The following is a 57152-nucleotide window of genomic DNA, read 5'->3' as shown; positions in this document are numbered from 1 at the left end:
CCAGCCGCCGCCGGCCGCCGCCGGAAGCGCCAGCGATGCACCCAGCCGCCGCTTCGGCACGATCGACTTCCAGCCCTGCACGCTGTCTACCGAAGGCGCCAGCGCCAACGTGGAGGCGCAGTGCGCCACCCTGCAGGTGCCGGAGGACCGGGCCCAGCCCGGCGGTCGCCGGATCGGCCTGCGTATCGCCTGGCTGGAATCGGGCAGCAGCGGCGCCAGCCAGCCGGACCCGGTGTTCTTCCTGGCCGGCGGCCCCGGCCAGGCGGCCAGCGAGGTGGCGGTCATCGTCGACACTGCACTGCGCCAGGTGCGCAAACAGCGCGACGTGTTCCTGATCGACCAGCGCGGCACCGGCGGCTCCAACCCGCTCAGCTGCCTGGGCGCGGACGGCAAGCCGCTGCAGGTGGACGAGGATGCCGCGCCTTCCGAGGCAGCGTTGCGCGACTACGCCCAGCGCTGCGCCGCATCGCTGCAGGGGCGTGCCGATGCGCGCTTCTACACCACCACCGAGGCGATCGCCGATCTGGATGCGGTGCGTGCGGCGCTCGGTGTGGACCAGCTCAACCTGGTTGGCGGCTCCTACGGTACCCGCGTGGCCCAGCGCTATGCCGGGGCCTACCCGCAGCACACCCGCAGCATCGTCATTGATGGCGTGGTACCGAACGAGCTGGTGGTCGGTGGCGACTTCGCAACCACCTTCGAGGATGCGATCGCCCTGCAGTCGGCGCAGTGCCGCAAGGATGCCGCGTGCAGCAAGCGTTTCCCGACCGATACCCGCGCGCAGCTGCGCAGCGTGGTCGACTCCCTGCGCCGTGCACCGGTCTCGGTCGAGTATCGCGACCCGGGTACCAACGCACCCCGGCAGGATGTCCTGACGCCGGACAGCGTGGTCGGCCTTGCCTTCGCCTTCTCCTACGTGCCGCAGTATTCCTCGCTGCTGCCACTGGTGCTGGATGAAGCCGCACAGGGGCGCTATGCCCCGTTGGCATCGCTGGCGCGCGGCGCGAACCGCAGCATGGATTTCCAGATCAACCGCGGCATGCAGTGGTCGGTGATCTGCAGCGAGGATGCGCCGCGCTACCACGCGCCGGCCGAGGATCCCGAGCGGCTGTTCGGCAACGAGGTCGCCAGTGCGTTCTTCGCGGCCTGCCCGGTGTGGCCGCACCGTCCGGCGCCGGCAACCGATGCCGTGCCGCTGCGCAGCGACGTGCCGGCACTGCTGCTGTCCGGTGAGCTGGACCCGGTGACGCCGCCGCGCTACGCCGCACAGGTGCTCAAGGGCCTGCCCAACGGCCGTGCGCTGGTCGCCCGTGGCCAGGGCCATGGCACGTTGACCGCCGGCTGCATGCCGCGGCTGCTCGGTCAGTTCATCGACAAGACCGATGCCAAGGCGCTGGATGCCGGCTGCCTGGACACGCTGAGCTACGTGCCGGCGTTCACCTCGTTCAACGGATGGGAACCATGATCGTCGCCGACAACCTGCACAAGGCCTTCGATACCCGCACGGGCCGCATCCAGGCGGTCGCCAACGTCGGCTTCCGCGCCGGGGATGGGCAGATCACCGGCCTGCTCGGCCCCAATGGTGCCGGCAAGACCACCACCATGCGCATGCTGTACACACTGATGACGCCCGACCAGGGCAGCATCACTGTCGATGGCATCGATGCCGCCCTCAATCCGGTGGAGGTGCGTCGCCACCTCGGCGTGCTGCCCGATGCGCGTGGCGTCTACAAGCGCCTGACCGCGCGCGAGAACATCGCCTACTTCGGCGAACTGCATGGCCTGTCTGCCGAGCGCATCCGCGAACGCATCGAGGTGCTGTCGCACGCGCTGGACATGGGTGACATCCTCGACCGGCAGACCGATGGCTTCTCGCAGGGCCAGCGCACCAAGACCGCGATTGCCCGCGCGCTGGTGCACGACCCCCGCAACGTCATCCTCGATGAACCGACCAATGGCCTGGACGTGATGACCACGCGCGCGCTGCGCCGCTTCCTGCTGGGCCTGCGCGAAGAGGGGCGCTGCGTGATCCTGTCCAGCCACATCATGCAGGAGGTGGGCGCGTTGTGTGACCACATCGTGATCATCGCCAAGGGCACGGTGATGGCTGCCGGCAGCGCCGACGAGCTGCGTGCGCAGGCCGGCGAAGCCAACCTGGAAGATGCGTTCGTGAAACTGATCGGCAGCGAAGAGGGCCTGCACGCATGAGCATGATGTCGACCCTGATGACGGTAATGCGCAAGGAACTGCGCGACCTGTCGCGTGACCGTCGCACGCTGCTGCTGACCCTGCTGTTCGGGCCGCTGCTGTACCCGGTGCTGCTGCTGGGCATGGGCAAGCTGGCCGAGAGCCGGGTGCGTACCCAGATCGAAGAGCCGTTGCAGATCCCGACCATCGGCGCAGGGAACGCGCCGAACCTGGTGCGCTTCCTCGCCGCACAGGGCCTCAATGCCGCACCGGCACCGAAGGACCTGGCCGAGGCCATCCGCACCCAGGACATCGATGTGGCGCTGCGCATCAGCGATGATTTCGGCAAGGACTGGGCCGAGGGCAAGCCGGCGCTGGTGGAGGTGATCAAGGACAGCACGCGTCGCGCGGCTGAAGTACCCAGTGCTCGCCTGGAGGCGGCGCTGGCCACCTACAACGGCCAGGTCGGTGCACTGCGCCTGATGGCGCGTGGCATCGACGCACAGGTGGCACGCCCGCTGGACGTGGCGCGCCAGGACCTGGCCAGTGCCGAGGCCAAGCGCGGCATGATCCTGTCGATGCTGCTGCCGGTATTGCTGACGCTGACCTCGTTCATCGGTGGTGCCTACCTGGTGATGGACGCCACCGCCGGCGAGCGCGAGCGGCAGTCGCTGGAACCCCTGCTGGCCACGCCGGGCTCGCGCAGCGCGATCGTCAGTGGCAAGATCGCCGCCGCCTGCGTGGTCGGTTTCGTGTCGCTGCTGCTGACCCTGGTCGCGTTCAAGGTGAGCGCGCAGATCGCACCCGGCAACATCGGCCGCCAGTTCAACATGAACGTCGGCTCGATGCTGCAGATGCTGCTGGTGATGTTGCCGATGCTGCTGATCGGCACCTCGCTGCTGACCTTCCTGTCGGCCGCGGCCAAGAGCATGAAGGAAGCGCAAAGCCACATGACCTGGCTGATGCTGCTGCCGATGCTGCCTGGCTATGCACTGGTGGCCTATCCGCTGAAGAGCGAGCTGTGGCAGTACGCCGTGCCGTTCCTGTCGCAGAACCAGATGCTGCTGAAGGTGATCCGCCACGAGATCATCACCCCGGCGGTCTGGGCGATCTACCTCGGCGCCAGCCTCGGCCTGGCCGCCGTGCTGTGGTTCGCCGCCGTGCGCCGCTACCACAACGAGCGCCTGGCCATCTCTGGTTGACCGCCACGGGTAGCGCCGGGCCATGCCCGGCGGATATGAAACGAGCCCCGGTCATTCCGGGCCTCGTTGTTTTCAGGATTGTGTTGCCTCCCAAGCGGCGAAGCGCTGGGCGATCACCGGTGCCAGTCGGTCGAAGTTTTCCCAGGTATCGGCGACGTGGTACAGCGAAAGGACCTCGGCCCCCAACTGTTCCTCATAGTCTTCGAGATACTGGCCATTCTCGAGGTCGTAGTACGAAGCAGTGAACGTGTTGGCTTCATCACTGACCAGGTCATCGACGAATTTGCCGTCGCTGCATTGAAGCAGGAACAGGCCCGGCGTCGTTCTACGTTCCCGCAGCGCCTGCAGGTCTTCTTCGGCGTCCTCGGCGAGCTCTTCGCTTGCCATGCCCTGTAGCAGCAGCCATGCCAGGTACATGCCGATGTGAGTGGCGCCGGCCTCAGCCGGAAGATCCGAAGGGAAGTCACCCCCGGAATGCCAGCTGGCGTCGTCGTACTTCATCTGTTCTCCTCCTGATTCTAGAAAATAGCCTAGGTCGCGAGGGTAGACAGCGGGAGCGTTGAATGCGTCAGCCGCTGGAATACCGCGCAGGCGTCACCCCCATCTCGCGCTTGAACACGGTGATGAACGCGCTTGGGGTGTCGTATCCCATCGACAGCGCAACGCTGATCACCGGCTCGCCCGCCAGCAGGCGTGGCAGCGACAGCAGCACGCGCAGGCGCTGCCGCCAATGGCCCAGGGTCATGCCTGTTTCGGCCTGCCAATGGCGGGCGAGGCTGCGGCTGGACAGGCCGCTGGCGGCTGCCCACGCTTCGACGCTGCGAAGGTCGTCCGGCGACCGTGCCAGCGCCGCCGCGATCCGCCGCAACCGTCGATCCTGCGGTTGTGGCAAGGCAAGCGGCAAAGGCGTGCTGGCGGCGATCTCATCGGCGATCACGCCGGCCAGGCGTGCCTGCGCGGCGTCCAGCGCCTGATGTGGCCAACTCAGTGCGCGCATCATCGCCGCCTGCAACAGCACGTTCGGCTGGAAAATGCGCGGCACGGCGGGCAGCTCCAGACAGGCTTCTGCGTTGAAGTACAGGCTCCAGCCATCGAATGCCTCTGCCCCTACCAGGGCGTGAGGCAGCAAGGGCGGTATCCAGGCAACATGCCCCGCCGGCAGCAACCAGTGCAGATCGCCGGCCTCGATCCGCAGCAGGCCGTGGTGGGCACCCAGCACTTGGCCGCGCACGTGCTGGTGGCGCGCGGTGCGGCGCCGTCCGGGCACCCGCAGCTGCGAGGCCAGGACGACTGGACCGTCTTCGGCGTTCGCCAAAGCGGGGTCAATCAACGCGGGTGATGTCTGATCTGCCATATCCATTGGCAGTTATACGGCAGAAGTGCCGCTGGCTGGGCGGCACACTGGGCTCCCGATCCCACAGGAGCATCACCCATGCAGCCACACGACATCCTTCCCGACCATCAGAACGAGGTGCAGGTGAACGGCCTCACCGTGCGCAAGGGCAGCGTCGGCGCCTTCCTCGCCAGCGTCCGTGACTGGCAGGACCCCGCCAGCGATGACGCCACCCGCGCCACCGCCGAAGCCGACCTGCGTGCGCTGCTGCCGGGCCTGCATGCGCTGGGCCTGTTCCAGGTGTTGGCCGCGCGTGATCCGGCACTGCAACGCCTGATCGACAGCCTCTCCTGAAACGAACACGGCCCGGACATGCCGGGCCGTGTGGTCATTGCGGGGCGGAAACGACTTAATCCCCTCCGTCCCCTTTTCGTGGTCAGCTGCCGCCCGGGGCGAACACCAGGGTGCGGCGGGTGGTGACCGGTGCGCTGACCGGCTCGAAGCGCCAGCGCTTGACCGCGTTCATGGCCTCGCGATCGAAGACGCGCGACGGTGTTGCGCGCAGCACACGGGCGTTGGTCACCGAACCGTCGGTGCCGACGGTGATCTCCACCAGCACCTCGCCGGAGGTGCCTGCACGCAGCGCCTCGGACGGATAGCGCGGCGCCGGTGTGCTGACCGGGCGCAGGTTGGGCGCCGCAGCGGCCGCCGGAGCTGCAGCCTGGCGTGCGGCGCTGGCCTGCTGGGCGGCAGCCTGCTGCTGCTTCTGCTCGGCTTCGCGGCGGGCCGCAGCCTGGCGCTCGGCTTCCTGGCGCTCGTTGTCGCGGCGGGCGGCGTCCTGCTGGGCAGCGATCTGCTTGGCTGCGTCGGCTTCCTTGGCGCGCTGCTCGGCCAGGCGCTGCTGTTCGGTCTGCTGCTTGCTGCGGTCCTCGGCGTCCTTCTTCGCCTTCTCGGCTTCGGCCTCGGTGCGCTTGGCCGCGTTCTGCACGCCCTTGGCCAGGCCGTCCTTCAGGCGCGGCAACGCCGGCGCAGAGGCGTCCACCTTCTCGATCAGTGCCACCAGGCGCTGCGCTTCGGTGTAGTCCTCGCGGCCCAGGTGCTGTTCGGCGGCGATCAGGGTGTAGGGCAGCAGGTCGGTCAGCGCGCTCTTCACCGAGGCGTCGTCCGGCGTCTTGTCGCGCAGGGCGAGGTAGTACTCGATGGCGTTGTCGCCGGCCGGCGCGTACATGCGGTTCTCGCGCAGGGCCTGGCTGGCCGACTCACGCAGCTGCTCGGTGCCCATCGACTGCACCTTGGCGGCAACCACCGGTGCGGCCGGTGCAGCGGCGGTGGGTGCGGCGGCCGGGGCCGGTGCGGCAGTTTCCTCCTTGCCCGAGCAGGCAGCCAGTGCCAGTGCCAGGGCAACCGGCAGCCACCGGCGCGCGGCGGTGATCGTTGAGACGTGCGACATCCTGCTCCCCTCTAGAAGACGACGTGACGTAAATCATTGATATGCATGGCCGGGACCTGCGGTCCGGGCGCGGCAGGGTGACGTTTCCCGACGCCACCGCCGGCAACGGCGAGGGTGCAATCTAGCATCCCGGCCGCCGCCGCGTACAAGAGCAGTGGCCGGGATGGGCAACGGCGGCCGTGCCGTTGCCGGCGCCGACCTCAGTGGTCGTGCGCCTTGTCGTGCGACTTGCTGTGGCCGTTGGACATCAGCTTGTCGGTCCAGGCGATGCCGATCGCCGACAGGATGAACACGCAGTGGATGATGGTCTGCCACAGCACGCCTTCCTGAGTCAGCATCGAGCAGCGGGCGACACCGATGTTGGCGGCGGCCACGCTCATCTGCTCCGGCGTGCACAGCGGGATGCCATTCAGTGCGCCACTGGCGATGAAGGTCTTCAGCAGGTGGATCGAGGAGATGCCGATGATCGCCATCGCCAGCTTCACCTTCAGCACGCTGGCATTGACGTGGCTCAGCCATTCCGGCTGGTCCGGGTGGCCTTCCAGGCGCAGGCGCGAGACGAATGTCTCGTAGCCGCCGACGATCACCATCACCAGCAGGTTGGAGATCATCACCACGTCGATCAGGCCCAGCACGATCAGCATGATCTGCTGTTCACCCATCGAGGCGGAATGCGAGATCAGGTGCCACAGTTCCTTGCCGAACAGGAACACGTAGACGCACTGCGCCACGATCAGGCCCAGGTACAGCGGCAGCTGCAGCCAGCGCGAGGCGAAGATCAGCGTGGACAACGGGGAGAGCGGCGGGCGGTTTGCACTCATGCGGGGGATGCTGCGTTTCGGGGGAGAGGCGAGGTTACCGGCCCGCCATGACGGTGCCAACCCAACTCACGCACTAGACTTCAGGTTCCTTTCCGCACCCCGAGCCGACGCCATGATCGACCTGTATTACTGGCCCACCCCGAACGGCCATAAAGTGACCCTGCTGTTGGAGGAAACCGGCCTGGAGTACCGCATCCACCCGGTCAACATCGGCTCGGGCGACCAGTTCAAGCCGGAATTCCTCGCCATTTCGCCCAACAACAAGATGCCGGCCATCGTCGACCACGCCCCGGCCGACGGCGGCGCCCCGCAGAGCGTGTTCGAGTCCGGTGCGATCCTGTTGTACCTGGCCGAGAAGACCGGCCGCTTCCTGCCCAGCGATCCGCGCGGCCGCGTCACCACCCTGGAATGGCTGTTCTGGCAGATGGCCGGCCTGGGCCCGATGAGCGGCCAGATGGGGCATTTCAATGTGTATGCCCCGGAAAAGATCCCGTATGCGATCGAGCGCTATGACAACGAAGTGCGCCGCCTGCATGGGGTGATGGACAAGCGCCTGGCCCAGCACGCCTTCCTGGCCGGCGACGCGTACACCATCGCCGACATGGCCAGCTACCCGTGGGTCGGCGCCTACGACACGCTGCCGGTGGACTTCGCCGCGTTCCCGAACCTCAAGCGCTGGCACGAGGCCATCGCCGCGCGCCCGGCCACCCAGCGCGCCTATGCGCTGCGCCAGCAGGTGAACCCGAACGCCGGCAAGCCGCTCAGCGACGAAGAGCGCAAGCATCTGTTCGGCCAGCGCTGACCCCGGCATCTGAAGGTGGGTGCCGACCGTTGGTCGGCACTCGTCCGCACTGCTTATGGGCAGAAGGTCATGCTGCCTTCCCGCACGGGCTTGGTTAGGATGGGGGACGACCGTCCCGCGCCTCGCGTGGAGGCGGACCTGCCGTTTGCCGGGATCCTCCATGCGCCATCTGTTCGCTTCGCTCGCCCTCATGCTCGCCACCAGTACCGCCGCCCACGCCGAAAAGCTGACCCTGGAAGCGATCACCGGCCCGCTGCCGTTGTCCGGCCCGACCCTGATGAAGCCCAAGGTGGCGCCGGACGGTTCGCAGGTCGGCTTCCTGCGCGGCAAGGACAGCGACCGCAACCAGCTGGACCTGTGGACCTACGACATCGGCAGCGGCCAGACCCGCCTGCTGGTTGATTCCAAGGTGGTGCTGCCCGGCACCGAGACCCTCAGCGATGAGGAAAAGGCCCGACGCGAGCGCCAGCGCATCGCCGCGATGACCGGCATCGTCGATTACCAGTGGTCGCCGGACGCGCAGCGCCTGCTGTTCCCGTTGGGCGGCGAACTCTACCTGTACGACCTCAAGCAGCAGGGCCAGGCGGCCGTGCGCCAGCTGACTCACGGTGAAGGCTTCGCCACCGACGCCAAGCTGTCGCCCAAGGGCGGTTTCGTCAGCTTCATCCGCGGCCGCAACCTGTGGGTGATCGATCTGGCCAGTGGCAAGCAGCTGCAGCTGACCCGCGACGGCAGCACCACCATCGGCAACGGCGTGGCCGAGTTCGTCGCCGACGAGGAAATGGATCGCCATACCGGTTACTGGTGGGCGCCGGATGATTCGGCCATCGCCTTCGCCCGCATCGACGAGGCGCCGGTGCCGGTGCAGAAGCGCTACGAGGTCTACGCCGACCGCACCGATGTGATCGAACAGCGTTACCCGGCCGCCGGCGACGCCAACGTGCGCGTGCAGCTGGGCGTGATCGCACCGGCCGCCGATGCGCAGCCGCGCTGGATCGACCTGGGCAAGGAACAGGACATCTACCTGGCCCGCGTCGATTGGCGCGATGCGCAGCACCTGAGTTTCCAGCGCCAGTCGCGTGACCAGAAGCAGCTGGACCTGGTCGAAGTGGCGCTCGACTCCAACCGCCAGCGCGTGCTCGTACACGAGACCAGCCCGACCTGGGTGCCGCTGCACAACAGCCTGCGCTTCCTTGAAGATGGCAGCTTGCTGTGGTCGTCCGAGCGCACCGGCTTCCAGCACCTGTACCGCATCGACAGCAAGGGCAAGGCCACCGCGCTGACCCATGGCAACTGGCCGGTGGACGAACTGCTGGCGGTCGATGTGAAGGCCGGCAAGGCCTACTTCCGTGCTGGCATCGAGACCTCGCGCGAAAGCCAGATCTACGCGGTGTCGCTGCAGGGCGGTGAGCCGCAGCGCCTGTCGAAGGCGCCGGGCATGCACAGCGCCAGCTTCGCCCGCAATGCCAGCGTCTACGTGGACAGCTGGTCCAACAGCACCACGCCGCCGCAGATCGAACTGTTCCGCGCCAACGGCGAGAAGATCGCCACGCTGGTCGAGAACGACCTGGCCGATCCCAGGCACCCGTATGCGCGCTACCGCGATGCGCAGCGCCCGGTCGAGTTCGGCACGTTGATGGCTGCCGACGGCAAGACCCCGTTGAACTACAGCCTGATCAAGCCGGCCGGCTTCGATCCGTCCAAGCGCTACCCGGTGGCGGTGTACGTCTACGGCGGCCCGGCCAGCCAGACCGTCACCGACAGCTGGCCCGGCCGCGGCGACCATCTGTTCAACCAGTACCTGGCCCAGCAGGGCTACGTCGTGTTCTCGCTGGACAACCGCGGCACTCCGCGCCGTGGCCGCGACTTCGGTGGTGCGCTGTACGGGAAGCAGGGCACGGTGGAAGTGACCGACCAGCTGCGCGGCGTGGCCTGGCTGAAGCAGCAGCCGTGGGTGGACCCGGCGCGCATCGGCGTGCAGGGCTGGTCCAACGGCGGTTACATGACCCTGATGCTGCTGGCCAAGGCATCGAACCAGTACGCCTGTGGCGTGGCCGGCGCGCCGGTCACCGATTGGGGCCTGTATGACAGCCACTACACCGAACGCTACATGGACCTGCCGGCGCGCAACGAAGCGGGGTACCGCGAAGCGCGCGTGCTGACCCATATCGACGGCCTGCGTTCGCCGTTGCTGCTGATCCACGGCATGGCCGATGACAACGTGCTGTTCACCAACTCGACCAGCCTGATGAGCGCGCTGCAGAAGCGCGGCCAGCCGTTCGAGCTGATGACCTATCCGGGTGCCAAGCATGGCCTGTCCGGCGCCGATGCCCTGCATCGCTACCGTGTGGCCGAAGCCTTCCTGGGACGCTGCCTGAAGCCCTGATGCACAAACGGGAAGGAGCCCGCCGATGACACTGCCGCCGCCGATTCCCACCCATGGCCCGAAGCCTGCCGGCTGGTGGTCCCGTCACTGGCGCTGGGCGATGCCGCTGGCCGTGCTGCTGGTGTTGGCCGGTGCCGGTGGCGTGGTGGCCTGGAGCGTGCTGCGCTGGAGCGAGGCGGCACGCGAGAGCCCGCCGATGCGCGAGGCAATGCGCCGCGCCGGATGCAGCATCGAACTGGTGGAAGCCTTCGGCGAGCCGCTGCGTGCCGAATCGATGCCGCTGGGCAGCATGCAGACCGCGATCAATGGCCAGCGCGACGTCGGCCTGACCGTGGCCCTGGAAGGCCCGCGCGCGCGCGGCCGGCTGTTCGTGAAGGGCACCCGCAGCGACGACGTCTGGGACTATCCGGTGATGTATGTGCTGGGCGAGAACAAGCAGACCTTCGACCTGACCGCGCTGGATGATGACGAGGCCGCGCAGGAATGCGAGCTGCAGGCCTGCCGCGAACGCGGCGAATGCCCGCTGGCCGCGGCGTTGTGACCTCCGGCCGATTGTCGCCACAGCGCTGAGCGCGTAGGGTGCGGGCAACCCTGTCCTGGAGTGCACCATGAAGCCGATCGCGTTGGCCGTTGCCCTGGCCCTGACTGCCGCCCCGCTGATGTCCGCACCGCCGGCGCTGGCGGCACCCGCCACCAAGGCCGCTACTCCGGCCAGCCCGGCCTGGGTGACCCGCAGCAACGCACTGGCGCAGATCCTGCTCGATGCGCAGGGCCCGTTCCAACCGGAAGAAACCGGCTTCTTCGGCGTGCCCGGCTATGACGACAAGGTGGCCGACCTCGGCGCGGACAACGGCAAGCGCTACCGCGCGGCGATGGCCAAGGCGCGCGACGAACTGAAGGCGAAGCTGGCCACCGAGAAGGATCCCAACGTCCGCCAGGACCTGGAGATCATGATCCACGCCGCCAACCAGAACATCGAGGGCAGCGAGCTCAACGAGAAGTACCTGCTGCCGTGGACCGATGCACCGCAGACCGTGTTCAGCGGCCTCAACCTGTTGCTGTCCGACCAGGTGCCGGCCGAGCGCCGGGCCAAGGCGATCGACCGCCTCAAGGCCTACGCCGGGCTGCAGCCGGGTGGCACCGCGTTCACCACGCTGGCCCGCCAGCGTTACGAAGAGCGTTTGAAGGACGGCAGCCTGCTGCAGCCGACGAAGATCGAAGTGCAGCAATCGCTGGACAACGTCGAGACGTACATCACCGGCATCGAGTCGCTGCTGAAGAAGTACCAGATCGCCGGCGCCGATGAGGCAATGAAGGCCCTGGCCGGGCAGATGAAGGATTACGCCAGCTGGACGCGCACGACCGTGCTGCCAAAGGCACGCACCGACGCGCGCCTGCCGGCGCCGCTGTACGCCTACCAGCTCAAGCAGGTCGGCATCGATATCGACCCGAAGCTGCTGATGCAGCGCGCGCAGCTGGAGTTCATGGAAACCCGATCGGCGATGCAGCAGCTGGCGCCGCTGGTGGTGAAGGACAAGGGCCTGAAGGTGGCCGATCCGAGCGACCCGGTGGCGGTGATCCGCGCGCTGAAGGCCGACAAGATCGCCGACGACCAGCTGGAAGGCCACTACCGCAAGGTGATCGATGCGATCGATCCGCTGATCCGCGAGCATGCCATCGTCGATGTACCCAAGCGCGCCATGCAGATGCGCCTGGGTTCGGCCGCCGAGAGCGCGGCCAGCCCGGCCCCGCATTTCCTGCCGGCGCCGCTGGTCAACAACACCGGGCAGCAGGGCACCTTCGTGCTGCCGCTGGGCAACCCGGCGGCGGGCCCGGGCGCACAATACGACGATTTCAACTTCGGTGCGGCGGCGTGGACGCTGAGCGCGCATGAAGGCCGCCCCGGCCACGAGCTGCAGTTCACCGCGATGGTCGAGCGTGGTGTCTCGCTGGCACGCACCATGTTCGCGTTCAATTCGGTGAACGTTGAAGGCTGGGCGCTGTATGCCGAGGCCGAGATGGTGCCGTACGAGCCGCTGGACGGGCAGATGATCGCCCTGCAGTTCCGCCTGCTGCGGGCCGCACGCGCAATGCTTGACCCGATGCTCAATCTCGGCCTGACCGACCGCGCCAACGGCGAGCGCGTGCTGATGGAGCAGGTCGGCCTGTCCAAGGCGATGGCCACCCAGGAACTGGACCGCTACATGGTGCGTATGCCGGGCCAGGCGGGCAGCTACTTCTACGGTTACACCCGTATCCTGGAACTGCGCATGCAGACCGAGCTGGCACTGGGTGCGAAGTTCGACCGCCTGGCCTTCAACAACTTCCTGCTCGACCAGGGCCTGCTGCCGCCGGACCAGCTGGCCGATGCGGTGAACAAGGTGTTCGTGCCGAAGTTCAGGCGCTGAACCCCTCCGGTAGTGCCGGCCGCTGGCCGGCATTCCCCTGGCGTAGAGAGGATTCCTGAGGTTGCCGGCCAGCGGCCGGCACTACCCGCGGTGAGGCTGCCGCGTCACCGCTGCGGCGTGATCACCTGGGTCGGCAACCGTGCCGGCGGTTCCGGATTGGGTACCCAGATCGCCACGCCGGCGGCGCGCTTCTGCGTGGTCGGAATACCGATGCCGACGCCCCCCCCCACATGCGAGCCGAAGGTGCCGGCACCCACCGACATGCCGACCGGCGAGCCGCTGCTGCCCACGCCCATCAGCACCACGCCATTGGCGCCCAGTGCCGCCGCTTCACGCTTCAGGCGTGCCACCGCGGCATCGGTCTGGCCCTGCGTGCCGAAGCCCACGGCAGATGCCGATTCCAGCTGCGCGATTTCCTGCGAGCCGGCCGGTGGCGTGGAATAGATCTGCACCAGTGCCGGATCGATCGGCGCGCGGGCGCGCCCCAGCATGACCTTGGAGGTGCTGGCACAACCGGCGGCGACCAGCAGGATGGCCGCCAGCGCGGCCCAACGGATGTTCATGGCACGACCCCTGTAGGACTGGTTGCGATCATCGGCGGGCCACTCTGAATCGGCGCCAACACCCGGGCCAGGGCACCCACCGCAGCACGCTAGCACGCGTCGGGTGACAGCCCCGCCAACGGCAGTAGGCGGCGACTGCGGGAACGACTATGGTGGACAGACAGAACCAACTGCGGGAGAGCGGAATGGGTGTGATCAGTCTGTTGTGGGGCGTACTGGCGCTGTTGTGGATGATCCTGGCGCTGATTCCGCTGCTTGGCTGGGGCAACTGGTTCCTGATCCCGTTCGCCGCCGTCGGCGCGGTGATCGCCGCGCTGGGCATCCTGTTTACCCACCCGACCAAGCGCGGTCGGGCCTGGGCCGGGCTGGTGCTGAACGGCATCGTGGTGGTGGTGGGCATCATGCGCCTGGGCCTGGGCGGCGGCGTGATCTGAATCCCGGCACCCGGTGCGACCGGGCGTCGCAGGTACACGGCTGCTGGCCGGGCAGGGGCGTACAATGAGCGGCTGCGCGAGCCCCCCGCGTGCCTGTGATTCCGCGCCTGGCGCGGCTGCCCGATGATCATCCGACCCCGTCCCCACGGCTGGCAACTGCTGTACATCCTGCGCGGCTCGATCGTCAAAGCGATCGCGCCGAAGGTGCTGGCCATCCTGATCCTGTCCATTGCCGTGGCGGCCGTGGTGGAACTGGCCCCGCCGACCGGCATCGAACGCGTGTCGGTCACGCCGTTCACCCTGCTCGGCCTGGTCCTGTCGATCTTCCTCAGCTTCCGCAACAGCGCCTGCTATGACCGCTGGTGGGAAGGCCGCAAGCTGTGGGGCCAGCTGGTCTACGAATCACGTTCGCTGGCGCGCCAGGTGCACCTGCTGCTGGCCGATGACGGCGGCCGCCGTCGCCGCATCGCGTACCTCACCACCGCGTTCGCCCATGCGCTGGCCGCGCGCCTGCGTGGACGCATCGTGGCCCTGGCCGCCTTGCCATGGCTGGACAAGCCGCAGCGCGAGCAGCTGGGCCAGCGCGAGAACGTGCCGGATGCATTGCTGTCGATGATCGCCGCCGAGCTGGCCCAGGCGCTGCGCGCCGGCGAGCTCGATCCGATCCTCTACGCACAGCTGGAGGAGCGCCTGCACGCGATGTCGTCGATCCAGGCCGGCTGCGAGCGCATTCTCACCACGCCGCTGCCGTTCGCCTACACCCTGCTGCTGCATCGCTGCGCGTGGATGTTCTGCGTGCTGCTGCCGTTCGGCCTGGCCAGTTCGCTGGGCTGGGGCACGCCGGTGCTGTCGGCGGTGCTGGCCTATGCCTTCTTCGGCCTGGACCAGCTGGGCGAAGAAATGGAAGACCCGTTCGGCCTGGAGCCGAACGACCTGCCGCTGGACGCGCTGGTGCGCACGATCGAGATCGACCAGCTCGACGCGCTCGGCGAACGCCCCTTGCCCGAACCCCTGCTGCCGCAGGGCTACCTGTTGCAATAGCCACTCCTCGGAGCCTGCCATGTCCCATCCGCTTTACCGCCCGCGCCGCATGCGCCACGACGAGTTCTCGCGCCGCCTGATGCGCGAGCACACGCTGACCACCGACGACCTGATCTACCCGGTGTTCGTGCACGAACTGGCCGGCCGCACCGCAGTGCCGTCGATGCCGGGCGTGGAGCGGCTGTCGATCGAAGAGTTGCTGAAGGTGGCCGAAGAAGCGCTGGAACTGGGCATTCCGGTGATCGACCTGTTCCCGGTGATCGACCCGTCGCTGAAGTCGCTGGACGCGTCGGCGGCGTGGGCCGAGGACGGCCTGGCGCAGCGTGCGATCCGCGCGCTGAAGTCGCGCTTCCCGGAACTGGGCGTGATGACCGATGTGGCGCTGGACCCGTACACCACCCACGGCCAGGACGGCATCATCGACGACAAGGGTTACGTGCTCAACGACATCACGGTCGAAGCGCTGGTCAAGCAGTCGGTGTCGCACGCCGAGGCCGGTGTGGACATCGTCTCGCCGTCGGACATGATGGACGGCCGCATCGGAGCGATCCGCCGTGCGCTCGATGCCGACAACCACATCAACGTGCGCATCATGGCCTACTCGGCCAAGTACGCCTCGGCGTTCTACGGCCCGTTCCGTGATGCGGTGGGCAGCGCGGCCAGCCTCGGCAAGGCCGACAAGAAGACCTACCAGATGGACCCGGCCAACGGCGACGAGGCCCTGCGCGAGATCGCGCTGGACCTGGAAGAGGGCGCCGACATGGTGATGGTCAAGCCGGGCATGCCGTACCTGGACCTGGTGCGCCGGGTGAAGGAGACGTTCGGCGTGCCGACCTTCGCCTATCAGGTCAGTGGCGAGTACGCGATGATGAAGGCCGCCTTCGCCAACGGCTGGCTGGACGAGCGCGCCTGCGTGCTGGAGTCGCTGCTGGGCTTCAAGCGGGCCGGTGCCGATGGCGTGCTGACCTATTTCGCGCCGCAGGTGGCGCGATGGCTGCGCGAGCGCTGACAATAGCGCCACGATAGACGGAGGACTGCGCGATGGGACCCGAACTGGGATGGATGCAATGGCTGATCTGGGGCATCGGTACGCTGGTGTTCGGTGCCATCATCGTCGGTGTCTTCATCGCCGCCTGGCGGGCTGGCAAGCGCCCGCCGGAGCAGCTTTCCGCCGCCCGCCACGTGGCCCGTGAGCAGGCCCTGCCGGATAGCGTGCAGGCCGAGCTGGCTGCGTTGAACCAGCGCAAGGACAACGGCCAGCTGAGCGAGATGGAGTACGAGCAGTTGCGCGCCAAGGTGCTGTCGCGCTGACGGGCAATCCCCGGGGTCGGATCCCTTTCCGCAGGAAAGGGCTCTGACCCCTTCGCGGGCGCCATCCACGCATGGCGGGGATCTACCGCACGCACCCGGCCACCGCCGTTACCCTCGGCACCGCCAACCGGTACACGTCCACGCCACCGGCGCGCGGCGCCTTTGCCGCGCTGCTGGCCACCATCATCTCGCCGGGCTTGGCGTTGTCGATCACCGGCGCGCCGGTCCAGCCGCCGGCCTGGTTGAACGACAGCCCCAGCGGCTGCAGCGCCACACCGCTCCACGCACAGCCGCTGCTCCAGACCTGCGCGGTACTGCCGTGGCTGCGGCTGAACACCACGGCGCCGTCATGGCCCAGCCAGTCGCCGTCGGTCTCGTCGTCGGCGCTGTTCAACGCGCTCAGTGCGGTGGCCGGGCCACGCACGCCCTGCGCATCCAGCGTCGCTACGAACAGGTCCCAGCCGGCGCCATGGCCCTGCTGGCGGGCAAACAACAGCTGCTTGCCATCCGCGCTCAGGGCCGGTCCGCGCTCTTCCCGGCGCCCGCCGTCACCGGCCAGCGGCTGCGCCGGGCCCAGCCGGCCATCAGTGACCAGCGCAGCGCGGTACAGCGCCAGCGCGCCCTCGCGACCGGCCGCGAACAGCAGCCAGCGGCCGTCACGGCTGAAGTAGGGATCGCGGGCTTCACCGGCCACGCCGACCGGCAGTGCCTGTGCCTGCTGCCAACGACCGTCGACCACGCGTGCCTCCCACAGGCCCCAGCCGGTTTCGCCGCGGCGGGCGAAGACGATGCGCTGGCCATCGGCGCTGATCGTGGCGCGGCCCTCGTCGGCGCGGGTCGAGACCACGCCCATGCCTTCGATGCCGTACTCGTTCAACGCCATCGCCACGGGGGCAGAGAGTAGACTGGCGGCAAGCACCAGCAGGGGCGGGGTGATGCGCATCATCCGGTTCCATGCACGAACAGAGCATCAGTCTAGCCAGCTTGAGGATTCCATGACCGACCGTTACGCCGTCTTCGGACACCCCGTCGCCCATTCGAAGTCGCCGCAGATCCATGCGACGTTCGGTCGCCAGGAAGGCATCGCCATCGACTATCGCGCGATCGACCTGGCCCCGGAGGCGTTCCTGGCCGGCCTGGAGGCCTTCGCTGCCGAGGGCGGTGTCGGCGCCAACGTCACCCTGCCACACAAGGAAGCCGCGTTCTCGGCATGCACCACGCTGACCGCACGGGCGCGCCGCGCCGGCTCGGTCAACACGCTGCTGCGCAAGGGCGACCGCTGGCACGGCGACACCACCGATGGCATCGGCCTGGTGCGCGACCTGACCGACCGCCACGGCTTGGACCTGCGCGGCCGCCGCGTGCTGATGATCGGTGCCGGTGGCTCGGCGCGCAGCGTCGCCCCGGCGCTGCTCGATGCCGGCATCACCGAACTGGTGGTGGTCAACCGCACGCCGGAGCGCGCCGACGAACTGATCGATGCCATGGGCGAACCGGGCCGCGCGATCAGCCGATACTGGGAAGACCTGCGCGAGCTGGGCGACTTCGAACTGATCGTCAACGCCACCTCGGCGGGCCGCGACCGCGACGTCGAGTTCAAGCTGCCGCTGTCGCTGGTCAACTCGATGACCACCGCCGTCGACCTGAACTACGGCGAGGCGGCGATCGCCTTCCTGGCCTGGGCCCGTGCGGCGCAGTGCCGTAACACCGTCGACGGCCTGGGCATGCTGGTCGAGCAGGCTGCCGAGAGCTTCCTGCAGTGGCACGGCGTACGCCCGCAGACCGACGAGGTCTACCAGGCGCTGCGCCAGGGCCCGGCTGTGTTGGCCGGCGAGGACTGATCGATGGACGGCACGACCCTGATGGTGACCGTGCTGAGCATGGTCGGTGTGCGCCTGCCGGTGCTGATCGCGCTGTGCGTCGGCCTGGTCTGGGTGGTCGGCGCGCCGCGCGATGCGACCCGCACCGGTGCGCTGGTCGGCCTGCTGCTGTTGCTGTTGTCCAGCCTGGGCGGCCTGGTCGCGGGTGTCCTGCCGATGTGGCTGGTCAGCAGTGGCAACTTCAGCGCCATCTCGGGCATGAGCGCCATCTTCGGCGTGCTGCACTTCGCGCTGGCGATGGTCGAGGCCATCGGCGTGGTGCTGCTGGTGTGGGCGCTGGTGCGCCTGCTGCGGCTGCGCGGCAACGCGGTGCAGTGACACCCCGGTGACGGCCCAGGGCCGTCGCCAGCAGCGTACGGTGTGTTCATCCAGCCGCCGGGCGTCGCCGCTGCCCCGTTCAGGCAGCCAGCGGCGGCGGACATGGCCGGCCATGCGACAATGACCGGCCCGATCCAGCTACGGTAATTCCCGGCGTGACCGAAACCGTCGCCGCTCCGCGCACGCTCGATGACCCCTTGAAGGACGCGATCCGCAAGGCGTACACGACGCTGCAGGCCAATACCCCCGGCTTCTCCACCCGCCGCTCGCAGAGCCAGATGATCGGCGTGGTGTCGCGCGCGCTGTCGAAGAGCGGCGGCGTTGGCGTGGTCGAGGCGCCGACCGGCGTCGGCAAGAGCCTGGGTTACCTCACCGCGGGCGTCCCCATTGCGCTGGCCACCAGGAAGAAGCTGGTGATCAGCACCGGCACCGTGGCGCTGCAGTCGCAGCTGGTCGAGCGGGATATCCCGAATTTCCTCAAGGCCACCGGCCTGGAAGCAACCGTGGCGCTGGCCAAGGGCCGTACCCGCTACCTGTGCACGCGCAACGCGGCCGAAGCACAGGGCGAGGGCTCGCAGGGCGGCATGTTCGAGGAGGATGCACCACTGTTCGACCGGCCGCTGGCGCCGATCGAGATGGACATCGCCAAGCGCCTGACCGATGCCTTTACCGGCGGCAGCTGGGACGGCGATATCGACAATGCGCCGGAGACCATCAGCCCCGGCCTGCGCAGCCGCATCACCACGCCGGCCTCGGGCTGCGCCGGGCGCCGTTGTGCGTATTCGGCGCAGTGCGCGGTGCTGCGTTCGCGCAACACCGTGCGCGATGCGCAGATCGTGGTCACCAACCACGCGCTGCTGCTGTCGGCGCTGTCGATCGGCGACAGCGACAACGGCCAGCCGTTGATCGCGCCGCCGTCGGACATGCTGCTGGTGCTGGACGAAGGCCATCACATCGGCAACGTGGCGATCGACCAGGGCGCGGCCAGCCTCGCGCTGGATGAAATGGCCAAGCGCACCGGCCGCCTGCAGATCCTGATTGCCGGTGCCTACCGCGCGGTCGACAAGGACCGCCTCGGCAACCTGCTGCCGAACGAAGCGATCGAGGTGGCCAGCAACGTCGCCAAGCAGCTGCGCGCGTTCCGCGATCACATCGAGCGGGTGTGGATGCCGGCGCCGGCGGACGAGGAGCCGATGTGGCGTGCGGCCAATGGACGCCTGCCCGAGGCCTGGCGCGAGCCGATCGAGGCACTGGCCGACGAGACCCGCAGCCTCTACAACTGGGCGCACGCCGCCACCGCGCAGGTGGCCAAGGGCAAGCCGGACGATGCCGCGCGCGAGCGCCTGCAGCGCAACCTGGGCATGGCGCTGGAAATGATCGAGCAACAGTACAACCTGTGGCAGGCGTGGCGCCGCGAGGACAAGGATGGCGCGCCGCCGATGGCGCGCTGGGTCACCGCCACCCGCGACGGCGACCTGGTGCTGCACGGCTCGCCGGTGTCGGCCGCGCACGTGCTGCGCAAGCTGCTGTGGGATGAAGTGGATTCGGTGGTGATGACCTCGGCGACGCTGACCGGCGGCGGCGATTTCCAGTCGCTGGCGATCGACAACGGCATCCCCGAAGAGGCCGAGATGGTCTCGCTGTCGTCGCCGTTCGACCTGCCCAACCAGGCCGAGCTGATCGTGCCCAGGTTCCCGGTCACCCCGGACGACCGCGAAGGCCATCCGCGTGAGGTGGCGCGCTATCTGGATACCGAGCTGGATTGGGCCAAGGGCTCGATGGTGCTGTTCACCTCGCGCTGGAAGATGGAAAAGGTGGCCGGCCTGATGCCGGCCGCGCGGCGCAAGCAGGTGCTGGTGCAGGGCGAGATGTCCAAGACCCGCCTGATCGAAGAGCACCTGCGCCGCGTCGCTGCCGGCGAAGGCTCGGTACTGTTCGGCCTGAACTCGTTCGGCGAAGGCCTCGACCTGCCCGGCGAAGCCTGCACCACGGTGGTGATCACCCAGGTACCGTTCGCGGTGCCGACCGATCCGCAGACCGCCACGCTCAGCGAATGGTTCGAAGGCCGCGGGCTCAATGCGTTCAACCTGATCGCCATTCCGCACGCGCTGCGCACGCTGACCCAGTTCGCCGGCCGCCTGATCCGCACCTCCACCGACACCGGCCGCGTGATCATCCTCGATTCGCGGCTGCTGACCCGCCGCTACGGCAAGCGCATCATCGACGCGCTGCCGCCGTTCAAGCGCGTGATCGGCTGAAAAAAGGGGACGGAGGGGATTAAGTCGTTTGTGCCTCAAACGACTTAATCCCCTCCGTCCCTTTTTTTAAGATGCCGGCCAGCGGCCGGCACTACCGGATCGGCATCAATCGCCGAGCAGGGCGGTGTTGCGTACGGCGCCCTTGTCGGCACTGGTGGCGAGCAGGGCGTAGGCCTTCAACGCGCTGGTGACCTTGCGCGGGCGCGGTGCGCGTGGCTTCCAGCCGCGTGCGTCGGCCTCGCTGCGGCGCTGGGCCAGCGTGGCCTCATCCAGCAGCAGGTCGATGCGGCGGGCCGGGATGTCGATGCGGATGCGGTCGCCATCTTCCACCAGGCCGATCGCGCCGCCACTGGCCGCTTCCGGCGAAACGTGGCCGATCGACAGCCCCGAGGTGCCACCGGAGAAGCGGCCGTCGGTGAGCAGCGCGCATTGCTTGCCCAGTCCTTTCGACTTCAGGTAGCTGGTCGGGTACAGCATCTCCTGCATGCCAGGGCCGCCCTTCGGGCCCTCGTAACGGATCACCACGACGTCGCCCGGTTGTACCTCGTCGGCGAGGATGCCGGCGACGGCGGCGTCCTGGCTTTCATAGACGCGCGCGGGGCCTTCGAACACATGGATCGATTCGTCCACGCCGGCGGTTTTCACCACGCAGCCATCGACGGCCAGATTGCCGCGCAGCACAGCCAGGCCACCTTCCAGCGAATACGCATGTTGCAGCGAGCGGATGCAGCCCTCGGCGCGGTCCAGGTCCAGCGCGGGCCAGCGGGTGGCCTGGCTGAAGGCCTCCTGCGTGGGGATGCCGGCCGGACCGGCCTTGAAGAAGGTATGCAGGGTGTCGTTGTCACTGCGCACCACGTCCCAGCGTTCCAGCGCATCGGCCAGGCTGGCGCTGTGCACGGTCGGCACTGTGGTATCGAGCAGGCCGGCGCGATCCAGCTCACCGAGGATGCCGAACACGCCGCCGGCGCGGTGCACGTCCTCGATGTGGTACTTCGGTGTGTTCGGCGCCACCTTGCACAGCTGCGGGACGCGTCGCGACAGCGCGTCGATGTGGGTCAGGTCGAAGTCGACCTCCGCTTCCTGCGCTGCGGCCAGCAGATGCAGGATGGTGTTGGTGGAGCCGCCCATGGCGATGTCCAGGGTCATCGCGTTGGCGAACGCGGCCGGGGTGGCGATCCCGCGCGGCAGCGCGCTCGGGTCTTCGCCGCCGTACCAGCGATGGCAGAGCTCGACGATCAGGCGGCCGGCGCGGCGGAACAGCGCCTCGCGGTCGGCATGGGTGGCCAGCGTAGTGCCGTTGCCGGGCAGCGACAGGCCCAGCGCTTCGGTCAGGCAGTTCATCGAGTTGGCGGTGAACATGCCCGAGCAGGAGCCGCAGGTGGGGCAGGCGCTGCGTTCAAAGGCCGCGACTTTCTCGTCGGAGGCGCTGTCATCGGCGGCCACCACCATCGCGTCGACCAGGTCCAGCTTGTGCTCGGACAGCTTTGTCTTGCCCGCTTCCATCGGCCCGCCGGAGACGAACACCACCGGGATGTCCAGGCGCAGCGCAGCCATCAGCATGCCGGGGGTGATCTTGTCGCAGTTGCTGATGCACACCAGCGCGTCGGCGCAGTGCGCGTTGACCATGTACTCCACGGCGTCGGCGATGATCTCGCGGCTGGGCAGCGAATACAGCATGCCGTCGTGGCCCATCGCGATGCCGTCGTCCACGGCGATGGTGTTGAATTCCTTGGCGACGCCACCGACCTGTTCGATTTCGCGCGCGACCAGCTGGCCGAGGTCCTTCAGGTGCACGTGGCCGGGCACGAACTGGGTGAAGGAGTTGGCGATGGCAATGATCGGCTTGTGGAAGTCGCCGTCCTTCATGCCGGTGGCACGCCACAGGGCGCGGGCGCCGGCCATGTTGCGGCCGGCGGTGGAGGTGCGGGAACGGTATTCGGGCATGGCGGGCGGAACGGGCGGGCCGTACGACGTGGGGGTCAGCCGATCATGGCCAATTTTTTCGGTTGCTGCTGCAACCACCGGGAAGGGAGTGGCAGGGCTGCGCCCTGCACCCGTGGTAGTGCCGGCCGCTGGCCGGCAATACAGGATCTCCCGGTGCTGCCGGCCAGCGGCCGGCACTACCCGATATCCGGCCTACAACCCGTAACGCTCGATCACGTCCAGATGCGGCTGGCGATCCTGGTCACAGGCTTCAGCCAGGCGCAGCCAGCAATGCGGATGCGGCCACGTCGCGGTGTGCTGCTGCAGGAAGCGGTGCAGTGCCAGCGGTGCGTGGTCCTGCGGCTGGGCCACGGTGAACAGCAGGCCGGGCAGCGTACCCTCTTCCACATCGGGGTCGGTGACGGTGTAGTCCGGCCGGCTGTGTGACCACACCTTCCAGCCCTGTGCCTCGGCCGCCTCGACGAAGGCATTCCAGGCCTCTTCGCCCGGGTGCGCGCCATCGATCATCCAGCTGCGGGCGAAACCGCCGCGCTCCAGTACATGCACCTGCGCATAGGTCGGGATGAAATGCTCGCGTGCTTCCTCCTCCTCCGGGGCCGGATGCACCAGCGCGGCATCGAACACCACCCAGTCACCCACCTGCTGGGCGCGGTTGGACGGCGCGTTCTCGACGATGCGCGCGGTCACCGGACCGCTGCGACGGGCGTAGTACTCCATCGGTTCGCCGTTCTCTTCGCTGCGGATGATCACCCAGCCCCACGGCTCCTCTACCACGCCGTCCTGGCTGGACAATTCCATGCCAAGCGCCGCCGCCGAGCGGCGCACGGCGTCCCAGTCGCGCGCGGCGCTGGCTGCGCTCATGTGGTCCCAATGCGCGGCATTGGGCTCGTCCAGCAGCTCCACCAGCTGTGCATAACAGGCCTGGGCCTCGCTGAAACGGCCGGTTTCCATGTACATGCGCGCCAGCGTGCCGCGCGCGCCGTGCGAGCCCGGAGACAGCTCCAGAAGCGATCGGGCCGCCTGCTCCAGCGCCGGCCAGTCGGACACGCGGCGTGCACGCTGCACCTCGCACCAGTGCGCGAACACCGGCACGCTGCCGCGATACAGATCGGCCAGCTGGCGCAGTCCGTCGTCGTCGCCCTGTTCGGCCAGCCAGCGCATCAACGTGTAGGCCGCGGGGCCATCGTGCTGCACATGGCCGCGTACGAACCGCCACAGCAGCGACCGCGCCTCAGCCTGCGCGCCGCAGGCATTCAGTGCCGAGGCGGCCATGTCGGCCAGCGCCTCGTCATCGGGCAGCTCGGCATGCGCCTGCAGCAACCACTGCGCTTCGCGCTCGGGATCGCGCGACTGGTTCTGTTCGCCCTGCGCGTCCAGCCATGCCAGCAGCTCGCCCGCCGGCACCGGCAGCGGCGCGACGTCCGGCAATGCCTCGATGCGCGCGGCCAGGCCTGCCACCAGCGCCGCAGCACCCCGATCCTGGCGCAGCTGCGCCAGATGGGTGCGGGCCAGTTCCAGCTGCCGAAGTGCGACCCAGCGCGCGCCACGCTGCCGCGCCAGCTCAAGGCTCAACGCCGCGACTTCGATCAGCAGGCGGTGCGAACCGACCCGTGCGAAGTGCTCGATGATGGTGTTGAAGCGCGTGCCCAGATCCCACGTATTGCGCGCGGGATCACGCTGGCACAGTGCTGCGGCGGTGTTTGCCCACAGCCGCCAGTAGTTCGGGGTCAGCTCGCTCCACGGCACCAGCTGCTGCAGCGCCTCTTCGTCGCGGCCCAGCTGGGCCAGCGCCCAGGCCTTGGACAGGCGACGCGGCACCGTGCAGTTGGCCGGCTCGTACTCTCCGGACGCAGCAACTTCGGCCTCCCGTTTTTCGATCAGCGCCAGTGCCTCATCGGCACGGCCCATGCCCAGCAGGATCTTGATCTGCATCTCCGGGAAGCTGTCGAACACTTCCTTGCCACAGGCTTCCACGGCATCGGCCTGCACCTGCAGGTAATCCAGCGCCGCCTGGCCACGGCCATCATCGAGCAGCGCATCGGCCTTCTCGCAGCTCAGGCACTGGAAACAGGCCCAGCTCGGATCGATGCGGCCAAGGGTTTCGTCGCAGACCTCAATGCGCTCGGGCACCCAGCCCGGGCCGTCGATGTTGCCGTAGCAGGCGGCCAGGTCCTGGGTCACGCAGATCGACTGCGGGCATTCCAGGGTGTCCTCGCGGTGCGCGCGCTCGAACAGCGCTACGGCTTCGCCGAGTGCGCTCTCGCCTTCCACGCGGTTGCCGACGCGGTTGCGCAGCGCCCAGTGGCCGACGTAGACGTCGACCCACGGGTTGTCCAGCGCCTTGCCCAGGGCGCGTGCTTCGGGCAGCAGCGCATCGACGCGGTCGATCTGCAGTTCACTGACCTCGTCGGCGAGACGGTTCAGCAGGTGCGCGTGCTGCGCCTGGCCGGCCTGGCGCAGGTCACCCTGCAGCTTTTCGACCCAGTTCCAGATGTCCATGGGGGTAATTGCTCCTGTCTAGCGAAGGCTGGATGAGAAGGTGCGGTGCTCAGCGCAGCATCTGCTGCAGGGCGCCGGCGATGTCGGTGAAGGCGCCGTTGAGGTCCGGGCCGGGCGTAGCGTTCGTTCGTGCCAGCGGGCGGCCCTGCGCGGCGACGATGATTTTCAGCGAGCGCAGCAGGCGCGCCGCAGCCTCGGCCTGTGGGTGGCCCTCGCGCTGGGCGCGCAGCAGTGCCTGCACCGCCGGGTTGTCGAGATTGAGATACAGCCGCGACGGTGCGCGCGATTCGATGCGCGCGGTGAACTGGCGCGCCAGGCGCAGCGCGGCCATCGAGACACGCTTGTCGTTCTCGTCGTCTTCCAGCCGCTGCTTCAGCTCGGCCTCGCGATCGGGCACCACCACCACCGGCAGCGCCTCCGGGCTGAAACGCGCGGGCAGCAGCTGCTCGCCGTCGCCCAGTTGTTCGCGCAGCCACGCCAGCTGCGCCTCGTCGAGGCTGTCATCACTGCGGAACAGTGCGCGGTTGCCCTGCTCGGTGCCGAGCTCGACCAGGCGCAGGCCCTTGGCCTGGGCCCAGCGCCGCAGGAACGGCACCACCGCGTAGCGATGGCCATGCGCGACCGGTACGCCCATCGCGCGGAACAGCATCTCTTCAAAGCCACCGCCGTTGTCGAGGATGACATGCACGGCACCGCGCGCCGGCAGCGCACTGGCCGGCAGGTCGCCCTGCGAAGTCGGCACCCGCACATGCTCCATCAGCAGTTCGAACAGGCGCTCATCGCACAGTGCCGCGCCCAGCAGCGCCTCGTTGTGGCGGGTCAGCACGCGCCGCCAGGCTTCCGGTTGCTGCTTCGCAACGTCGGCCAGGCCGTCGATCAGCGCCTCCAGAAGTGCATGCTGCACCGCGCGGTACTGGTCATCGCGCTGCAGGTCTTCGCGGCTGGCGGTGGGCGTCAACCGCGAGGATTCGATCACCCCGCCGATGAAACCGGCCCACGGCGGCAGCAGGTCGCGCGCGTCGTCATCCAGCAGCATCCCACGCACGAACACCGACAGGTTACGGTTGTCGCTGGTGCCATAGGTGGCGCCGTCCTGCACCCACAGCAGGCCAGTGGCATCGCTGTTGCCATCGGCACGCAACGGCACGGTGACGATCGGTTCGAAATCGTGCTCGAACCGCGCGGCGAACTGCAGCGCCTGCCGGCGGGCCTGCACCGGATGCACGGCGACCTCCCCCTGGCCGCGCCACGGCGGCGGCTCGGGATTGAGCGCCTCGCCCGCAGCACCGATGAAGATCGGCTCGGACAGCAACGCGCAGTAGCGGCCCAGCACCTCATGCAGGCGCGCCTCGTTGGCCAGCGGCAGGAAGTCCGGATGCAGCTCCAGCTCCACCTCGGTGCCGACCGCGCGTGCAGGCACTTCGCTGACGGTGTATTGCTCGGCGTTGCTGGACACGTACAGATGGCCCAGATCCGGCGCCTGGTACGAGGTGGTTCGCACACTGACCCGGCGCGCCAGCACGAAGGCCGACAGGAAGCCGAGGCCGAACATGCCGATCAGCCCTTCATCGTCCTCACCGCCCTGGCGCAGGCCACGGGTGTAGCCGACGCCGACGGTGGCCAGGTAATCGTGGATCTCCTGGCGGGTCAGGCCGGCCCCAGTATCGGTGATGCGCAGCACGCCGGCACCGGCATCAACCTGCACCGAAATGCGCGAAGGCACGTCAACACCGGGCTGCTCGATGCGGCGGCGGATGATCGAGTCATGCGCGTTCTGCACCAGCTCACGCAGCGCCACCACCGGGGTGGAATACAGGTGCTTGCCCAGCACCGTCATCAATCCATTGAGATCGACCCCAGCGCGACGGATCTCGGCGTTGGGGGCGGTGAGTGCGGTGTCCTGCATGTAATCGTTTACTCCTGGGCACGGAAAGACGCCAGAGGGCGTCTTCGTCGAGCGGGAAAAACTAGCACAAGGAAGCTGACCGTTGCCGTGATTGACGTTTGTAGGGCCGGCCTCACGCCGCGTCGATGGCCTCGGACAGGCGTTCCACCGCGATCACCTCCATGCCTTTCACCGAACCGCCCTTGGGCGCATTGGCCTTGGGCACGATGGCGCGCTTGAAGCCATGGGTGGCGGCCTCGCGCAGGCGGTCTTCGCCATTGGGCACCGGGCGGATCTCGCCGGACAGGCCCACCTCGCCGAAGGCGATGGTCTTCTCCGCCAGCGGCCGATCCTGCAGCGACGACAACACCGCCAGCAGCACCGGTAGATCGGCGGCGGTCTCCTGCACGCGGATGCCACCGACCACATTGACGAACACGTCCTGGTCGCCGACCAGTACGCCGCCATGGCGATGCAGCACTGCCAGCAGCATCGCCAGGCGATTCTGCTCCAGGCCGACCGCGACACGGCGCGGGTTCGACAGCGGAGATGCGTCGACCAGCGCCTGTACCTCCACCAGCAGCGGCCGCGTGCCCTCGCGGGTGACCATCACGCAGCTGCCCGGCTGATGGGTGCTGCCGCCGGACAGGAAGATCGCCGAGGGGTTGGAGACCTCCTTCAGGCCCTTGTCGCCCATCGCGAACACACCCAGCTCGTTGACCGCACCGAAGCGGTTCTTGAACGCGCGCAACAGGCGGAAGCGGCTGCCGCTCTCGCCCTCGAAGTACAGCACCGCGTCGACCATGTGTTCCAGCACGCGCGGGCCGGCGATGCCGCCTTCCTTGGTCACATGGCCCACCAGGAACACGGCGGTGCCGGTTTCCTTGGCAAACCGCACCAGCCGCGCCGCGCTCTCGCGCACCTGGCTGACCGAACCGGGCGCAGCGGTCAGGCTCTCGGTCCACAGGGTCTGCACCGAATCGGCCACGATCAGCCGCGGCCCAGCCCTGGAGGCATGCTGCAGGATCGACTCGACCCCGGTCTCGGCCAGCGCATTGACGCCGTCCAGCGGCAGCTCCAGGCGATGCGCACGGCCAGCCACCTGCGCCAGTGACTCCTCGCCGGTGACGTACAGCACAGGCAGTTCAGCGGCCATCTTCGCCACCGCCTGCAGCAGCAGCGTCGACTTGCCGATGCCCGGGTCGCCGCCCACCAGCACCACCGCGCCTTCGACCAGGCCGCCGCCCAGCACACGGTCGAACTCGCCGATGCCGGTGGAGACCCGGCGATGCTCGGTCTGCTCCACATCCTTCAGCGCAGTGATCTTCGGCGGATCGATCTTGCCGGCCCAGCCCGCCCGGCGCGAGGCCGGCGCCTTGGCCGCCGCCGCGCTCTCCAGCACGATTTCCGACAACGAGTTCCAGGCGTTGCACTCGGTGCACTGGCCCTGCCACTTGCTGAATTCGGCGCCGCATTCATTGCAGACGTAGGCGGTGCGGGCTTTGGCCATCGGATGATTTCCAGCAACGGGAACAGGCGTGGCAGGATAGCCGAGCCGGGTCGCAGCTGCTGCGACCGCTCAAGTCCTGCCCACCCGCGCCGATAGGGGTCGCGGGCGTGCGCCTTGCGGGCGCCCCCTTCCTCCCCCACTGGATTCAACATGACTGGCAGTTACAGTCAGAGCCTGGTCATCATCTCCCTGCTGGTGGCCATTCTTGCTTCGTACACGGCGCTGGACATGGCCGGGCGCCTGGCCACCGCCGAGGGGCGCGTGGCGCGCTGGTGGCTGGCCGGAGGCGCGGCGGCCATGGGCCTGGGCATCTGGTCCATGCACTTCATCGGCATGCTCGCCTTCGACCTGCCGATCCCGGTGGGCTATGACCTCAGCATCACCCTGTACTCGCTGGCGGTCTCGATCGGTGCCTCGGCCTATGCGCTGTGGCTGGTATCGCGCCCCAGCCTGCCGTGGCGCCGGCTGCTGGCCGGGGCCGTGCTGATGGGCCTGGGCATCGCTGCCATGCACTACCTGGGCATGGCAGCGATGCGCATGCAGCCCGGCATCGACTACCACCCGGGCTGGTTTGCCGCCTCCATCGCGGTGGCCATCGGTGCCGCTGGCGCCGCCCTGTGGATCGCCTTCCGCCTGCGCGCCGAGCAGCGCCACACCCTCCTCCTGCGCGCGCTCGCATCGCTGGTGATGGGCCTGGCCATCGTCGGCATGCATTACACCGGCATGGCCGCGGCACGCTTCCCGGAAGGCAGCCTCTGTGGCGCCGTCGGCAGTGGCGGCATCGACACGCGCTGGCTGGCGGTGCTGGTGATCGTCACCACCGTGGCCACGCTGGGCATCGCCCTGGTGGCCTCGCTGTTCGACCGGCAGATGCGCGTGCGCACCGGGCTGCTGGCCGATTCGCTGGCGCACGCCAACGACAAGCTGATCCAGGCGGCCCTGCACGACCCGTTGACCCAGCTGCCCAACCGCATGCTGCTGCAGGACCGCATCGAGCAGGCTATCGAGAAGGCGCGGCGCCGCAATCATGCGGTGGCGGTGATGTTCTGCGACCTGGATGGTTTCAAGGCGGTCAATGATGCCTATGGCCACCAGCTTGGCGACCGCCTGCTGGTGGCGGTGGCGCAGCGCATCGGCGGCCTGCTGCGCCCGCAGGACACGTTCGCCCGCCTCGGCGGCGACGAGTTCGTGATCGTGCTGGCCATCGATATTCCCGACGATGCGGTCGTGGTGGCCGAGCGCATCATTGCCGCCGCCGGTGAGCCGTTCACGCTGGATGCGGCCGAACTGCAGGTCAGCGCCAGCCTGGGCATCGCCCTGTACCCGGATGACGCCAGCAACGAGCGCGAGCTGATGGCGCACGCCGATGCGGCGATGTACCACACCAAGGAAACCGGGCGGAACGGCTATACCTTCTTCACCCCCTCGATGCAGCTCAGTGCCAATCGCCAGCTGCGCCTGCTGCAGGACCTGCGCAAGGCCATCGCCCGCAACGAACTGATCCTGCATTACCAGCCCAAATTTCCGGCCGCGGGCGCACCGGCCACCGGCGCCGAGGCGCTGCTGCGCTGGCAGCACCCGGAGCTGGGGCTGCTGGCGCCGGATGTGTTCATTCCGATCGCCGAACGCAGCGGCCTGATCCTGCCGATCGGTGACTGGGTACTGGACCAGGCCTGCGCGCAGCTGCGGGCATGGCACGATGCCGGGCATGCGGAATGGACAATGGCGGTGAACCTGTCGCCGCTGCAGTTCGCCTCGCCGGCACTGCTGGACAGCGTGCGCGAGGTGCTGGAGCGGCACCGGATCGAACCGGCACGGCTGACCCTGGAGATCACCGAGACCACGGCGATGAAGGACGTCGATGCCAGCCTGGCGATCCTCAGCGACCTGACCGCAATGGGCGTGCACATCGCCATCGATGATTTCGGTACCGGCTACTCCAGCCTGCTGTACCTCAAGCGGATGCCAGCCACCGAACTGAAGATCGACCGTGCGTTCGTGCACGACCTGGAGCGCAATGACGAGGACGCCGCCATCGTCTCGTCGATCATCGCGCTGGGCCGCACCCTGCAGCTGCAGGTGGTGGCCGAAGGCGTGGAGACCCAGGCGCAACGCGAGTACCTGAGCGAGCTCGGCTGCGACCAGCTGCAGGGCTACCATCTGGGCCGGCCGATGGAGGCCGAAGAGTTCCTGCGCCAGGTGGGGTGAGGCGCGCGGCTCCTCCACGCACGGGGTGGAACCACGGGTAGAGCCGGCCGCTGGCCGGCGTCCCGCAATTGCCGGCCAGCGGCCGGCACTACCGGACAACGGAAAACCAGAAAGGCCGCCCGAGGGCGGCCTTTCTGCGTGGCAACGTCGCGAGGACGTCAGTGCATCATGTGCACGTTCATGTTGTGCATGACCCACAGGGTGCCGATCACAATGATGCCGATCACCACGACGGTGAAGGCCGCAGCGTTGACGTTCCAGCGGCTTTCCGAAGAGCGGTCCAGGTGCAGGAAGAACACCAGGTGGACCAGCATCTGCAGCACCGCGGTGACCGCGATCACCACACCGTTGACGGTGCGCGAGAAATCGCCCGACATCACCATCCAGAACGGGATGACGGTCAGCACCACCGCCAGCACGAAGCCGATCAGGTACGACTTCACGCTGCCGTGGCTTTCGCCGCCGGTGCCGTGGTCGTGTGCATGGTTGTCATGTGCCATTACAGCGCTCCATTGAGGTAGACGACGGAGAACACGCCGATCCAGATCAGGTCCAGGAAGTGCCAGAACAGGCTCAGGCACGCCATGCGGGTCTTGTTGGTCGGGGTCAGGCCGTACTTCTTCAGCTGCACGAACATCACCAGCAGCCACAGCAGGCCGGCGCTGACGTGCAGGCCGTGGGTACCGACCAGGGCGAAGAACGCCGACAGGAAGGCACTGCGGTCCGGACCGTAGCCCTGATGGATCAGGTGCTGGAACTCCCACACTTCCATGCACATGAAGCCGAAGCCCAGCAGCCAGGTGATGCCCAGCCACAGGTACATCTGGCCCATCTGCTTGCGGTGCATGGCAATCATGCCCAGGCCGAAGGTCAGCGACGAGGTCAGCAGCAGCGCGGTTTCCCACGCCACGAACGGCAGCTCGAACAGGTCCTTCGCGGTGGGACCGCCATCGGTACCGCCTGCCAGCACCACGTAGGTGGCGAACAGCGAGGCGAAGATGAGGCAGTCGCTCATCAGGTACACCCAGAAACCGAAGACGGTGTTGCCGCCGGTATCGTGGTGCTCGTGGTCGTCATGGCCATGGGCCGCCGCATGCGCGGCGTGCCCGTGGCTCAGGGTCGAGGTATTGGTGCTCATGCCTTCAGCTCCGACTTCACCAGGCCCTGGGCTTCCAGGTGCTTGCGGTGTTCGTTCTCGATGCGTTCCACCTCGGCGGCCGGGACCCAGTAGTCCACGTCCTGGTCGAAGGTGCGGTAGATGAACGTGGCGATCATGCCGACGAAGCCGACGATGGCCAGCCACCAGATGTGCCAGATCATCGCGAAGCCGAACACCAGGCTGAAGGCACCGATGACAACGCCCGTGCCGGTGTTGCGCGGCATGTGGATGTCGGTGTACTTGGCCGGCTTCGGCCAGGCTTCACCCCGCTGCTTGCGCTCCCAGAAATCGTCCAGCTCGGTGACTTCCGGCAGCGTCGCGAAGTTGTAGAAGGCCGGCGGCGAGGAGGTTTCCCACTCCAGCGTACGGGCATCCCACGGGTCGCCAGTCAGGTCGACGGTCTTCTTGCGGTCGCGGATCGACACGGCCACCTGGATGATCTGGCACAGGATGCCGGCGCCGACGATGAACGCGCCGCAGGCAGCAACCAGCAGCAGCGGCTCGTAGGCCGGGTTCACGGTGCTCTGCAGGCGACGGGTCATGCCCATGAAGCCCAGCACGTACATCGGCATGAAGGTCACGTAGAAGCCGATGAACCAGCACCAGAACGCGCACTTGCCCCAGAACTCATTGAGGCGGAAGCCGAACATCTTCGGCCACCAGTAGGTGATGCCGGCGAACATGCCGAACACCACGCCGCCGATGATGACGTTGTGGAAGTGGGCGATCAGGAACAGGCTGTTGTGCAGCACGAAGTCGATGGCCGGAATCGCCAGCATCACGCCGGTCATGCCGCCGATGACGAAGGTGACCATGAAGCCGATGGTCCACAGCACCGGGGTGGTGAAGTGCACGCGGCCACGGAACATGGTGAACAGCCAGTTGAAGATCTTCACGCCGGTCGGGATCGAGATGATCATCGTCGTGATGCCGAAGAAGGCATTGACGTTGGCACCCGAACCCATGGTGAAGAAGTGGTGCAGCCACACGATGAACGACAGCACGCCGATGCAGGCGGTGGCGTAGACCATGCCCTTGTAGCCGAACAGCGCCTTGCGCGAGAAGGTCGCGATGACTTCGGAGAACACACCGAACGCCGGCAGGACCAGGATGTACACCTCCGGGTGACCCCAGATCCAGATCAGGTTGATGTACAGCATGGCGTTGCCGCCACCGTCATTGGTGAAGAAGTGCGTACCCAGGTAACGGTCCAGGGTCAGCAGCACCAGGGTGATGGTCAGCACCGGGAACGCGGCCACGATCAGCACGTTGGTCACCAGGGCGGTCCAGGTGAACACCGGCATCTGCATCAGCTTCATGCTCGGGGTGCGCATCTTGAGGATGGTGATGAAGAAGTTGATACCACTGAGCGTGGTGCCCAAACCCGCCACCTGTAGACCCCAGATGTAATAGTCCATGCCGACGCTTGGACTGTATTCGATGCCCGACAACGGCGGGAACGCCAGCCAGCCGGTGGCAGCGAACTCACCGATCCACAGCGACAGCATGATCAGCACCGCACCGGACACGAACAGCCAGAAGCTGAGCGAGTTGACGAACGGGAACGCAACGTCGCGCGCACCGATCTGCAGCGGCACGGCCAGGTTCATCAGGCCGGTGATCAGCGGCATCGCCACGAAGAAGATCATGATCACGCCGTGGGCGGTGAAGATCTGGTCGTAGTGGTGCGGCGGCAGGTAACCCTCGGAACCACCGACGGCGATGGCCTGCTGGGTACGCATCATGATGGCGTCGGAGAAACCGCGCAGCAGCATGACGAAGGCGACGATGAGGTACATCACGCCGATCTTCTTGTGATCCACCGAAGTGAACCACTCCTTCCACAGATAGCCCCACAGCTTGAACTTGGTGATCAGGGCGACGACGCCCAGGCCACCAAGAACCGCGCCGACCAGGGTGGTCAGCACGATCGGATCGTGGGGGATCGACTCAAGAGAGAGTTTTCCCAACATGTTCATTCTCCCGAACCCGCGTGGCCGGCATGGCCTGCGTGTTCGTGTTCGGTGGCATCCAGGTTTTCACCCGATTCCTTGGAATCATGCGCGTCACTCGGGGCGTGGCCCTCGTGCGCTTCATGGGTGGCGGCATCGGCAGCGGCGGCACCAGCATGCGAGTGCTTCATGCCGTAATGCTTGTTGTCGCCCATGTGCTTGGCGATGACCCAGTCGAACAGGCCTTCTTCGGTCTTGCCGAAGTAAGTGACCGGATACCACTCGGCGTTGCGTGCTTCACCCAGGGCCTTGAACGAGGCCTTGTCCAGGGTCTGCTCGCCGGCGCGGACCTGGTCCAGCCACTGGCGGTACTCGGCATCGGTGACCGAGTAGGCGGTGAAGTGCATCTTGGCGAAGCCCGCGCCGCTGTAGTGCGAGGACATGCCCGGGAATTCACCGGTCTCGTTGGCGATCAGGTGGAGCTTGGTCTCCATCGCAGCCATCGAGTAGATCATGCTGCCCAGGTGCGGGATGAAGAATGCATTCATCACCGAATCGGACGTGATCTTGAAGTTCAGCGGCGTGTTGACCGGGAACTTGATTTCGTTGACGACCGCCACCTTCTCTTCCGGATAGATGAACAGCCATTTCCAGTCCAGCGAGATCGCCTCGATGGTGACCGGCTTGACGTCCGAATCCAGAGGACGATACGGGTCCAGTGCGTGCGACGAACGCCAGGTCAGGACCGCCAGCACCAGCACGATCATGCAGGGAATGGACCACACCACCACCTCGATCGCCGTCGAGTGGGACCACTTCGGCTCGTAACGGGCCTTGGTGTTGGAGGCGCGATACTTCCACGCGAACGTCAGGGTCATGATGATGACCGGGATGACGACCAGCAGCATGAGCACGGTGGCCGTGATCAGCAGGGTCTTCTCATCCTGGCCGATCTGGCCCTTCGGACTGAGGATGGCCACGGCATCGCAGCCGGTGAGCATCACCAGCAACGACAGCAGCAGGCCCGGGCGCAACCAGCGCCCAAGGGTTTTCAACGGAATCATCGGTCGATCCAATTGCGAGGGAATGCCGTTCCCCGTCCCTGCCTGTTCCGGCCAAAGCCGGTCCCACCGGTCCGGAAGACAGGCAGGGAGGTGGGGTCGAGTCAGCCTTTCAATTTTAGGCCGTCACCCACCATTTAAGAAAGGCATTGACAATGATCGAGCGCAGGAAAGGCCCGATTCTGGCTGCGACACGTTGTCGCACCGCGCACGCGCGGCGGGCAGGACGCCCGCGGGCGGCATCCTGGCATCAGGTGCTGGCCGGCAGTCCGCCCTCGTTCGGCAAAGTCACCTGAACCTGTTCAGGCGTGCTGGCGGGTGCCTGGCGTGGGATGCTCGGCGCAGGAGGAAGGCCCGTGGACAAGATCGACTTCAAGAAGCGCGACCGGGCGTTCTATCAACCGCCCGCCGGCAGGTTCGTACGCGTGGATGTACCGCCCATTCCCTACGTGATGGTCGATGGTCGCGGCGACCCGAACACGGCCCCCGCCTACCTGCAGGCCGTGCAGTGGCTGTATTCGGTGAGCTATGCACTGAAGTTCGCGCTGAAGGCCGAAGGGCGCGACTACGTGGTGCCACCGCTGGAGGCGCTTTGGAGTGCCGAGGACCCGGCCAGCTTCGTCGCACGGCGCAAGGATGAGTGGGCCTGGACCGTAATGATCCGCACGCCTGAGGGCATCGGCCCCGCACTGTGGCAGGCCGCGATCGGCAAGGCGCGCACGAAGCTGCGGGACGCGCCGCCCAGCCTTCGCCATCAGATCCTTGCCGAGGGCCCCAGCCTGCAGACCTTGCATGTAGGCGCCTACGACGACGAAGGCCCCATCCTGGCGCAGCTGCATGACGAAGTGATGCCCGCACTGGGATACACCTTTGCCGGGTCCCATCATGAGATCTACCTCAGCGACCCACGCAGGACCGAGGCGGCGCGGTTGAAGACCGTGCTGCGGCAGCCGGTGCGGCCGATCGGGCCTGATGAGGATTCCCGCAGATGACACAAGGCACAAGGAATGCCATGCGCCTGATCAGCCGACTGCTGCACTGGACCACCGTGCCCGCCGGGCGCCGCCTGATGGCCGTGCTGGGTGCTGCACTGGTAATCGTGCTGGCCTGCAATCCGGATCTGCTGCCGTTGCTGCCGGTGGTGGATGCGCTGGGGCTGGACGTGCTGATGCTGTTGCTGGGTGCGCAGGTGGTGGCGGTACTGCCTTGGGTGCGGGAGCGGGCCGCGCGCGGGATCAGAGTGCTTGCACGCCTGATGATCGGTGCATTGGCGGGAGCTGCAGGTGGTTATCTCCGGCAGCTGGCGTGGTGGCTGGCGAAGGATGCAGGGATGACGAGGCGTTGATGAAGGCTTGCAGCCTTCAGTGAGGTGGCCATCCAAGGATCACCGGCGGGCGCAAACAAAAAGCCCCAACCAAGGCCGGGGCTTTTCATTGCAACTGGTGCCGGAAACAGGAGTCGAACCTGCGACCTACGCATTACGAATGCGCCGCTCTACCAACTGAGCTATTCCGGCCTAGCTGGGCATTGTAGGACTACAAGCAACATGCGGTCAATGGCCGCGCATCTACCCTCTTCATGGGCCAACAAGCCGCTACCAGCTACTGATAGTGGCTTTCACGGATGACCTTGGAACATCGCTGGTCGAGATCAACATGAAATGACTTCAGTCCACCTTCTGGCAGCAGAACCCTGTCATGGACGTGCTGGACCGAGAAGCCAATATCTGCGGTGCCGGAAGACTCCTCCGCAATCCGATACATCTCCCGTTTCCATCCCCTCGTCTCTTGAACGTAAGTCTCGATTGTTGTCACGCATCGTTCTAGCCCTTCCCACCCCTTCTCGCCTCGGGACTCCTCCGCTGCACAGCCGCCCGCCATCAGCAATGGAAACAGCAGCCCAACTTTCAAGGTGACTAAGCGTTTCATCTGCGCCCCTCAATGATAGGTATGAAAACGCACACCCCTCATGACTTCCAATCATCTCAGCGATGTCTCCACCCGGTTCGCACACACCCGCCCCTCGGCGAAATCCCGCAGGTTCCCCAGCGTGATTGCCGATATCTCCTGCAGCGCCTCTACGGTGAAGAAGCCCTGGTGGCCGGTCACCAGCACGTTGGGGAAGGTCATCAGGCGCTGGAAGGCCTCGTCGTCGATGATCTCGCCGGACAGGTCCTGGAAGAACAGCGCGCTTTCCTGCTCGTAGACGTCGATGGCCAGATGACCCAGCCGCCGTGACTTCAGCGCGCGGATCACCGCATGGGTATCGACCAGCCCGCCGCGCGAGGTGTTGACCAGCATCGCGCCGGTCTTCATCCGCGCAAGCGAGGCGTCGTTGATCAGATGCTGGGTATCGGGTGTCAGCGGGCAATGCAGCGACACGATATCGGCGCGCGCCAGCAGTTCATCCAGCCCAACCATGTCGCCCACGCCGGCGAAGGCCGGCGATGGATACGGGTCATGCCCCAGCACGGTGCAGCCCATGCCGTGGAAGATGCGCGCGGTGGCCAGGCCGATCTTGCCGGTGCCGACGATGCCGACCGTGCGCCCATGCAGAGTGCGGCCGAGCAGGCCATCGAGCATGAAGTTGCCCTCGCGCACGCGATTGTAGGCGCGATGGGTCTGCCGGTTGAGCGTCATCACCAGCGCCAGCGCGTGCTCGGCCACGGCCTCGGGCGAATAGGCAGGAACACGGGCCACGAAAAGATCCAGCGCTTTCGCGGCGACGAGATCCACGTTGTTGAAACCCGCGCAGCGCAGCAGCACGGCGCGCACGCCCAACGCATGCAGGGCGTGCAGAACCGGCGCGTCCAGGCGGTCGTTGACGAACACGCATACCGCGGCGCAGTCCTGTGCCAACGCAGCGGTATGCACGTCCAGCGCGGCATCGAAGTACACGAATGCAAAGCCCTGCCCGGCCGCATCGCGCTGGTTGGCCTCGTCGAGGAAGCGACGATCGTAGGGGCGGGCACTGAAAACGGCGATCTGCATGGACAGGCCTGGCTGGAATTCCCTGCCGACCATACCGCAGCACCTGCCCTGATGGGATGGTCCCGGCGATACGGATATCGCCGGGACCGAATGCCCCTTAGAACCGGTAGCCCAGGCCCAGCATCACGCCGTTCTGGATCTGCCCGTCGCGGCGCTCACCCACGTAGTCGGCCATGATCGACAGGCGCTCGCTGGCGCGACTGGTCACGCCGACGTTCCAGGCCAGCACCTGCTCGCCCACGGCCTGGCTGCTGGCACCAAACAGCAGGTCCGGGGCCGCAGCAAAGCCGGTGCTGTAGCGCGCCTGCGAATCGCCCAGCTCCTTCTGCCAGACCACGCGCGCGCGCGGGGTGATGCGCTCGCCGTTGTTGCCTTCGAAGGTCTTGAACAGCTGCAGGCCGGCACCCACACGAATGCTCTCCAGGCTGCCACTGCGGCCGACCAGCGCACCGGCGCCCTGCCCTTCATTGAAACGGGTGGCCGAGGTCCGTGCGTAGTCCACCACCGGCAGCAGCGGCTGGATCACCAGTCCCTTGCCGGCGGTGAAGGAGAACGCATGCTCCACCCGCGCCGAGATCGCGTCGTTGCTGTATCTGGCGCGCAGAGGCTGCTGCAGCCCATCAATGCCGCCGACACCGCGGCGGGTGTCATGCCGCAGGTCGGTGTAGCGCACGGCCGCCGACAGGTAGCCACGCGAATAGGTCGCATCCAGATAGCCGCCCACATCCAGCGCGCGTACGTCGCCACTGAAACCGGAGCCATCGCTGGCCTTGGTCGACATGTCCGCCGCGGCCACGCTGACCCCCAGCGTGACACGGTCATCGGCCACGCGGGTGTCGGCACCGACCACGATGCCACCGATGTTGTGGCTCAGGCCGGCCACGCCGCCGTCGGCATCGATGCGGCCATGGCTGGCGAAACCGCGTGCCCACAGGCCATGGCCGCGCCCCGCCACCCGGCTGTCGCCAGCAGCCTCGCCCGCCGGCTCGACCAGATGCATGGCCAGCTGATTGAACAGGCTGCCATGGCGCATGCCCGGCTGCGCTGAGACCGACTGCGCCGCCTGCGAAGCCAACCCGTCTGCATCGCCGCCACTGCGCATCGCTGCCTGGTGCTGCTGCACGACGTTGCCGATGCTGCCGATCAGTGCATTGTCGGCCAGGCGCAGGCTGGCGTGCGCGTCACCGCGCAGGGCGCCAGCCTGCTGTGCGATCACATCACGGTCAGCGAACTGCAGCGCGCCGAGCAACGACTTCAGGCCGCTGTCCTGCCGGTCCGATGCAGCGGCCAGCGCGCGCCCCAGGCCGTCGCCGGAGGTGCCGTTGGTGAACAGTCCCAGTTGGTCGAAGCCTGGATTGGCGGTCAACCACAGGCCATCGGCGGTCTGGTTGACGTTGAAGCTGAGCAGCGAATTGTGGCGCGGGCGGAACACTTCACCGGCCGTGATGCTGGCGCTGTAATCGGCATCGCCCAGCCGCACGGCATCCTGGAAGCCCCCCTGGTAGATCGGTCCTTCCACCAGGTCGCGACGGTAGGTGCCGGCATAGAAGCCCTGGGCGACGTTCAACGCCAGGTGTGCGCCCTGCGCGATCACCAGCGCGCCCTCCTCGGAGCCGCCATCGTAGAAGCTGCCCACGCGCAGGCGGCCACTGCCGGTACCACCGGTTTCGGTAACGTCGAACAGCACCTGCCCGCCGGGCATGATGTTGACGTAGCCGTGGGTCACCAGATCACCACCACGCGGCATCAGCGTGCCGAACACGCGCAGGCGGTTGAAGCCGTCTTCGCGGTAGGACGGGCCGGTGCCATCCAGCAACGCATCGCTGTCGGTGCCGACCGATGCGATATCACCGTGGCCGACCACGATGCTGCCCGGCATCACCCGCAGTTCGGGAGTGCGCAGCGCACCACCCTCCAGTGCGATGGTGCCGTTGTCCACCAGAATGAAATCGGCGCCGGTGGTTTCGGCGGTGCGCCAGGTGGCGCCGTTGCTGACACGGATCACGCCCGCCGAACTGCCCAGGGTGGACGCATCCAGATCGGCCAGCCGCAACTGGCCGCGCAGCTCTTCCTGGAGGTCGGGATCGGCGAGCAGCTGTTGCAGCGACTGCGTGCCGATGCCGTTCGGCCCCCGCGTGGAGACGTTGTACAGGCTCACCGCGTAGTTGATGTAGGTGCTGGCCCAGTCGGTGTTCCAGCGCGCGAAATCGTCGTCGACGAAGGCCTGCAGCTGGCGCGCGGTGCGCAGGTAGCCCGGGTTGATGTCGCCGCTGACGTTGCTGGTGACACGGAGGGTGTCGCCCGGATCGCGATAGCCTGCCGTGTTGATGATGTTGTTGCCGCGGATGTCCTGGCCCGGGAACGACTCCAGCTTGCTGCCGCTGCCATCCGGATCGAAGGTGACCGACGTACCCGTGGTGCGCGCCGGGTCGCGGAATACCAGCAGGCCATTGGGTTGAACCACTTCATACATCGCCTTGTGCAACAGGCCCGCATCCATGCCGCCGCCGTAGTTGCCTGTGTAGATCTGGGTCATGCGCGCTGACGGCGCATAGGTGATCTTGCCGCCACTGCTCGCGGCATGGATCTGCACCGAGTCGACCAGTGGTAGATCGCCGCCGAGGTAACGGTTGACGCCACCGGACTGCATGATCGAGCAGGACGAGATGCAGTGGCCGGACACGATGGTGTCCAGGCCCTGGGTGCGGATCACCGCCTGCAGCCACTCGCCGGCGATCAGCGCGCCACCATTGGATGTGCGCAGCACGACCTCGCGGATCGGACGGCCTTCAGCCTGTGCCTTGGCCAGCAGCGCGGGCAGCGCCACCACGTCGGCGACGGTCACGCCGCCGCTGAGGAAGACGCGATCGTCCCGCACGTGATAATTCATTGCCATGACGTCATCAACCCCCGCCATGGCGGTGATGCCCATCAGCCCGGCCAGGGCCAGGCTCAACTTCGAATGCTTCATGTGTTCTCTCTCCACCCGCAACACACGGGTCAGGAGTTCAACGTCCGGGCGGCGCAAACTCCCCCAGCGCACCAGCCCCCGAAACATGAATGCATTCACAATGGAATCAGGGGCCATGCACACTCTTCCCCATCCGGTCATCGTCGCGTAAAACTCGAAGACGCACCCGCCACCGACGCCCGAGGCCAGCCCTGTCCGCCCCCTCTCCTCTGATCCATCGCGCGCCGGACCTGTCCGTGCCGGCGGACGCGTTCATTGCGTTCGTACGGGAAGAGCGCGCGCCGTTGTGCGCTTTCCTGCGCACGCGCGGCGTTGGGCCGGAGGATGCCGAGGACATCGCGCAGGACTGCATGGAGCGGCTGATCCGCTATCGCGCGCACAGTGCCGACGAGCTGCGGTTGCTGCTGTATCGTATCGCCCGCAACCGCCTGGCAGACCGCGGCCGCTCGTCGCAGTCGCGGCCACACCTGTCCCTCGCCGAACACGATGGCGGCGACGAGCCCTCCAGCACGTCGCCCGATCCATTGCGCCAGGCCGAGTCCGGGCAGATGCTGTCCCTGCTGCGGCAGGCCCTGTTCAAGCTGCCCGAGCGCGCGCGCGAGGTGTACCTGCTCAACCGGATCACCGGCATGAGCTATACGCAGATCGCGCGGCACTGTGGAATCACCGCCAAGACCGTGGAAAAACATATCGCCCGCGCCCTGCAGGGCCTGCGCCAGGAACTCGGATCGGATCCGCTGCACAACGACAGGGACAACGGATGAGTCACGCCAGACCCAGGGAAGACACCCTGCTGTTTGAACGCGCCAGCGCCTGGGTGGCGCGGCTGGAGGCTCCGGACTGCACGCCGGGCGAGCGAGAGAGGTTCGAGGACTGGCTGGCCGAGGACCCGGCCCATGTCAGCGCCTGGATCCAGGCCGAGACCCTGTTCCAGCGAGGCGAAGAACTGGCCGCCGACCCGTGGCTGCGCACCGCCGCAGCACGTGCGGCACGGCCGGCGCAGCGTCGCTGGCTGCCGGCAGTGGCCGCCGCCGCAGGCGTCTGCCTGGCCATCGGGATCGGCTGGATGGTCGCCATCGACGGCAACCCCACACCGCTGCGCTATGCCAACGATTCCCACCAGCCCCGGCAGCAGACGCTGGCCGATGGCAGCGTGGCCACGCTGGATGCGGGCACCACGCTGCACGCCCGATTCGGTTGGCGCCATCGCAACCTGGTGCTGGAACGTGGCCGCCTGCAGCTGCAGGTCGCACCGTCGAGCAAGGCGCTGCAGCTGCGCGCCGGCGACAGCACCATCCGCGACATCGGCACCACCTTCCAGGTGGAGCGCCTGAACGACGGCCTGGTCGAAGTCGCACTGCTGGAAGGTGCGGTGGAAGTCAGCAATGGCGGGACCCAGCACACCCTGGCACCCGGCCAGCAGCTGCAGGTGCTGCCCTCGGGCCGCTTCCAGCCCGGCCCGGCGCTGTCGTCCAATGCCGCTGCCGAAGGCTGGCTGCAAGGGCAGCTGGTGTTCGATGCCACGCCGCTGTCGATCGTGGTCGAGCGCATGAACCGCTACGGTCGCACGCCGCTGGTGATCGCCGATCCCGAGATCGCCAGCCTGGCCGTGAGTGGCACCTTCCGTGCCGGCGATGCGCAGGAACTGCTGTCGGCGCTGGAACTGGGCTGGTCGGTGGCTGGCCAGGCGCGACCGGATGGCGCGCTGGAACTGCGCCGCACGTACTGAGGAGGCCTGCAGTGAAGGCAGTACCAGGCGCGCTGCGGGAGGGGCTGCTCCGCACCCTGTTCTGCTTCGCGCTGAGCTTCGCCGCGCTGCCCTCTGCCGATGCAGCCGAACAGGCCGGCACCCTGGAGGTCGATGTGGGTTCAGGCCCGCTCGCACCTGCCCTGCAGCAATGGGCGCGCCAGAGTGGCATCGCCCTGCTGTTCGATGCGCGTGAACTGGATGGCCTGCGTACGGCCGGCACCCATGGCCATAGCGATGCGGCCGCGGCCCTGAAGGAACTGGTCGCCGGCATGCCGGTGACCATCCTGCGCACGCCTGCCGGTGGATTCGTCGTCCGCCGCACCCGGCCGGCACCGCCATCGCCACCGCCGGTCGCGGCGCGTGCGATGCCCGCGGCACCGTCGCCGGGCAGGGTGCCCGAGACGCCACCGCAGGTGGAGCTGGCGCCGATCCATGTCACCGGCAGCCGGCTGCCGCGCACCTCCGTGCAGACCACGCTGCCGGTGACCATCATCGACCGCGATGACATCCTGCGCAGCGGTTACGGCAGCCTGTTCGACCTGCTGCGGCACTTGCCGGGCATGAACGGCCACCCGGCAATGAGCACCTCGCGCAGTGGCGATTCGCAGTACCTGCCGGTGGGTGCGGCCACCACCACCAGCCTGGACGGCATGGGACCGCGTGCGACCTTGTTCCTGGTCAATGGCCGGCGCCTGCCACGCTATCCGATGGTGTCGCTGGAACAGGGCGGGCTCACCGACCTGGGGGGCATCCCGCTCAGCTTCGTCGAGCGCATCGAACTGGTGCGTGGCGGTGCGTCGGCCATCTATGGAGCCGACGCGATGTCCGGCGTAGTCAACATCATCCTGCGTGACCAGGCCGATGGCCCTGAAGCCATGCTGCAGACCGGCCTGAGCGGGCGCGGCGACGCAGGCCAGTATCGCCTGCAGGCGGCCACCGGTGGCGTGCGGGACGGAGGGAACCGCTGGTTCGCTGGCATCGACCTGCATCGCATCGACCACGTGGCCGGCGATCGCCGCGAATGGCATGCGGAAACCTCGCAGTACCTGATCGGCGCGTTCCGCGATGGACGCTACTGGCCGGCAACGCGCTGCGAAGGGCCATTGAAACGGCGCGATGGTGCCTGCTGGTTCGACAGCGCACGCCCGCGTTCGCTGCAACCGGCCTCGGACACCGCCTCGGCCTACCTGCGCTATCGGCATGAGCGCGGCGAGGGTCGCTACGCCTACGCCGAGGCGCGGGCCAGCCACAACCGGCAACGCTTCGACCTCGGCCCGACCGCCGTAGCCATCGGGCTTTATGGGTTCACCTTCAACAGCGTGCTGCGCGAAGCCGGCAACGTGCGTCCGCATGTACGTGCCACCGATGCCGACGTCACCTTCGGCATCGGCCGCGACCAGGGCCGCCGCAGCTGGGATGCCGGCATCAGCGCACAGCGCAGCGATGTCACTCTGACGACGTCCGGCACCGTGCGCGCCCAACCACTGCTGCGCGCTGCCGAGACGCTGGATTTCCTGCCCGGCTTTACCTCGTTGCCGGCAGAGACCGCCGCGCAGTTGTTCCCGTCGATCCGCAACCGCGGGCGCACCGAGCAGTGGCAGGGCTGGTGGGGCATGCAGCGCGAGTTGATGCCATTGGCCGGCGGTGCTGCACAAGTGGCCACCGGCATCGACCTGCGCCAGGAACGCTGGACGTCGCATCCCGACGCGCTGCTGAGCCAGGGCGACCTGGCGCTGGGCCTGCCACAGGAACAACGCCACCTGTCACGCCGCAGTGGCGGTGCCTACGCCGAACTCGGCCTGCCATTGGCGCGCACGCTGCGCGTGGACCTGGCAGCACGCTGGGACCGCGATGGCGATTACCAGGCTTTCTCGCCCCGCGTGGGCGTACGCTGGAGCCCGACACCGCAGTGGTCATTCCTGCTTGCCACCGGGCGCGGCTACCGGGCCCCCAGCCTGTTCGAGCAACGGCGGCCACCGGGCTATTTCGGCGCGATCGAACTACCCGCCTCCAGTGCACTGCCCGACTGCGCGCAGAGCAACGGCAACGGACGCTGCAGCGTAACCGTGGACGTGGTGGAGAACGATGCGCTGAAAGCGGAGCGGTCGCGCAGCCATTCCCTGGGTGCGACCTGGACACCGACCGATGCGTTTTCACTGTCGCTGACCCACAACATCGTCGAACTGCGCAACGAGATCCTGGCCCTGCAACCGGCCGACGCAGTGTGGAACTCAAGCACGTGGGAGTTGGACGAGGACGGCAACCTGCACAACCTGCGCCTGTCCTTCGACAACATCGGCCGCACCACGTCGCGCAATCTTGTACTGCGCGGGGAGTACCACATCGACACCGGCAGCACCGGCCAGTGGCTGTTCTCCGTCGATGCTTTGAAACAGCAGGAACTACGCCGCGAGCGTGGCCACGAAGCGGCGGTGGACCTGCGTGGCCATGTCACGCCAGCGATGGCCGCCGTGCTCAATGTGCAGTGGCAGAACAGCAACTGGGACATCGCCCTGCGCGGCAACCAGGTGGGACGCACGCGTGCCTGGCTGCCCGGTGCGGAGTGCCCGGAAGAACAGCGCGAGCAGAACCATTGCATGAATCCGCGGCAGCTGCGCTGGAACCTGCATCTGGCAAGGCGGCTGGGGCCGCACGTGGTCGCCGCGCTGGACGTGCACAACGTGCTCGACACGCAACCGGTGAACTACCTGGTCGGCAATGGCGGGCAGATGCCGGGGCTGGACGATCCACTTGGCCGCTACTTCCTGCTGACCCTGCAGATCCGCTGAGCGTAGTACCCTACGCGCCCTGTTCCATCGGTCCCCACCACCCCATGAAGGCCTATCTCTGGTTCTGGGGCGCGTTCCTGCTGTTCTTCGCGTTGCCCTTCCCCTGCATCCTCTACTTCGGCACGTCGTGGCCGGTGCCACTGGCCGACCGCAGCGCGCCATGGCTGGCCCTGCTGCTGCTCGCGCTGTCGCTGGCCCTGTGGCTCGCGTTGCTGCTCGCCTTCCTGCACTACCTGCTGCTGGGCCCACCGCGCGCGCTGCATCGGGTGCGCACCATCCTGGCCGACGGTGAGCCACGTGAGGCGTTGATCGAACAGGCCGAGCAGACCGGCGTGCACGTGCGCGGCTTCGCGCAGTGGAAGCTGCAACTGGGCTTCCAGAACCTGTCCGGCACGCCGATCAACGAGCAGATGCTGGTGGTGGACAGCAAACCGCAGCTGCAGCGTTTCGTGGCCGGCCAGCGCATCGAGGTTCGCCTGAGCCGGATGCCGGGTGCGTTCCCCAATGTGGTGCTGGACGGTACCCAGCCCGAACTGGATGTCGCCAGCCTCTGGCGCCGCGGCGCCGGCGCGGTCATCGGCATCGTCGTGGTTGCCAGCGCCTACGTGCTCGCCTATCGGCTGCAGAGCGAGGGCCTGGGCTGGACGTTCCTGTCCTTCGGCCACCCACTGCTGGTGTGCCCGCTGGTGTTGTGCGGCTACGCCCTGGGCCTGCGCGTCCTGGGGCGCCTGCTGCAGGCTGATGCGCGCGGCGACGCGCTGAAGTACCGCGGCATCGGCGTGGATGCGAAGGTGCTGAAGCTGCGCCAGACCGGCACCTACCTCAACGAGCAGCCGCAGGTGGAGTTCCAGCTGGAGTACACCGACCGCGAAGGTGGCATACAGCAGGTGAGCGTGCGCCGCTTCATCCCGTTGATCGAGCTGGCCAACCTTCCACGCGAGCAGGTCACGCTGCTGTACGACCCGGAAGATCGCAGCAACGTTCGCCTGGAGGGTGTATGAAGCAGCCCCCCTCGACGCGACTGGTATTTTCGATGGTGCTGCTGTTGCTGGCCGGCGTCGCCGTTGCCGGCGGGGCACTGCAGACCCTTGCCGAAACGATGGGCCATTCGGTGCAGGATGACCGCGCAACCACGCCGATCACCACGCCCCCACCGCGCGAGCGGCCTGCTTCGCTCGCACCGATTCCCGAACCGCGGTCGATACCGATGCCCGAACGCAGCAACCGCTTGTTCGATGCGGACTACCTGCTGGCCGCCCGCCAGGCACTGGAACAGATGCCAGCCCTGGCCGGGCACCGGTTGATGGTGTTCCACAGCATCCACTTCTACGATGATGGCCGCATCAATCTGGACCTGGTCGATCCGCAGCAACCTACGCACGTGGACAGCTACCACTTCGAGCACGGCCAGTGGCGCAAGGGCGAGCCGGTCGATCCGCAGCGCTTCGCGCCCACCATCACCCTGCACCGCAGCAGCACGGCGCTGGCCAACATTGATTTCGAGGCGGTGCCACGCGTCGCCCAAGCGCTGCAGGCGCAGCGCAACGCGCTGATGGCCACGCCGGGTGACGTCGGCCACGTCTATGTGATCGTGCGCAAGGGCGGCAGGCTGGTGTGGCTGCCGGACGAGGTCGCCGGCGATCGCCAGTCCGCACGACTCTCGTTCGACGCACAGGGCCGTTCCGGCAACGCGAACCGACGATAGTCAACGCAAAAAGGGGACGGAGGGGATTAAGTCGTTTACGCCTTGGTGCCGTCTGCGACTTAATCCCCTCCGTCCCCTTTTTGCTGTTTCACCGAGCGGGCGATGGCGTACTGTGCGCCGTAGTAGGTGGACAGCACCAGCAGGCTGGCCAGTGGCAGGCCGCCGGCGAAGCGGTCCCAGGCCAGCAGCGAATCGCTGGCGACGAACAGCAGCGCACCGACGGCAGCCCAGCGTGCACTGCTGGCTTCCACGGCAGCGGGCTGTGGCCGGCGCCATTGCCGTGCCAAGGCCAACACCGCCATCGAGGCCAGCACCACCACGTACGCCAGCACCGGAATGCGCATAGGTGCAGGTAGGTGCGGCCACAGCCCAAGCACATTGAGTACAGCGAACGCGCCGAGCAGGATGCTGGCGGCGAGCAGGCCACGCCCGGCACGCAGGCCCTCACGGAAGGCGACGATGTAGCAGAGGTGCGCCAGCAGGAACGCCACCAGCCCCGGTACGAACGCGTCCATCGGCAGCATCAGCGCGATGTCACCCATGCACGACAGCAGCATGCCGGCCAGCACCGCGCGCCGGTAGGACGGCTGCGCAGGATCACGCACCCGCCAGGCGATGGCAGCGATCAGCAGCGTGGTCGCTGGCTTCGCCAGCCAATGCAGCCAGCGCCCGTCACCGTGCACGAATGCGCCGATGATGGCGAGGATCGCCATCAGAAGGATCCCGACGTCGCGCATGCGCGCTGTCATCGCGCCTTCCACAGATCCGCCAGACGGTCAGGCTTGCCGGCAATACGCTCCAGCACCGGATACTGCAGGCCACCGTGGTAGTCGATGTTCATCGTCTCGATGCGGTCGAACTGCTTCACCAGCAGCACGATCGGCGCCTTGTCCTTGGCCGCCGTCGCCACCGCATCCTTCAAGCGCTGGCTGCTGTACTCGCGCCCGCCAACCGCGATCACCTTCATGCCGGGTGCAAGACCGGCGTTGAAGGCCGGGCTGTCCCAGATCACGTCGCCGACCACGCCGCTGTCGAGCACGGTCGCGCCCAGCGAGTACGCCAGCAACGCCGCCTTGGCGCGTTTCTCCTGTGCCTTGTAGGCGTCGTTCGGGGTATCGCGGTAGACCAGCTTCCAGCCCGCCAGTTCCAGCCCCCCGGTCAACGAACCGTGGCCGTCCAGGCGCCCGCGCAGGAACGTCGCCCAGTCGTAGCGCGCGATGCCGTTCAAGGTCGCCACCACGTCGTCGAAGGTGTACGGGTTGACGTCCCAGTCGCCGTTGCCGACGCCGAAGAACGCACGCGCGAAGTCATCCAGGCTGCGACGGTTGCCGCTCAGCGCGCGCAGCTTGCCCTCCACTTCCAGCCACAGCATCTGGCCACCGGAGTAATAGTCTTCGCTCATCTGGTAGTTGCGGTACGGCAACGTCCGGCGCTGGGCGATGGTCGGGTCGTTGGTGGTGTCCTGCAACGGCCGCCAGGCCAGGCCCGGGCGGCCGCGATCATAGGTCGCGGCCACATTGGCCAGCATGTCGCGTGCCTGCGCGACCGACCACAGCCCAGAGCGCGCCGCCAACACCTGCCCCCAGAACTGGGTCTGCCCCTCGTATACCCACAGCAGGCTGTCACCCATCGGCGTGTTGAAGTTGGCGGTAGCCAGGTCAGCGCCACGGCGGTACTTGCCGTTCCAGGAATGGGTGTACTCGTGCGGCAGCAGATCGCGCATCCAGGCGTTGTCGTCCCACTCGGTGAAGTAACCCGGGTCGGCGCTGTTCTCGCTGGAACGGTGATGCTCCAGGCCGATGCCACCAAGACGGTCGGTCAACGCCAGCAGGAATTCATAGTGGTTGTAGTGGCGCGCACCGTAGAGCTTGTCGGCCTGCTGCACCAGCGCGCGGTGCAGCATGATCTGCGCCTCGCTCGGCTTCAGCGACTTGGCTTCGTCGGCAAACACATTGAGGTGCACCGGCACCTTCGCGCCCGGATCGAGATCGATGCGCTGGTAGTGCTCGCCAGCAAACAACGGCGAATCGACCAGATGGTCATACGAGATCGGCTTGAACACCACGGTATCGCCGTCGCGTCGCGCGGTTTCCAGCGCAGTGGCAAACGACCAGCCCTTGGGCAGGGTCACGCTGGCCTGCGCCTGCAGGTCGCGTGCATCGACGCCGGCCGGATACAACGAGTTGGCATTCCACTGCAGGTTGAGCATCTCCGGGGTCATCACCACCCGGCCCTGGCTGCCCCCCTGCGAGGACAGGAAATCGAAGTGGGCGACGATCTCGCTGACGCCCTCGGGCACGTCCACCTTGAACGCATAGACGTTGTACTGGTCGCGCTGCCAGGCCAACGGCTTGCCGTTGGCGGTCACGCGCAGGCCGGCCAGCTTGTCGATCGGGCCGGTGGGCGAATGGTTGCCGGGAATCCACTGCGGGTACAGCAGGGTCATCGGACCGGGTTTGACCGGTACGGTGGCGGTCACCTTGAAGATGCGCCGGGCCAGGTCACGCGCGTCGACATCGATGCGCAGCAGGCCGGCGGCTGCGGCATCACCCGATGGCGAGGCCTGTGCCAGCGCGGGCGTGGCGGCCAGCGCGAACAGCAACGACATCGCCAGGGCTCGGGTCTTCATCGGCAACTTCCAGCAGCGGAGAATCCTCCGATGCTAGGCCTGTGCGGTGCCCTGCCCCCATGGCCAAAGGTCATGGGCGGTGCGCCCATCAGTGCATGCCAAAGGCGTGCGAACCAAGGTTCGCACCCACCTTGTGCAGTTCTCACCTACCAGAGCCAGGCCGGGTCAGTCGACCAGGCGCAGACGCAGTTCCTTCGGCAGCGCGAACACCATCGATTCCGGCTCGCCGTCCAGCTCGCCCACGCCGGTGGCACCCAGCTCGGCCAGGCGTGCCAGCACGCCATCGACCAGTACCTGCGGCGCCGAGGCGCCGGCGGTCACGCCGATGTGCTGCTTGCCCACCACCCACGCCGGGTCGATCTCGTGCGCACCGTCGATCAGGTACGACTCCACGCCTTCACGGCGGGCCAGTTCGCTCAGACGGTTCGAGTTGGAGCTGTTCGGCGAACCGACCACCAGCACCAGGTCGCAGCGCTTGGCCAGATCGCGTACGGCGTCCTGGCGGTTCTGCGTGGCGTAGCAGATGTCGTCGTTCTTCGGGCCCTGCATCGCCGGGAAACGCTCGCGCAGCGCATCGATGATGCCGCGCGTATCATCCACCGACAGCGTCGTCTGGGTGGTGTAGGCGAAGTTGTCCGGTTGGTTGATCTGCAGCGTGGCGACCTGCTCGACATCCTCGACCAGGTAGATCTGGCCGGTACCGGCTTCGCGGTTCCACTGGCCCATGGTGCCTTCCACTTCCGGGTGACCGGCATGGCCGATCAGCACCACGTCACGGCCGGCACGGCAGTGACGGGCGACTTCGAAGTGGACCTTGGTCACCAGCGGGCAGGTCGCATCGAACACCTTCAGGCCACGACGCTCGGCTTCCTGGCGCACGGCCTGGGACACGCCATGCGCGCTGAAGATCACCGTGTTGTTGTCCGGCACTTCATCGAGCTCCTCGACGAAGATCGCGCCGCGCTGCTTCAGGTCGTCGACCACGAAGCGGTTGTGCACCACTTCATGGCGGACGTAGATGGGCGCGCCCAGCGTTTCGATCGCGCGCTTGACGATCTCGATCGCACGATCGACACCGGCACAGAAACCACGCGGGTTGGCGAGCAGCACATCCATCAGTTCAATCTCCCGGCAGCGGCCGGCTTACGGTTTCGGATTGGCATTATCCGCCTTTTTGGCGGACTTGCCGTCGAACAGGCCAAACAGGGCGATGCCGATGGCACCCACCACGATGGCCGAATCGGCGATGTTGAACGAGGGCCAGGTGTAGCTGCCCACGTACCACTGGATGAAATCGACCACGTGGCCGTGCACCTGGCGGTCGATCACGTTGCCGATGGCGCCGCCGATGATCAGCGCATACGGCACTGCGGCCTTCCAGTTGCCGCGGGCGGTACCGCGCAGCCACCAGGCCATCAGGCCGCTGATGGCGATCGCCAGCGCTGTGAAGAAGTACTTCTGCCAACCACCGGCGTCGCTCAGGAAACTGAATGCCGCGCCGGTGTTGTAGGTGCGGTACCAGTTCCAGAAGCCGTCGATGACCACCACCGGCTGGAACTCCGGCAGGCTCGACAGCACCCAGGCCTTGGACCACTGGTCCAGGCCGATGATGGCCGCCGACAGCAGCAGCCAGACCAGGGCGTTCGGATGCGGACGGGGCGCGGCCATCAGAACCAGCTCCGCACTTCGCCGGCGCCGGTCACGTTGCTCACGCAGCGGCCGCATAGTTCCGGATGGTCGGCGTTGCTGCCGACGTCGGCGCGGTGGTGCCAGCAGCGCACGCACTTGGCCTTGGTGGTCGGCTGGGCGCTGACGAACACCTCGTCGGTGGTCGCCGGGCGCACCTGCACGTCGCCACTGATGAACAGGAAACGCAGTTCATCGGCCAGCGGCTGCCAGCGCGCAGCCTGCTCTTCGCTGGCAGCGATGGTGATCTCCGCCTCCAGTGCAGCACCGATCGCACCGTTGGCGCGCATCGGCTCGAGTACCTTGGCCACCTGCTCGCGCACGGCCAGCAGCTGGTCGAAGTCGGCGGCGTTGAGCTGGGCATCGACCGGCAGCGGCGCCAGGCCGTCGTACCAGGTGGTGAACAGCACATGGCCGGCATGTTCGCCCGGCAGGTAACCCCACAGCTCGTCGGCGGTGAAGGTCAGGATCGGCGCCACCCAGCGGGTGAACGCTTCCGCGATGTGGTACATCGCGCTCTGCGCCGAACGGCGACCGTGTGAATCGGTCGGCATGGTGTACAGGCGGTCCTTGGTCACGTCCAGGTACAGCGAGCCCAGGTCCACGCTGCAGAAGTTCAGCAGCAGCTGCACGATCTCGGCCATGTTGTAGCCGTCGTAGGCCGCCTTGATCTTCTCCTGCAGCTCCCAGGCGCGATGCACGATCCAGCGGTCCAGCGCGACCATCTGCTCGATCGGTTGCAGGTGCCGGGCCGGATCGAAACCGTCCAGGTTGCCGAGCAGGAAGCGTGCGGTGTTGCGCAGGCGGCGGTAGGCGTCAGCATTGCGCTTCAGGATTTCCTGCGACAGCGACATCTCGTTGCTGTAGTCGGCCGAGGCGATCCACAGGCGCAGGATGTCCGCGCCCAGCTTGTTCATGATGTCCTGCGGCTCGATGCCGTTGCCCAGCGACTTGGACATCTTGCGGCCGTGCTCGTCCACGGTGAAACCATGGGTGAGGCACTGCTTGTACGGCGCGCGCTTGTCGATCGCCACGCCGGTCAGCAGCGAGGACTGGAACCAGCCGCGGTGCTGGTCGGAGCCTTCCAGGTACAGGTCGGCCGGCTTGCCGAAGCCACGCGCGGCGAGCACGCCTTCATGGGTCACGCCCGAATCGAACCAGACGTCGAGGATGTCGGTGACCTTCTCGTAGTCGGCCGCTTCGGCGCCGAGCAGCTCGGCGGCGTCCAGCGAGTACCACACATCGATGCCCTCGGCTTCGACGCGGTCGGCAACCTGCTGCATCAGCTCCACCGAGCGCGGGTGGATCTCGCCGGTCTGGCGATGGGTGAACAGTGCGATCGGCACGCCCCAGGTGCGCTGGCGCGAGATGGTCCAGTCCGGGCGACCGTCGACCATGCTCTGGATGCGCGCCTTGCCCCAGGTCGGGAACCAGCCGACAGTGTCGATCGCAGCCAGCGCATCGCTGCGCAGGTTGGCCTTGTCCATCGAAATGAACCACTGCGGAGTAGCGCGGAACACCACCGGCGTCTTGTGGCGCCAGCAGTGCGGATAGCTGTGGCGGATCGGGTGGAAGGCCAGCAGCGAACCGTTGTCGCGCAGCACGCCGACGATGGCCTCCTGCGCCTTCCACAGGTGCTGGCCGGCCAGCACCACGTCACCGGCCGGCGGGGTCGATTCCAGGTACACGCCACGACCGTCGATCGGGGTCACCTGGCCAGCGTTGTACTTGTCCAGCAGGCCGTACTTCTGGCTGACCACGAAGTCTTCCTGGCCGTGGCCGGGGGCGGTGTGCACCGCACCGGTACCGTCCTCGTCGGAGACGTGGTCGCCGTTGAGCACCAGGATCTCGCGCTCCGGGTAGAACGGGTGCGCCAGCAGCTGGTTCTCCAGCGCCGCACCGGTGGTTTCACCGTGCAGCACCACGTTTTCGACGCCATAGCGCTGCAGCGCGCGCTCGGCCAGCGCCGCAGCCAGCACCAGCCAACGGCGCTTGCCGTTGTGCGCCGGGCCTTCGGCCAGCACGTAGCGGATCTCCGCGCCCAGCGACACCGCCAGCGAGGCCGGCAGCGTCCACGGGGTGGTGGTCCAGATCGGTACGGCCACTTCCACGTCGGCCGGCACGCTCACGCCGAACGCCTGGCCGATGGCCTGGGCATCGCGCGCGGCGTAGGCCACGTCGATCGCCGGCGATTCCTTTTCCTGGTACTCGATCTCGGCCTCGGCCAGCGCCGAGCCACAGTCGAAGCACCAGTACACCGGCTTGGCGCCACGCACCAGGTGACCGTTGGCCACGACCTTGGACAGCGCACGGATCTCGTTGGCTTCGAAGTCGAAGCTCAGGGTCTTGTACGGGTTGTCCCAATCGCCGGTCACGCCCAGGCGCTTGAAGTCCACGCGCTGGATGTTGATCTGCTCTTCGGCGAACTCGCGGCACTTCTGGCGGAATTCGACGGCGTCGAGCTTGGTGCCGACCTTGCCCCACTTCTTCTCGACCGCGATCTCGATCGGCAGGCCATGGCAGTCCCAGCCCGGCACATAGGGCGCATCGAAGCCGGCCAGGTAGCGCGACTTGACGATGATGTCCTTCAGGATCTTGTTGACCGCGTGGCCGAGGTGGATGCGGCCGTTGGCGTACGGGGGGCCGTCGTGCAGCACGAACAGCGGGCGGCCGGCGGCGTTGTCGCGCAGCTGCTGGTAGAGCCCCTGCGCTTCCCACCGCGCCAGAATGCCCGGCTCGCGCTTGGGCAGGTCGCCGCGCATCGGGAATTCGGTGGCTGGCAGGTTCAGGGTGGTCTTGTAGTCCTGGCTCACGCAGTGGCTCGCAATCTATGTTCGGAAAGGAGGGCGCGCGCCTGTTCGGCGTCGCGGTGCATCTGGTCGGTCAGTGCCGCCAGATCATTGAATTTCTCTTCGTCGCGCAGCTTGGCGACAAACTCCACGTCGATGTGGCGCCCGTACAGGTCGCCCTGGAAATCGAACAGGTGGGCTTCCAGCAGCGGCTCCACGCCCTCCACCGTCGGCCGGGTGCCGAAGCTGGACACCGACGGCCACGGCTGGTCGAACACGCCATGCACCCAGGTTGCGTAGATGCCCGACAGCGCCGGGGTCTTCGGGAAGCGCAGGTTGGCGGTGGGGAAGCCCAGCGTACGGCCAAGCTGGCGACCGCGCACCACGCGCCCGCTGATCGCATACGGGCGACCGAGCAGATCGTTGGCGCGGGCGAAATCGCCCCCCTGCAGCAGCTGGCGGATGCGGGTGCTGGAGATGCGCTCGCCATGCAGGTCCACCGCTTCAATCTCGCCGGCGCTGAAGCCCAGTTCGGCGCCCATCTCCTGCAGCAGTGCCAGATCACCGCGGCGGCGGTTGCCGAAGCAGAACTCCGGCCCGATCCAGACTTCGCGGGCGCCCAGCCGGTGCACCAGCAACCGGCGCACGAAGGTCTCGGCCGGCATCGCCGCCATCGCCGCGTCGAAGCGCAGCAGGCCGACCGCATCGACACCGAGCTCGCGCAGGATCTCGACCTTGCTGCGCGCCAGGGTCAGCCGCGGCGGCGGCGTGCCCTGGGCGAAGAATTCACGCGGCAGCGGCTCGAATGCCACGGCCACTGCGGCCACGCCCAAGGCGCGCGCGCGGGCGACCGCGTGGCGGACCAGCGCACGATGGCCCAGGTGAAGGCCGTCGAATGCACCGATACAGACCACGCTTCCGTTGGGGAACAGCTCCCCGCCCTCGACGCTTCTGAACAGCCTGCTCATCAACTCTCGTTCCGGCCCGACCCGGGCCGCCGCTTCAATGGTGTAACCCTGAAGTATAGCCGCCACGGGCCGCGATCAATGCCCGCGCAGGTCGCGCGGGCGGAAGCCCATCGCCAGCATGGCCACCGCATAGGTCGCGCCGCCGCCGCCGACCAGCAACGCCAAGGCACCGATCCGCTCCCACACACGCATCGCGGAGAAGCCCGGCAGCCAGTGCAGCAGCGCCAACAGCACGCCAACCATGGCCGCGCAGGCCAGCACCAGGCGCAGCAGATAGCCGCCCCAGCCCGGCCGGCGCTGGTAGACATCGGTCTTGCCCAGCCAGTACCAGAGCAGGCCCAGGTTCAGGTAACTGGACAGCGCGCTGGCGATGCCCAGTGCCAGGTGCAGGCCCGGCTGCTTGCCGATGGCCGCCATCACGCCCTGCGCCTTCAGCGCGTCGGGCACCATTACTTGGTACAGCACGGCCAGCAGGGCGAAGTTGAACACCATGTTGGCCACCAGCGCCGCCACACCGGCGCGCACCGGGGTCTTGGTGTCCTGGCGGGCGTAGAAGGCCGGCAGCACCACCTTCAGCAGGGCGAATGCCGGCAGGCCGAAGCTCAGGCCGTACACCGACAGCGCGGTCATGCGGGTGTCGAAGGCGCTGAACTGGCCGTGCTGGAAGATGGTCGCGATCAGCGGCTCGGCCAGCAGCAGCAGGCCCAGCATGGCCGGCACCGAGATCAGCAGGGTCATGCGCAGGCCCCAGTCCAGCGAGCGCGAGAAGCCCTCGCGGTCGGTGCTGACATGGTGACGGGCCAGCGCCGGCAGGATCACCGTCCCCAGGGCCACGCCGAACACGCCCAGCGGCAGCTCCAGGAAGCGGTCAGCCAGCGACAGCCAGGACTGCGAGCCGTCGGTCAGCTTGGCCGCGATCACCGTATCCAGCAGCAGGTTGATCTGCGCCACCGAGGAACCAAACAGGGTCGGCACCATCAGCGTCATGACCTTGCGCACGCCCGGGTGGCGCCAGCCCCAGCGCGGCAGGGTCAGCAGGTTGATGCCCTTCAGCGAGGGCAGCTGGAACAGCAACTGCAGGATGCCGGCGGCCAGCACCGCCCAGCCCAGCGCCAGGATCTGCTTTTCCGGCGTGCCGCCCAGCCGCGGTGCCAGCCACAGCGCGCCGGCGATCATGCACAGGTTGAGAATGACCGGGGTCAGCGCCGGCATGGCAAAGCGCTGGAAGCTGTTCAGCGCACCACCGGCCAGTGCGGTCAGCGAGACGAACAGCAGGAACGGGAAGGTCAGGCGGAACAGGTCGACCAGCAGGCCCTGCTTGACCGGGTCGGTATCAACGCCACTGGAGAAGACCGAGGCCAGCTGCGGCGCGAAGATCAGCGCCAGTGCGGTGACCAGCATCAGCACCCCGCCCAGGGTGCCGGCGGTGCGGGCCATCAGTTCGCGCAGCTCGGCGTGGCTGCGGGTTTCCTTCACTTCCGTGAACACCGGCACGAAAGCGGTGGCAAAAGACCCTTCGGCGAACAACCGGCGCAGGAAATTGGGTACCCTGAAGGCGACCCAGAAAGCATCAGTGATGGCGTTGGTGCCGAACGTGGTGGTCACCACGAAGTCCCGGACAAGTCCGAGAACGCGCGAGACCATGGTCATGCTGCTGAACGACAGCAGGCCCCGCAACAACTTGGGTGAACTCACTCAGCGTCCCTCTTGACAATCGACTTGACGTGCATTTCTTACGCCATCATACTAGCTAGCTTGCTGTTCCCATAACACCGATTTTTTCAGGAAACCACCACCGTGGCCAATATCAAGTCCGCCAAGAAGCGCGCCAAGCAGACCGTCGTGCGCAACGCGCGCAACGTGGCTCAGCGCTCGATGCTGCGCACCGCTGTCAAGAAAGTGATCAAGGCGCTGGACGCCAACGATGCCGCCGGCGCCGAAGCCGCCTTCGCTGTTGCCCAGCCGATCCTGGATCGCTTCAGCGCGCGTGGCCTGATCCACAAGAACAAGGCTGCTCGCCACAAGAGCCGCCTGAACGACCGCATCAAGGCCCTCAAGGCCGCCTGATCCGGCGTTGCCGCCCTGCCCTTCGGGGTTGGGCTGCAGACAAAAGCCCGGCCCCGGCCGGGTTTTTTGTTGCCAGCGATCCACGGGGTCCGCGCGATCCAGGATCGGCTGGGCAACAGCGAAGGCGGCTTCGGCGCCGGCGGCATCGTTGGCGTCCAGCGCCTTGATCACTTTCTTGACAGCGGTGCGCAGCATC

Annotated in this window: 49 protein-coding genes, 1 tRNA gene and 1 pseudogene (1 of these 51 running past the window's edge); 25 read left to right on the top strand and 26 right to left on the bottom strand. The window is 67.3% G+C overall.

Translation table 11 applies throughout. The features are described from left to right. The 3 genes in view from ACM0PY_RS12450 to ACM0PY_RS12440 are tightly spaced (each overlapping or abutting the next) and all read left to right on the top strand, a layout consistent with a single transcriptional unit that may run on beyond the window. Window positions 1–1465, top strand: the 3' portion of a protein-coding gene (locus ACM0PY_RS12450) for an alpha/beta hydrolase (RefSeq protein ID WP_180883683.1). 62 nt of this gene lie to the left of the window's left edge; 1465 of the gene's 1527 nt are visible here — the last part of the coding sequence; its start codon lies beyond the left edge, outside the window; it ends in the stop codon at window positions 1463–1465. Next, window positions 1462–2208, top strand: a complete 747-nt coding sequence (locus ACM0PY_RS12445; protein ID WP_072168034.1) for an ABC transporter ATP-binding protein — start codon at window positions 1462–1464, stop codon at window positions 2206–2208. Before ACM0PY_RS12450 ends, ACM0PY_RS12445 begins: the two co-directional genes overlap by 4 nt. Further along, window positions 2205–3389 (top strand): ABC transporter permease, encoded by a 1185-nt coding sequence (locus ACM0PY_RS12440; RefSeq protein WP_069138817.1) that lies wholly within the window; start codon window positions 2205–2207, stop codon window positions 3387–3389. The genes ACM0PY_RS12445 and ACM0PY_RS12440 overlap by 4 nt, the downstream gene beginning before the upstream one ends. 72 nt (window positions 3390–3461) lie before the next feature. On the opposite strand, the gene ACM0PY_RS12435 is transcribed toward ACM0PY_RS12440, so the two are convergent. Together ACM0PY_RS12435 and ACM0PY_RS12430 are read right to left on the bottom strand one after the other, a co-directional pair. Beyond that, complete coding sequence (locus tag ACM0PY_RS12435; RefSeq protein WP_134972135.1) at window positions 3462–3890, bottom strand: DUF7832 domain-containing protein; 429 nt, start codon at window positions 3888–3890, stop codon at window positions 3462–3464. 67 nt (window positions 3891–3957) lie between these two features. After that, complete coding sequence (locus tag ACM0PY_RS12430; protein WP_271162537.1) at window positions 3958–4620, bottom strand: helix-turn-helix domain-containing protein; 663 nt, start codon at window positions 4618–4620, stop codon at window positions 3958–3960. Between ACM0PY_RS12430 and ACM0PY_RS12425 the strand changes: the two genes are divergently transcribed. Then, window positions 4558–4728 carry a hypothetical protein gene (locus ACM0PY_RS12425; RefSeq protein WP_495493262.1) on the top strand — a complete coding sequence of 57 codons (171 nt, stop codon included), beginning with the start codon at window positions 4558–4560 and terminating at the stop codon, window positions 4726–4728. The genes ACM0PY_RS12430 and ACM0PY_RS12425 overlap by 63 nt on opposite strands. A gap of 93 nt (window positions 4729–4821) precedes the next feature. Then, on the top strand, window positions 4822–5076 hold the full coding sequence (locus ACM0PY_RS12420; RefSeq protein WP_061478998.1) for a hypothetical protein: 255 nt from the start codon (window positions 4822–4824) through the stop codon (window positions 5074–5076). Window positions 5077–5158: 82 nt separating this feature from the next. Here the strand turns inward: ACM0PY_RS12420 and ACM0PY_RS12415 are convergent, their stop codons facing one another. Together ACM0PY_RS12415 and ACM0PY_RS12410 are read right to left on the bottom strand one after the other, a co-directional pair. Beyond that, window positions 5159–6172, bottom strand: coding sequence for an energy transducer TonB (locus tag ACM0PY_RS12415; RefSeq protein WP_061478999.1), 1014 nt, complete (start codon window positions 6170–6172; stop codon window positions 5159–5161). 200 nt (window positions 6173–6372) lie between these two features. After that, complete coding sequence (locus ACM0PY_RS12410) at window positions 6373–6993, bottom strand: TIGR00645 family protein (protein ID WP_005420197.1); 621 nt, start codon at window positions 6991–6993, stop codon at window positions 6373–6375. Window positions 6994–7105: 112 nt separating this feature from the next. Here ACM0PY_RS12410 and ACM0PY_RS12405 point away from each other — a divergent pair, with 112 nt between their 5' ends. The 4 genes from ACM0PY_RS12405 to ACM0PY_RS12390 all read left to right on the top strand — a co-directional run bounded on the left by ACM0PY_RS12405 (window position 7106) and on the right by ACM0PY_RS12390 (window position 12589). Continuing rightward, window positions 7106–7795 carry a glutathione binding-like protein gene (locus tag ACM0PY_RS12405; RefSeq protein WP_061479000.1) on the top strand — a complete coding sequence of 230 codons (690 nt, stop codon included), beginning with the start codon at window positions 7106–7108 and terminating at the stop codon, window positions 7793–7795. Window positions 7796–7955: 160 nt separating this feature from the next. After that, a complete protein-coding gene (locus tag ACM0PY_RS12400; protein ID WP_134972490.1) occupies window positions 7956–10181 on the top strand; it encodes a S9 family peptidase in 2226 nt (741 codons plus the stop codon). A 25-nt stretch (window positions 10182–10206) separates the two neighbouring features. After that, window positions 10207–10722, top strand: a complete 516-nt coding sequence (locus tag ACM0PY_RS12395) for a cytochrome c oxidase assembly factor Coa1 family protein (protein ID WP_134955886.1) — start codon at window positions 10207–10209, stop codon at window positions 10720–10722. A 67-nt stretch (window positions 10723–10789) separates the two neighbouring features. Then, window positions 10790–12589 carry a DUF885 domain-containing protein gene (locus ACM0PY_RS12390; protein WP_180883685.1) on the top strand — a complete coding sequence of 600 codons (1800 nt, stop codon included), beginning with the start codon at window positions 10790–10792 and terminating at the stop codon, window positions 12587–12589. A gap of 104 nt (window positions 12590–12693) precedes the next feature. Here ACM0PY_RS12390 and ACM0PY_RS12385 read toward each other — a convergent pair whose 3' ends face one another. Beyond that, on the bottom strand, window positions 12694–13152 hold the full coding sequence (locus ACM0PY_RS12385; protein ID WP_005420187.1) for a hypothetical protein: 459 nt from the start codon (window positions 13150–13152) through the stop codon (window positions 12694–12696). Between the two features lie 185 nt (window positions 13153–13337). Between ACM0PY_RS12385 and ACM0PY_RS12380 the strand changes: the two genes are divergently transcribed. The 4 genes from ACM0PY_RS12380 (at window position 13338) to ACM0PY_RS12365 (ending at window position 15938) form a co-directional block, all read left to right on the top strand. Beyond that, window positions 13338–13586 carry a hypothetical protein gene (locus ACM0PY_RS12380; protein WP_134972491.1) on the top strand — a complete coding sequence of 83 codons (249 nt, stop codon included), beginning with the start codon at window positions 13338–13340 and terminating at the stop codon, window positions 13584–13586. Window positions 13587–13709: 123 nt separating this feature from the next. Continuing rightward, entirely contained in the window at window positions 13710–14627 is a 918-nt protein-coding gene (locus ACM0PY_RS12375; RefSeq protein WP_134972492.1) for a bestrophin family protein, read from the top strand. 19 nt (window positions 14628–14646) lie between these two features. Beyond that, window positions 14647–15636 (top strand): porphobilinogen synthase, encoded by a 990-nt coding sequence (gene hemB, locus ACM0PY_RS12370; RefSeq protein WP_134972493.1) that lies wholly within the window; start codon window positions 14647–14649, stop codon window positions 15634–15636. A 32-nt stretch (window positions 15637–15668) separates the two neighbouring features. Continuing rightward, window positions 15669–15938 carry a hypothetical protein gene (locus ACM0PY_RS12365; RefSeq protein ID WP_049444222.1) on the top strand — a complete coding sequence of 90 codons (270 nt, stop codon included), beginning with the start codon at window positions 15669–15671 and terminating at the stop codon, window positions 15936–15938. Between the two features lie 82 nt (window positions 15939–16020). On the opposite strand, the gene ACM0PY_RS12360 is transcribed toward ACM0PY_RS12365, so the two are convergent. After that, window positions 16021–16884, bottom strand: a complete 864-nt coding sequence (locus tag ACM0PY_RS12360) for a TolB-like translocation protein (RefSeq protein ID WP_180883686.1) — start codon at window positions 16882–16884, stop codon at window positions 16021–16023. Window positions 16885–16933: 49 nt separating this feature from the next. Here ACM0PY_RS12360 and aroE point away from each other — a divergent pair, with 49 nt between their 5' ends. The 3 genes from aroE (at window position 16934) to dinG (ending at window position 20394) form a co-directional block, all read left to right on the top strand. After that, window positions 16934–17779, top strand: coding sequence for a shikimate dehydrogenase (aroE, locus tag ACM0PY_RS12355; protein WP_088497020.1), 846 nt, complete (start codon window positions 16934–16936; stop codon window positions 17777–17779). Window positions 17780–17782: 3 nt separating this feature from the next. After that, window positions 17783–18136, top strand: a complete 354-nt coding sequence (locus ACM0PY_RS12350; RefSeq protein WP_134969140.1) for a hypothetical protein — start codon at window positions 17783–17785, stop codon at window positions 18134–18136. Between the two features lie 155 nt (window positions 18137–18291). Further along, window positions 18292–20394: an ATP-dependent DNA helicase DinG gene (dinG, locus tag ACM0PY_RS12345; protein ID WP_180883687.1), complete on the top strand. Its 2103-nt coding sequence runs from the start codon at window positions 18292–18294 to the stop codon at window positions 20392–20394. A gap of 105 nt (window positions 20395–20499) precedes the next feature. On the opposite strand, the gene ilvD is transcribed toward dinG, so the two are convergent. The 4 genes from ilvD to radA form a co-directional block, all read right to left on the bottom strand. Then, window positions 20500–22338: a dihydroxy-acid dehydratase gene (gene ilvD / locus ACM0PY_RS12340; RefSeq protein WP_134972642.1), complete on the bottom strand. Its 1839-nt coding sequence runs from the start codon at window positions 22336–22338 to the stop codon at window positions 20500–20502. Between the two features lie 192 nt (window positions 22339–22530). Next, on the bottom strand, window positions 22531–24837 hold the full coding sequence (locus ACM0PY_RS12335; RefSeq protein WP_180884706.1) for a tetratricopeptide repeat protein: 2307 nt from the start codon (window positions 24835–24837) through the stop codon (window positions 22531–22533). Window positions 24838–24886: 49 nt separating this feature from the next. Further along, window positions 24887–26743 (bottom strand): ATP-binding protein, encoded by a 1857-nt coding sequence (locus tag ACM0PY_RS12330; protein WP_180884708.1) that lies wholly within the window; start codon window positions 26741–26743, stop codon window positions 24887–24889. Window positions 26744–26855: 112 nt separating this feature from the next. Further along, the gene (radA, locus tag ACM0PY_RS12325; protein WP_005408586.1) at window positions 26856–28232 is read right to left on the bottom strand and encodes a DNA repair protein RadA; all 1377 of its coding nucleotides are present in this window, start codon (window positions 28230–28232) and stop codon (window positions 26856–26858) included. 150 nt (window positions 28233–28382) lie between these two features. Between radA and ACM0PY_RS12320 the strand changes: the two genes are divergently transcribed. After that, window positions 28383–30440, top strand: coding sequence for a putative bifunctional diguanylate cyclase/phosphodiesterase (locus ACM0PY_RS12320; protein ID WP_180884710.1), 2058 nt, complete (start codon window positions 28383–28385; stop codon window positions 30438–30440). A gap of 158 nt (window positions 30441–30598) precedes the next feature. Here the strand turns inward: ACM0PY_RS12320 and cyoD are convergent, their stop codons facing one another. The 4 genes from cyoD to cyoA are packed head-to-tail and all read right to left on the bottom strand — an operon-like array spanning window position 30599 to window position 34615. Next, window positions 30599–30940 (bottom strand): cytochrome o ubiquinol oxidase subunit IV, encoded by a 342-nt coding sequence (cyoD, locus tag ACM0PY_RS12315; RefSeq protein WP_005415725.1) that lies wholly within the window; start codon window positions 30938–30940, stop codon window positions 30599–30601. Then, window positions 30940–31578 (bottom strand): cytochrome o ubiquinol oxidase subunit III, encoded by a 639-nt coding sequence (gene cyoC, locus ACM0PY_RS12310; protein ID WP_005408583.1) that lies wholly within the window; start codon window positions 31576–31578, stop codon window positions 30940–30942. Before cyoC ends, cyoD begins: the two co-directional genes overlap by 1 nt. Beyond that, complete coding sequence (cyoB, locus tag ACM0PY_RS12305; RefSeq protein ID WP_061479143.1) at window positions 31575–33572, bottom strand: cytochrome o ubiquinol oxidase subunit I; 1998 nt, start codon at window positions 33570–33572, stop codon at window positions 31575–31577. Before cyoB ends, cyoC begins: the two co-directional genes overlap by 4 nt. Window positions 33573–33574: 2 nt before the next feature. After that, the gene (cyoA, locus tag ACM0PY_RS12300; RefSeq protein WP_005415723.1) at window positions 33575–34615 is read right to left on the bottom strand and encodes a ubiquinol oxidase subunit II; all 1041 of its coding nucleotides are present in this window, start codon (window positions 34613–34615) and stop codon (window positions 33575–33577) included. Window positions 34616–34968: 353 nt separating this feature from the next. Here cyoA and ACM0PY_RS12295 point away from each other — a divergent pair, with 353 nt between their 5' ends. Continuing rightward, entirely contained in the window at window positions 34969–35604 is a 636-nt protein-coding gene (locus ACM0PY_RS12295; protein WP_111201638.1) for a GyrI-like domain-containing protein, read from the top strand. A 20-nt stretch (window positions 35605–35624) separates the two neighbouring features. Next, a complete protein-coding gene (locus tag ACM0PY_RS12290; RefSeq protein ID WP_111201639.1) occupies window positions 35625–35957 on the top strand; it encodes a hypothetical protein in 333 nt (110 codons plus the stop codon). Between the two features lie 95 nt (window positions 35958–36052). On the opposite strand, the gene ACM0PY_RS12285 is transcribed toward ACM0PY_RS12290, so the two are convergent. The 4 genes from ACM0PY_RS12285 to ACM0PY_RS12270 form a co-directional block, all read right to left on the bottom strand. Continuing rightward, window positions 36053–36128 (bottom strand) — tRNA-Thr (locus ACM0PY_RS12285). Between the two features lie 85 nt (window positions 36129–36213). Continuing rightward, a complete protein-coding gene (locus ACM0PY_RS12280; RefSeq protein WP_111201640.1) occupies window positions 36214–36540 on the bottom strand; it encodes a hypothetical protein in 327 nt (108 codons plus the stop codon). A 51-nt stretch (window positions 36541–36591) separates the two neighbouring features. Beyond that, window positions 36592–37602 carry a 2-hydroxyacid dehydrogenase gene (locus ACM0PY_RS12275; protein WP_134972497.1) on the bottom strand — a complete coding sequence of 337 codons (1011 nt, stop codon included), beginning with the start codon at window positions 37600–37602 and terminating at the stop codon, window positions 36592–36594. Window positions 37603–37699: 97 nt separating this feature from the next. After that, entirely contained in the window at window positions 37700–40573 is a 2874-nt protein-coding gene (locus ACM0PY_RS12270) for an autotransporter domain-containing protein (RefSeq protein ID WP_180884712.1), read from the bottom strand. A 236-nt stretch (window positions 40574–40809) separates the two neighbouring features. Between ACM0PY_RS12270 and ACM0PY_RS12265 the strand changes: the two genes are divergently transcribed. The 5 genes from ACM0PY_RS12265 to ACM0PY_RS12245 are packed head-to-tail and all read left to right on the top strand — an operon-like array spanning window position 40810 to window position 46817. Then, the gene (locus ACM0PY_RS12265; RefSeq protein ID WP_088496450.1) at window positions 40810–41337 is read left to right on the top strand and encodes an RNA polymerase sigma factor; all 528 of its coding nucleotides are present in this window, start codon (window positions 40810–40812) and stop codon (window positions 41335–41337) included. Beyond that, on the top strand, window positions 41334–42302 hold the full coding sequence (locus ACM0PY_RS12260) for a FecR family protein (RefSeq protein WP_134972499.1): 969 nt from the start codon (window positions 41334–41336) through the stop codon (window positions 42300–42302). Before ACM0PY_RS12265 ends, ACM0PY_RS12260 begins: the two co-directional genes overlap by 4 nt. Window positions 42303–42313: 11 nt before the next feature. Further along, complete coding sequence (locus ACM0PY_RS12255) at window positions 42314–45112, top strand: TonB-dependent receptor domain-containing protein (protein ID WP_180884714.1); 2799 nt, start codon at window positions 42314–42316, stop codon at window positions 45110–45112. Window positions 45113–45156: 44 nt separating this feature from the next. Next, window positions 45157–46113 carry a hypothetical protein gene (locus tag ACM0PY_RS12250; RefSeq protein WP_180884716.1) on the top strand — a complete coding sequence of 319 codons (957 nt, stop codon included), beginning with the start codon at window positions 45157–45159 and terminating at the stop codon, window positions 46111–46113. Continuing rightward, window positions 46110–46817, top strand: coding sequence for a hypothetical protein (locus ACM0PY_RS12245; protein WP_134971718.1), 708 nt, complete (start codon window positions 46110–46112; stop codon window positions 46815–46817). Before ACM0PY_RS12250 ends, ACM0PY_RS12245 begins: the two co-directional genes overlap by 4 nt. Window positions 46818–46876: 59 nt before the next feature. On the opposite strand, the gene ACM0PY_RS12240 is transcribed toward ACM0PY_RS12245, so the two are convergent. The 7 genes from ACM0PY_RS12240 to murJ all read right to left on the bottom strand — a co-directional run bounded on the left by ACM0PY_RS12240 (window position 46877) and on the right by murJ (window position 56569). Next, complete coding sequence (locus tag ACM0PY_RS12240) at window positions 46877–47566, bottom strand: lysoplasmalogenase (RefSeq protein WP_180884718.1); 690 nt, start codon at window positions 47564–47566, stop codon at window positions 46877–46879. Continuing rightward, window positions 47563–49446 (bottom strand): M61 family metallopeptidase, encoded by a 1884-nt coding sequence (locus tag ACM0PY_RS12235; RefSeq protein ID WP_180884720.1) that lies wholly within the window; start codon window positions 49444–49446, stop codon window positions 47563–47565. Before ACM0PY_RS12235 ends, ACM0PY_RS12240 begins: the two co-directional genes overlap by 4 nt. 165 nt (window positions 49447–49611) lie before the next feature. After that, a complete protein-coding gene (ispH, locus tag ACM0PY_RS12230; protein WP_111201649.1) occupies window positions 49612–50562 on the bottom strand; it encodes a 4-hydroxy-3-methylbut-2-enyl diphosphate reductase in 951 nt (316 codons plus the stop codon). A gap of 27 nt (window positions 50563–50589) precedes the next feature. Further along, window positions 50590–51114, bottom strand: coding sequence for a signal peptidase II (gene lspA, locus ACM0PY_RS12225; RefSeq protein ID WP_005408564.1), 525 nt, complete (start codon window positions 51112–51114; stop codon window positions 50590–50592). After that, on the bottom strand, window positions 51114–53945 hold the full coding sequence (gene ileS, locus ACM0PY_RS12220) for an isoleucine--tRNA ligase (protein WP_180884722.1): 2832 nt from the start codon (window positions 53943–53945) through the stop codon (window positions 51114–51116). Before ileS ends, lspA begins: the two co-directional genes overlap by 1 nt. Next, window positions 53942–54889 carry a bifunctional riboflavin kinase/FAD synthetase gene (locus ACM0PY_RS12215; protein WP_005415707.1) on the bottom strand — a complete coding sequence of 316 codons (948 nt, stop codon included), beginning with the start codon at window positions 54887–54889 and terminating at the stop codon, window positions 53942–53944. Before ACM0PY_RS12215 ends, ileS begins: the two co-directional genes overlap by 4 nt. A 75-nt stretch (window positions 54890–54964) precedes the next feature. Beyond that, window positions 54965–56569 carry a murein biosynthesis integral membrane protein MurJ gene (gene murJ / locus ACM0PY_RS12210; RefSeq protein ID WP_095377769.1) on the bottom strand — a complete coding sequence of 535 codons (1605 nt, stop codon included), beginning with the start codon at window positions 56567–56569 and terminating at the stop codon, window positions 54965–54967. 117 nt (window positions 56570–56686) lie between these two features. On the opposite strand from murJ, the gene rpsT reads away from it, so the two are divergent. Then, window positions 56687–56956 (top strand): 30S ribosomal protein S20, encoded by a 270-nt coding sequence (gene rpsT, locus ACM0PY_RS12205; protein ID WP_005408560.1) that lies wholly within the window; start codon window positions 56687–56689, stop codon window positions 56954–56956. Between the two features lie 93 nt (window positions 56957–57049). On the opposite strand, the pseudogene ACM0PY_RS12200 reads toward rpsT, so the two are convergent. After that, a pseudogene (locus tag ACM0PY_RS12200) lies at window positions 57050–57152 on the bottom strand (30S ribosomal protein S20); the annotation flags it as partial.

The sequence above is a fragment of the Stenotrophomonas sp. BR163 genome, from assembly GCF_047520985.2.
Taxonomy (GTDB): domain Bacteria; phylum Pseudomonadota; class Gammaproteobacteria; order Xanthomonadales; family Xanthomonadaceae; genus Stenotrophomonas; species Stenotrophomonas sepilia.
This window is presented reverse-complemented; position numbering and strand designations above follow the sequence as displayed.

Bases quoted from the DNA above. Each gene is read 5' to 3' on its own strand.
- ACM0PY_RS12335 (WP_180884706.1), bottom strand. From the start codon at position 24,837: ATGGACATCTGGAACTGGGTCGAAAAGCTGCAGGGTGACCTGCGCCAG.
- ACM0PY_RS12435 (WP_134972135.1), bottom strand. From the start codon at position 3,890: ATGAAGTACGACGACGCCAGCTGGCATTCCGGGGGTGACTTCCCTTCG.
- ACM0PY_RS12385 (WP_005420187.1), bottom strand. From the start codon at position 13,152: ATGAACATCCGTTGGGCCGCGCTGGCGGCCATCCTGCTGGTCGCCGCC.
- ACM0PY_RS12215 (WP_005415707.1), bottom strand. From the start codon at position 54,889: ATGAGCAGGCTGTTCAGAAGCGTCGAGGGCGGGGAGCTGTTCCCCAAC.
- cyoA (WP_005415723.1), bottom strand. From the start codon at position 34,615: ATGATTCCGTTGAAAACCCTTGGGCGCTGGTTGCGCCCGGGCCTGCTG.
- ACM0PY_RS12410 (WP_005420197.1), bottom strand. From the start codon at position 6,993: ATGAGTGCAAACCGCCCGCCGCTCTCCCCGTTGTCCACGCTGATCTTC.
- ACM0PY_RS12375 (WP_134972492.1), top strand. From the start codon at position 13,710: ATGATCATCCGACCCCGTCCCCACGGCTGGCAACTGCTGTACATCCTG.
- ACM0PY_RS12365 (WP_049444222.1), top strand. From the start codon at position 15,669: ATGGGACCCGAACTGGGATGGATGCAATGGCTGATCTGGGGCATCGGT.
- ACM0PY_RS12440 (WP_069138817.1), top strand. From the start codon at position 2,205: ATGAGCATGATGTCGACCCTGATGACGGTAATGCGCAAGGAACTGCGC.
- cyoC (WP_005408583.1), bottom strand. From the start codon at position 31,578: ATGAGCACCAATACCTCGACCCTGAGCCACGGGCACGCCGCGCATGCG.
- ACM0PY_RS12290 (WP_111201639.1), top strand. From the start codon at position 35,625: ATGCGCCTGATCAGCCGACTGCTGCACTGGACCACCGTGCCCGCCGGG.
- ACM0PY_RS12405 (WP_061479000.1), top strand. From the start codon at position 7,106: ATGATCGACCTGTATTACTGGCCCACCCCGAACGGCCATAAAGTGACC.
- ACM0PY_RS12320 (WP_180884710.1), top strand. From the start codon at position 28,383: ATGACTGGCAGTTACAGTCAGAGCCTGGTCATCATCTCCCTGCTGGTG.
- ACM0PY_RS12235 (WP_180884720.1), bottom strand. From the start codon at position 49,446: ATGAAGACCCGAGCCCTGGCGATGTCGTTGCTGTTCGCGCTGGCCGCC.
- ACM0PY_RS12380 (WP_134972491.1), top strand. From the start codon at position 13,338: ATGGGTGTGATCAGTCTGTTGTGGGGCGTACTGGCGCTGTTGTGGATG.
- ACM0PY_RS12395 (WP_134955886.1), top strand. From the start codon at position 10,207: ATGACACTGCCGCCGCCGATTCCCACCCATGGCCCGAAGCCTGCCGGC.
- hemB (WP_134972493.1), top strand. From the start codon at position 14,647: ATGTCCCATCCGCTTTACCGCCCGCGCCGCATGCGCCACGACGAGTTC.
- ACM0PY_RS12270 (WP_180884712.1), bottom strand. From the start codon at position 40,573: ATGAAGCATTCGAAGTTGAGCCTGGCCCTGGCCGGGCTGATGGGCATC.
- ACM0PY_RS12250 (WP_180884716.1), top strand. From the start codon at position 45,157: ATGAAGGCCTATCTCTGGTTCTGGGGCGCGTTCCTGCTGTTCTTCGCG.
- ACM0PY_RS12390 (WP_180883685.1), top strand. From the start codon at position 10,790: ATGAAGCCGATCGCGTTGGCCGTTGCCCTGGCCCTGACTGCCGCCCCG.
- ACM0PY_RS12360 (WP_180883686.1), bottom strand. From the start codon at position 16,884: ATGATGCGCATCACCCCGCCCCTGCTGGTGCTTGCCGCCAGTCTACTC.
- lspA (WP_005408564.1), bottom strand. From the start codon at position 51,114: ATGGCCGCGCCCCGTCCGCATCCGAACGCCCTGGTCTGGCTGCTGCTG.
- radA (WP_005408586.1), bottom strand. From the start codon at position 28,232: ATGGCCAAAGCCCGCACCGCCTACGTCTGCAATGAATGCGGCGCCGAA.
- ACM0PY_RS12245 (WP_134971718.1), top strand. From the start codon at position 46,110: ATGAAGCAGCCCCCCTCGACGCGACTGGTATTTTCGATGGTGCTGCTG.
- ACM0PY_RS12280 (WP_111201640.1), bottom strand. From the start codon at position 36,540: ATGAAACGCTTAGTCACCTTGAAAGTTGGGCTGCTGTTTCCATTGCTG.
- cyoB (WP_061479143.1), bottom strand. From the start codon at position 33,572: ATGTTGGGAAAACTCTCTCTTGAGTCGATCCCCCACGATCCGATCGTG.
- ACM0PY_RS12330 (WP_180884708.1), bottom strand. From the start codon at position 26,743: ATGCAGGACACCGCACTCACCGCCCCCAACGCCGAGATCCGTCGCGCT.
- ACM0PY_RS12350 (WP_134969140.1), top strand. From the start codon at position 17,783: ATGGACGGCACGACCCTGATGGTGACCGTGCTGAGCATGGTCGGTGTG.
- ACM0PY_RS12420 (WP_061478998.1), top strand. From the start codon at position 4,822: ATGCAGCCACACGACATCCTTCCCGACCATCAGAACGAGGTGCAGGTG.
- ACM0PY_RS12445 (WP_072168034.1), top strand. From the start codon at position 1,462: ATGATCGTCGCCGACAACCTGCACAAGGCCTTCGATACCCGCACGGGC.
- cyoD (WP_005415725.1), bottom strand. From the start codon at position 30,940: ATGGCACATGACAACCATGCACACGACCACGGCACCGGCGGCGAAAGC.
- ACM0PY_RS12260 (WP_134972499.1), top strand. From the start codon at position 41,334: ATGAGTCACGCCAGACCCAGGGAAGACACCCTGCTGTTTGAACGCGCC.
- ACM0PY_RS12415 (WP_061478999.1), bottom strand. From the start codon at position 6,172: ATGTCGCACGTCTCAACGATCACCGCCGCGCGCCGGTGGCTGCCGGTT.
- ispH (WP_111201649.1), bottom strand. From the start codon at position 50,562: ATGGATGTGCTGCTCGCCAACCCGCGTGGTTTCTGTGCCGGTGTCGAT.
- ilvD (WP_134972642.1), bottom strand. From the start codon at position 22,338: ATGCCCGAATACCGTTCCCGCACCTCCACCGCCGGCCGCAACATGGCC.
- ACM0PY_RS12275 (WP_134972497.1), bottom strand. From the start codon at position 37,602: ATGCAGATCGCCGTTTTCAGTGCCCGCCCCTACGATCGTCGCTTCCTC.
- aroE (WP_088497020.1), top strand. From the start codon at position 16,934: ATGACCGACCGTTACGCCGTCTTCGGACACCCCGTCGCCCATTCGAAG.
- ACM0PY_RS12240 (WP_180884718.1), bottom strand. From the start codon at position 47,566: ATGACAGCGCGCATGCGCGACGTCGGGATCCTTCTGATGGCGATCCTC.
- ACM0PY_RS12400 (WP_134972490.1), top strand. From the start codon at position 7,956: ATGCGCCATCTGTTCGCTTCGCTCGCCCTCATGCTCGCCACCAGTACC.